A 57,671-nucleotide genomic window follows, 5' to 3' on the forward strand; every position below is an offset into this window, starting at 1 on the left:
CCTCGCTCCTGTTTCCGGCCCGACTTCGTCGGGTTCCTTCGCCCTGTCACTGATCCGGGGGCCGCCGCAACGGGCCATCCTTGGCCCGGTGCGGCTTGCTCGGCGTCCTGCCTCGCATCCCCCGGATCAGTGCCAGGACTCAGCCGTCACTAACGTCGCACTCTGCGTCGTCAGTGCTACCGTGATCGAAAAGCACGTATGGCGGCCTCCTGCGGGCGCAGCATGACGTTGTGCTGCACTGAAAACTTGTGATGCAGGGCATCCCAGGCTCCAGCACCGGACACTACCCACCCTTACGCCGCTGTTGCCAAGCCGCCGCCAGGCCGCTGAGGCAGATGATGGCGATGCCTGCCTGTGCGGTCGGTGATGGCATGTGGTCGAACACCACGAAACCCAGCAGCCCGGCAAACACGATCTGGCAATAGCTGAACGGTGCGAGCATTGCCGGGGCGGCGAAGCGGAAGGCCTGGGTCAGCAGCAAGTGGGCCGACATACCACATGCCCCCAGCGCCAGCAGAAACGGCAGATCTTTAAGCGCAGGCACTTCCCAGAAGAACGGCACCAGCGCGCTCATCAACAGGGTATTGAACAGCCCGGCAAAAAAGTTGCTGGTGGTCGGGCTGTCAAACGGGCTGACCAGCCGCGTCAGGAGTTGATACAACGCAAAACACAAGGCTGACGACAGCGGCAGCAGAATCGCCGGGGTAAACAGCTCGCCCCCCGGATGAATGATGATCATCACCCCGATAAACCCGACAACCACCGCAACCCATTGCCCGCGCGTCACACGCTCATGCAACAGCGGCACCGACAGTGCCGTGACCAGCAACGGCGCAAGAAAGTTGACCGCGGTCGCCTCTGCCTGCGGGATGAACATCAGGCTGCTGGTAAACAGCAGACTGGTGCCCAACAGCGCCAACGCACGCAATGCCTGCAAGCCGGGACGCTTGGTACGCAGCACGCGCAACCCCGCCGATGGCATGAAGATGCAGGCCATGAGCAGCGTGTGCACCACGTAGCGCGCCCAGACCACCAGGATGATCGGATAGAAGCCGGACAGGTACTTGGAGAGTGTGTCGTGACTGGCGAACAGAAAAGTCGCCAGAAGAATGAAACCAATCCCTTTCAGTGGTTGGTTGACGCCGGACAAAGGCGTGCTGGCAGTGCTCATCGCGCTTCCTTGTTCAAGTTTCAGCAGCCGGACGCCGTGGCCGAAAACGCCAGAGCACGCCGCCTATGTTTACAGACCCGTATCTACAGACCAGTGAGCATCGCACACACGTTTGCAACGCCCTCCACAAAATGTTCGAACCGGTTCATTAACGTTCGATTATCGCCCGAAACAGTTATTTCACAATTGCATGGCACCTTCCGGCCTTTCACTATCGTAGCCAGCTACACGACTCAATAACTACAAAAAAGGTCTGTTCCATGCGCGCCAATTCCTCCTGCAAACTCCTTTGCGGTCTGTCTGCGGCCATTGCTGCAAACCTGACACCCATCAGCGGCAATGCTGCCGGGTTCGTCGAAGACGCCAAGGTCAATCTGAACCTACGCAACTTCTATATCAACCGCAACTTCGTCGACCCGGCCAATGCGCAGAACTACGCCGAGGAGTGGACGCAGAACTTCATCCTCGATGCCCGCTCCGGCTTCACCCAAGGCACCGTTGGCTTTGGTGTGGATGCGCTGGGCCTTTACTCGCTCAAGCTAGACGGCGGCAAGGGAACGGGCGGCACACAATTGCTGCCGATCCACAGCGATGGACGCCCGGCCGACGACTTCGGGCGACTGGCCGTGGCGGGCAAGGCGCGCTTCTCGAAGACCGAATTGAAGGTCGGCGAGTGGATGCCCGTGTTGCCGATCCTGCGCTCCGATGACGGCCGCTCGCTGCCGCAAACCTTTCAGGGCGGGCAAATCACTTCCAAAGAGATCGACGGGCTGACCCTGTACGGCGGCCAGTTCCGCGGCAACAGCCCGCGCAACGACGCCAGCATGGAAGACATGTCCTTGAACGGCCGCTCAGCGTTCACCTCAGACCGTTTCAACTTCGGCGGCGGCGAGTACGTTTTCAACGAAAAGCGCACCCAGGTCGGCGTGTGGTACGCCGAGCTTGAAGACATCTACCACCAGCAATATTTCAACCTGCTGCACAGCCAGCCGTTGGGCAGCTGGACGCTGGGTGCCAACCTTGGCTACTTCCAGGGCAAAGACGACGGTCAGTCGCTGGCCGGCGAGCTGGACAACAAGACCTGGTCAGCGCTGCTTTCGGCGCGGCACGGCGGCAACACCTTTTATGTGGGCCTGCAGAAAGTCAGCGGCGACAGCGCCTGGATGCGCGTCAACGGTACCAGTGGCGGGACGTTGGCCAACGACAGTTACAACTCCAGCTTCGACAACGCCAGGGAGAAATCCTGGCAGTTGCGTCACGACTATGACTTCGCAGCCCTGGGCGTGCCCGGCCTGACCCTGATGAACCGCTACATCAGCGGCGACAACGTGCATACCGGCACCATCACCGACGGCGAAGAGTGGGCACGGGAAACCGAGCTGGCGTACGTGTTCCAGAGCGGCGCGTTCAAAAGCCTGTCGCTCAAATGGCGCAACTCCACCATGCGGCGTGACTACAACACCAACCAGTTCGACGAAAACCGTCTGATTGTCAGCTACCCGCTGTCGCTGCTCTAAAAACGAAAACGCCGCCACGGTTGATCACTCATCGTTATACAGAAATCTAACTGACTATCGTGCCGACGCTCCGCGTCGGCATGCAGTTCTGGACGCTCTGCGTCCTCTTTGTGACGCTACGCGCCACGCGCTGGTTCTGCGAGTCAGTGAGATTGAGGCCCGACTTCGTGATAAAACAGCGCTTTCATTTATGGGCAGTGAACGCGGGTAAGGCATGACATTTCGCTGCAGCACTCCTTGTTATGCGACTTTTCAATCCTCCTTCAACGACTCCACACCCATTTCATCCCATACCGCTTCGGCCAGGTGGAACGTCGCATTGGCCGCCGGAATGCCGCAGTAGATAGCGCTCTGCATCAGCACTTCCTTGATTTCCTCACGGGTCACACCATTGTTTTTTGCGGCCTTCAGGTGCAGGCGCAATTCGCCCTCGCGATTCATGCCGATCAACATCGCAATGGTAATCAGGCTGCGGGTATGGCGTGGCAGCCCCGGACGGGTCCAGATATCACCCCAGGCGTGACGGGTAATCATCTCCTGGAATTCTTCATTGAACGGCGTCAGTTTGCTCAGGCTGTTGTCGACATGCGTATCGCCCAGCACTGCACGGCGCACCTGCATGCCAGCTTCGTAACGTTCGTCTTCGGTCATCGGGAAATCCTTGTGTGTTCAGCCACGGCACGCTCGACCCATTGTCGGGCCTGGCCAAGGTAATGGGCCGGATCAAGCAGACGATCCAGCTCGTCGGAAGAAAACTGCTCACTGACTTGCGGGGTTTCGCCAAGTACCTGACGCAAATGCGCGCCCTGCTCTACCGCACGACGGCAGCACTGTTCGACCAGATGGTGGGCAGCATCGCGGCCGATGCGCTGAGCCAGCGCAATGCTCACTGCCTCGGCGAGCACCAGCCCTTTGGTGGATTGCAGATTGCTCGCCATACGCTCGGCATCGACCTGCAGACCGGGTAGCACCTGCAACGCTTGCTGCAGCGAGCCGGAAACCAGACAGCACAGCTCCGGCAAAGTCTCCCACTCGGCATGCCACAGGCCCAGACTGCGCTCGTGCTCCTGCGGCATGGCGGCCAGCATCGTGGCGACCAGCCCCGGTGCGCGGGTGGCTGTGCTGATCATGACCGCAGCGCCAACCGGGTTGCGCTTGTGCGGCATAGTCGAAGACCCGCCCTTGCCCGGTGCCGAGGGCTCGAAGACCTCGCCCACTTCGGTCTGCATCAGCAAGCTCACGTCGCGCCCCAGTTTGCCGAGGCTGCCGGCGATCAGGCCCAGCAGACCGGCAAACTCCACAAGTCGGTCGCGCTGGGTGTGCCAGGGCTGCTCGGGCAACGCCAGTTGCAATTCACCGGCCAGCGCTTCGGCTACCGAAAAGGCCTGGTCGCCCAGCGCCGCGAGGCTGCCGGAAGCACCGCCGAATTGCAGGCACAACAGACGCGGTTTGATCTCGTTCAAGCGCTGTCGATGACGAGTCACCGCGCCCAGCCAGCCAGCGATTTTCATCCCCAGAGTGACCGGCGTGGCCTGCTGCAGCCAGGTGCGTCCAGCCAGCGGCGTGCCAGCATGACGCTGTGCCTGCTCAGCCATCGCATCGGCCAGTCGAGCAAGATCATGCTCAAGCAGCACGATCGCTCGACGCAGTTGCAGAATCAGCCCGCTGTCCATCACATCCTGGCTGGTTGCGCCCATATGCACATAGCGCTCGGCCTCAGCACTGCGCGCGGCTATCTGTTTGCCCAGCGCCTTGACCAGCGGAATCGCCGAATTGCCGGCACTGCCGATGGCAATTGCCAGCGCGTCGAAATCGAACAGCCGTGCGTCGCAGCTCAGTTCGATGTCGGCGACCACCTCGGGCGGGATCAGGCCGACGCGTGCCTGTGCCCGAGCCAGCGCAGCCTCGAAATCGAGCATGCCCTGTACCCGGCCTTCATCCGAAAAGATCTCGCGCATTTCGGGTTGCATGAAGTAGGCATCGAAAAGTTGATTGCTCACTCTGTTCACATCACCACTCCAGATTGAAAGGTTTCAGGTAGCGTCCGAATGACTGACCCAGCCCTTGATCAGCACCGCTATCGCGGCCAGGGCAGCGGGGACCACCAGCGCCGTCAGCACCTGTTCGAAGCTCCAGCCCAGGCCCAGCAGTGTGGCACCGGCCCAGGCGCCGAGAATCGCGCCGAAGCGGCCGATCCCGAGCATCCACGACACGCCAGTGGCACGCCCCTGAGTGGGGTAGAACCGCGCTGCCAGTGAAGGCATTGCCGACTGTGCGCCGTTGATGCACATACCGGCCAGCAGCACCAGCGTGGCCAACAAGGCGACATTGCCCAGACTCTGCCCGACCAGCCAGGCGAACACACCCGCCAGCGCATAGGCCAGACCAATGACCTTATGCGGATTGTAACGATCCATTGCCCAGCCGACCCCCACTGCACTCAACACCCCGCCGAACTGGAACAGCGCACCGATGAAGGCCGACTGTTCCATGCTCGCGCCACTGTCGCGCATCAACGTCGGCAGCCAGCTGGTCAACAGGTAGACGATAACCAGACCCATGAAATACGTCAGCCACAGCAACAGCGTGCCAGCGCTGTATGTACCGGAGAAAATCACTTTCAGCACGTTGCGGCTACTGACCGTTTTCTGCTCGGGAACGCTGAAATCGGTGATGCCAGCCAACGCCTTCGGCGCAATCGGTGCCAGCACTTTGCGAATACGCTCCGCACCGCGATTGCGCACCACCAGAAACCGCGCTGATTCCGGCAGCCAGACCATCAGTACCACCGCCAGTATCAACGGCAGAATACCGCCCAGCATCAGCAGGCTGTGCCAGCCCATGCTCGGGATCAGTTTGGCCGACACAAACCCACCACAGGCCATGCCCAGATTGAAACCACAGAACATGCTGGTCACCAGCAGCGACTTGAGCCGCTCGGGCGTGTATTCCGACAACAACGTGGTGGCATTGGGCATCGCTGCACCGAGCCCCAGCCCGGTCAGAAGGCGTAATACCAGCAGTTGATCAATGTTGCTGCTGTAGGCAGACGCCAGGCTGAACAGACCGAACAGAAACACCGCAAACACCAGCACGACCTTGCGCCCGAACCGGTCGGCCAGCGGGCCGGAACCCAGCGCGCCGAACACCATGCCGATCAGCGCAGCGCTCATCACCGGGCCCAGGCTGGCCCGGTCGATGCCCCAGTCCTGGCTGAGCGCTGGTGCAATGAAGCCCATTGCGGCGGTATCGAGGCCATCGAGAAACACGATCAGAAAACACAGCGCAACCACCCGCCACTGATACCCGGACAGCGGTTGCGCATTGATGAAGGCCTGAACGTCGAGCGTACCCGGCACAGGCTGGCTGGCGGAAAGCGTCATGGAGATGTCCTTTTATTTTTATAAGGTCGCCTGCCGATGCAGGCGCCGGGAACGCACGCACATTGATACGCAAATCGACAACCGATTCAGAAATCGAAAAACACCGTTTCGCCTTCACCCTGCACGCGGATATCAAAACGATAGGCCGTTTGCCCATCATGCGTGCAGCGGCGCGCGACCAGCGTTTCGCGACGCGGCGGCTGCTCGATCAGATTGAGCACCGGGTCCTGAGCATTGGCCTGCGCTTCGTCGTCGAAATACAGCCGCGTCTGCAGATGAATATTGATACCACGGGCAAACAGCGAAACGTTGATGTGCGCAGCCATCGGCACCCCGGCCGCATTATGTGCCGAGCCTGGCTTGATGGTCTTCAGAATCCATTGGCCGTCGTCAGTGGTCGCCGTGCGGCCGAAGCCGTTGAACGGCCGCTCCGGGTCGAATTCGCTGTGATACGCGCCTTGATGGTCGGCCTGCCAGAATTCCAGATACGCATCGCGGATCAGATGACCGTTGCCGTCGAAGACGTTGCCCAGCAACACGATATGCTCGCCGGGCGCCTCGGGCCTGGCCATCTCGTTCCAGATTTCCAGTTCGCGGGTCGGGTTGCCGGCCACCTGTGGTGCAAGACCGATGTGCACGTACGGGCCAGCGGTTTGCGAAGGGGTTTCCTGCAGTAATTGAACGGGCATGTCGGGCCTCCTCAGCAGTTTTCGAAGTGTGTCTTGCGCTGGCCGCGCAACACGATGTCAAAGCGGTACGCCAGGCAATCCATTGGATTACCCATCCCCAGATCGAGCCTGGCAATAAGGCTCTGCACGGCGTCCGGGTTGGCGATGGCCTTGACAATCGGGCAGATAGGAATCAACGGATCGCCTTCGAAATACAGCTGGGTGACCAGGCGGGTGGCAATCGACGGGCCGCTGATCGACACATGAATATGCGCCGGACGCCAGTCGTTAGGGCCGTTGCGCCACGGGTAAGGGCCTGGCTTGACGGTGCGGAAGCTGTAATTGCCTTCGCTGTCGGTCAGCGCTCGCCCTACACCGCCAAAGTTGGGGTCGATGGGTGCCAGATAGGCATCGCGTTTGTGGCGATAACGCCCGCCGGCATTGGCTTGCCAGATCTCCACCAAGGTATGCGGAATCGGCTTGCCGTACTGATCACAGACCCGGCCGGCCAGCAGGATGCGCTCACCGATGGGCAGCCCGCCGTTGTTGAAGTTGAGCAGCAGATCGTTGTCGTGCTGACCAAACTTCAAATGCGAGAAATCCGGGCCCGTGGTTTCGGAAATGGATTGCGGGATACTGACCAGCGCCTGACGCGGCGAGCGCAGGATCGAGGTCTTGTAATCAGGTGTCAGGGCTTTGGGGTGCCAGTTTCGGTCACGAATGACGAAGCGGCTATTGTCCGCGGCAGACATGGCGTTCTCCTTGTTTTTCTTATGGGCGCAGGCGTCGATCACTTGCGCTACAGGCTGCGGCGAAGTGTCGCGTGATCCATGCTTATAGAGAATTGAAATAAAACCGGTTATCCATAACCAAATGGTTATGCATACTGCGCTTTGCGGTAGGTCTCTCCAACGCCTCGCAGTTCATCCACACACCATTGCGCCGCACGTGTCAGCGGCAGGGCCGGGTTGCTGCACAGGCCGACTGATCCGCCCGGCTCGCGAATGCCCATGTCCAGCTCCACCAGCGTGCCGCCTTTCAACTCCAGCGACACCGCATCCAGTGGCGCGATCCACACCGCATCGCTGCACTGCACATAGCGGCGGCTGAGGGTGAGTGACAGGGTTTCAAGGCGCTGACGCGGCATGCGGATACCGCACTGTACGAAAAGACTGTCGGCAAACTTGCGGATGGTGGTGCCAGCCAGCGGCAACACCAGCGGGAACTGCTCCAGACTTTCAGGCTTGAGCGGCGCCGTCAGTAACGGGTGATCGTTGCGCACCACCAGCGTCATCGACTCGTTGTACAGATGCTCGAACGTCAGCCCCTGAATCTGCGGGCTGTCAGTCATGCGCCCGACCACGAGGTCCAGCTCCCCTACCCTCAGTTGCGACAGCAGGTAGGCACTGGGGCCGGTCATCACGCTGACGATCAACGCGGGGTGGCGCTCGTGCAGACGATGGACCACCTCCGGAACCAACAGGCTTTCAGCCGTGGACAGCACGCCCAACCGTGCGGTAACAGTTTCATGTTCACCCGAGCGCAGGCTACTGACACCTTCACGCAGGGCCTGGACGCTCGGCCCGGCGAAACGCATGAATGCCACCCCCGCCTCGGTCAGCGCCGCACCGCTCTTGCTGCGCACAAACAAGGTGGTGGCCAGCAGTGTTTCCAGCTCCTTGAGACTTTTCGACAGCGCGGGCTGACTGATTGCCAGTACATCGGAGGCACGCGCCAGGCTGCCCTGCCGAGCCACCTCGAGAAAGCACACCAGATGGCGAAATTTGATGCGGGTATCAATATTCAATGCGCGTCGGGTCCGGGGGATAAAGAAGAATGCAGCTCTACGACAATGCCGCTCAACGACTCAAAAACGAAGCTACCTGAGGCGCGTCAAATGGCCAGTCCAGCTCATCCCCGGTGTCGACTCGACGCAACACAGGGACGCGCCACTCGTAACGCTCGAACAGTTGTTCATCCTCGCAGATGTCGACCAGCTCAACCAGTAAGCCGTGCTCGATGGCGAACGGCAGTAAAACCGCTTCGGCAACCTCGCACAGCGGGCAGCCCAGGGTACTGAACAGCTGGCATTCGGGCGGCATGAATTGATCCTCGGCAAATCCTCTACAACCGAAAATTATTCTAGGCGCACCCCGCGATCACGTCGACACCCGGAAATGCATCTTGCTGAACGCGTTGGCGCGGTCCAGTACCGGTTTCTCGAAACAACGGTAACCGACCCAGCCGTAACACACCGTTGCCGCCATCATCAGCAGCGCGAAAAACAGGTTGTCCAGATAGCTTTCGGGCCAGGCACCGACCAGGCTCCACACCCGCCCGATCACCCCCAACACCAGCAGATGAGACAGATAGATCGTGTAGGACATGTCGCCCACAGCGACCAAAAACCCTGGCACAGCCAGTTGTCGACGTCGTTCGAGCAAGGCAAGGGTCAGTACCAGCAGGCCGAAAGTACCGCCGACCATGAGCATGCGCAGCAAGCCCTGACTGTCGTATAACCGAAAGTAACCGATCAGGGGCACGCCCAGCAGCAGCGCACCTCCCAGCGAGGCAAGGACGGCAGCGGTCGGCACGCGCGCGCTGTGCCGACCATAAAAGAACAACGCCAGCGCTGCGCCGAGAATGAATTCAAGGGCGTAGGGATGCAGGATGATCTTCAGTGCGGGCGAATAGTCCTGCCAGTCGGCCAGCACGTTGAACACGATGATGATCAGCGCCCAGCCGCCGAGCAGAAGCGGCACGCTGCGTTCACGAAACAACAGAAAGCCGGAGTACACGACGTAGAACCACAGTTCGAACAGCAGCGACCAGGCCACCATCACCAGCAGCACTTTATCGTTGGGCAGCAGCAGGAACGACATAATCAAGTTGGAAGCCCCATGCCCGCTGTTGACCATGCCCGGCTGCACCAGGTACACCGCCAGCGTAATGAAAAAGTACAGCCAGTACGTGGGGTAGATCCGCGACACCCTGTTGAACAGAAAGCGCCGGGCCTCGACCCCGCTCTGGAAACGGCCACGACTGACGATCACCATCACGAAACCGCTGATGACAAAGAACAGATCGACACCCAACTGAAAAAAATCGAGCATCGGCGGCAGAAGGATATCGCCACCGGAAAACTTGCTCTCTACCGACATCATGTGAAACAACACCACACCAAGGACAGCTATGCCCCTGAGCCCCTGCAGGGAATACAGCCGCTCCATGCCTCTCTCCATTCAGCTCTCATATCGCGCGCCATGTACGTGATCACGCGTGTGGAGCATAGCCAATGGCCAGAAATACGGAACCCCAATCTTCAACACGTCGCGGTTTTTCCTGACAGATACTTTTGGAGTAAGGTGCAGCGGCAGCACGCAGCCTGATCGAACACCAGACGGCAATCGAAGTGAACCTTCAGGAATCACCTGTACTCGAAACATTCATACGCCCACCAAACGGAGAACATCATGGCCCGCCAAACTGCACAGAATGCTCAGGAAATCCTGAGAGCCGACTTCCAGGTACTGGTTGCCGACACTGAGAAATTGCTGGCGCATACCGCCTCTCTCGCTGGTGATCAGGCCGATGAACTGCGCGCCCAGATCCGCGAAAGCCTGCTGCGTGCCAAGGAAACACTGAAGACCACTGAAGATTCGCTTCGTGAGCGCGGTGAGGCTGCTGTGATCGCTACCGAAGATTACGTTCAGAACAACCCCTGGCAGTCAGTCGGTATCGCCGCAGGTGTCGGCTTTCTGATCGGTCTGCTGGCTACAAGGCGCTAACATCATGACTCTGGGAACGGAATCAGCACCGCCCGAGGGAACTCCGGGCTCTTCACCGCGGCGTCTTGGCGCTGCATTCCTTGGCCTGCTGCACACGCACGTCGAGCTGTTCGGCATCGAATTGCAGGAGCAGAAGGCACGTACCGTCAGCCTGCTGCTGTTCGCGGGACTGGCGCTGGTTTTCGGCCTGCTGCTGCTCACTGGGCTCTCGGCCTTGTTGCTGATCGTTCTATGGGACAGCTATCGCTTGGCCGGTATCGTCGGCCTCTGCACGTTCTACCTGCTGGCCGCCATCTTCTGCGGGCTGCGCCTCAAGGCAGCGATTTTCGATGAGTCGTCGCCATTCCACGCAACCCTTGAAGAGCTGGCCAACGACCGCGAGCGATTGATGCCATGAGTGAACCCAAGTCGCACCAGAGCAATACCCGTCGAGAACTGCGCAAGGCGTTGATCCGCCTGCGCATGGAGATGCACCGTCAGGAAATTCGTCATGAGTCGACGCAATTGCTGCAGCCGTTGCAACGCTTTCGCGGGATCCGCCATGACTGGAAAAGCGCGCTCGGCTTTCGCCACGCGCCACTCTGGGGAGTGGGCTCGGTCGCCCTGCTGGGGTTTCTGAGCGGCAAACGTGCCAAGACCGGACGCACCAGCCTGCTGGGTCGCCTGTTGAAGCTCGGCATCACGCTGACGCCACTGATCAAGGTCGCCATGCAGAGTCGCGCCATCCAGAACCGCAACCGCAGGCTCTGATTACGCCAGACCTTTTGCGTGATTCGAGCCTTGTGACAAATGCCTGCTCCGGTGCTCCGGGGCGGGCATTTGCTTTTTAACACACCCTGTTTCTGTCTGTCCGCGCGTCAGGCCTTGCGGCAGGCGTGCCGAACCGGGAAGCTACGGCCAACATTACTGACGGAGTGAACGCCTTGGATTGGCAAACCCTGCTTAACCGCGAACGACTTGGCAAGACACTGCACAGCCCCGAAGAATTGGGGCGCAGTCCGTTTCACAAGGACCATGACCGGATCATCTTTTCCGGTGCGTTTCGCCGTCTGGGACGTAAGACGCAAGTCCATCCGGTGTCCAGCAACGACCATATCCATACCCGCCTGACTCACTCGCTGGAAGTCAGCTGCGTCGGCCGCTCACTGGGCATGCGCGTTGGCGAAACCCTGCGCGCTGCGCTGCCCGACTGGTGCGACCCAAGCGACCTGGGCATGGTTGTACAATCCGCCTGCCTGGCACACGACATTGGCAACCCTCCGTTCGGCCATTCTGGCGAAGACGCAATTCGCAACTGGTTCAATCAGGCTGCCGGACGTGGCTGGCTCGACGCGATGAGCGAGACAGAGCGCAATGACTTTCTCAATTTCGAGGGCAATGCCCAGGGCTTTCGGGTGCTGACGCAGTTGGAGTACCACCAGTTCGATGGCGGTACCCGTCTGACCTACGCCACACTGGGCACTTACCTCAAATACCCGTGGACCGCTCGCCACGCAGACTCGCTGGGCTACAAGAAGCACAAGTTCGGCTGCTATCAGAGTGAACTGCCAATCCTTGAGCAGATCGCTGGCAAGCTGGGTTTGCCGCAGCTTGAGGAACAACGCTGGGCGCGCCATCCACTGGTTTACCTGATGGAAGCCGCCGATGACATCTGTTATGCACTGATCGATCTGGAGGACGGCCTGGAGATGGACCTGCTGGACTACGCGGAAGTGGAGTCACTTCTGCTTGGACTGGTCGGCGATGATCTTCCGGAAACCTATCGGCAACTGGGCCCTGGCGACTCACGGCGGCGCAAGCTGGCCATCCTGCGCGGCAAGGCCATCGAGCACCTGACCAACGCAGCGGCCAGAGCATTCGTCGAGCAACAGGACGCCCTGCTTGCGGGCACGCTGCCCGGGGATCTCGTGGAACACATGCACGGCCCGGCCAAACGCTGCGTACTGAACGCCAAGGACATGGCGCGCAAGAAAATCTTTCAGGACAAGCGCAAAACGCTGCATGAAATAGGTGCCTACACCACACTGGAAATCCTCTTAAACGCCTTTTGCGGTGCAGCGGTCGAACAGTTTGGCGGCAGGACGCCCTCCTTCAAGCACCGACGTATCCTCGACCTGCTGGGCAACAGCGCGCCGGATCCCAAGGCACCGCTGCATGCATCGTTCCTGCGCATGATCGACTTCATCGCCGGCATGACCGACAGCTATGCCAGTGAGATGGCCCGGGAAATGACTGGCCGCTCCGGACAGATTTAGCCTTGATAAGACCAGCCGAGTACCTGCGCGCATGCAGATACAACGCTGGTCAGACCTGATTGCCTCGCAAAAACTCAGACAGGCCCTACATGCATGTCAGACGAGTCCTATCGCAGCTTTTCTTCCATCCCTCAATAATTACAGCCACTTCGAATGCCACTCCGGCTCGTCATCCATCCGCCTGCGATACTAACGGTCCGCACGCCGTCTGCGAGGCCTGAACGTCTCGTCAGGGCCTTTCCGGAAAACTCATGTCCACACACAGCCTGCGCATCCTCCTGGTGGAAGATCACCCGTTTCAACTGATCGCCACTCAGGTGCTGCTCAACAATCAGGGCTATTTTCTACTGACTCCCGCACTCACCGCCGCAGAGGCCATGGCTGCCATGCAACGCAGCCCGGAGCCCTATGGGCTGTTACTGTGCGATCAGTGCCTGCCGGATATGTCAGGCCTCGACCTGATCGACGAGGCAGCCCGTCAAGGCTTGCTGCATCAGGCCATTCTTCTCAGCGGCCTGCCTGATGTACAGCTTGAAAACCTGCAGCAGCTTGCCACGCAGCGCGACCTGCCCCTGCTCGGCTGCCTGAGCAAACCCCTGCATGGACCTGACCTCAGCCGCTTGCTGGGGCACAGCCCTGAGTGACATCTGCATTCCTGTTTCAAGCGACTTCGGAAATGCCTCGCAACTATGTAAACGGCAACTGATGCAAAACCGCGCTGCTTGTGAATTCACGTTCAGTCTCGTAGGAAATCATCAACCCACATGAATGATGATTCCATAAAGTAATAAACACCCCGTGCATCAATAACCAAATACACACCGAAATAAGCATTAACGTTTAAACACACTTGTGTTCAACGTAGGCTTTTACGTACTCCGATACGCTAATTATTGTAGGACTTTTCCTATATATGCCTGCCGAGCAAGTCTCTTTATGTGCCTGCCCGAACATCTGAGCTAAGGTGCGCGCTTTCTTCACTGCTTGTTATGGAATGGAATATGAACTCAGTTTTTATCATCGACGACCATCCGGTTATCCGGATGGCAGTCAGAATGCTTCTGGAAAACGAAAATTACGAAGTGGTGGGCGAAACCGATAACGGCGTCGACGCGATGCAAATGGTTCGCGAATGCATGCCTGACCTGATCATTCTCGACATCAGCATTCCCAAGCTCGACGGCCTTGAGGTACTGGCGCGCTTCAATACGATGGGGCTGCCCTCCAAGATACTGGTGCTGACATCGCAAACCCCCAACCTGTTTGCCATTCGTTGCATGCAATCGGGCGCTTCCGGTTATGTATGCAAGCAGGAAGACCTGAGCGAACTGCTCAGTTCGGTGAAAGCGGTATTATCCGGCTACAATTACTTTCCCAGTCAGGCATTGGCGTGTGCCGTTCGCGAAGACGGGCAGACGAACGAGCTGGAATTGTTCAAGTTGGTCAATGATCGCGAATTGATGGTGTTGCAATTGTTTGCTCAAGGCCGCTCCAACAAGGAAATAGCCAAGGGCATGTTTCTCAGTAACAAGACCGTCAGCACTTACAAAACGCGACTTATGCAAAAGCTGAAAACCAGAACCTTGGTAGAACTTATCGAGATGGCAAAACGCAACGCGCTAGTGTGAGAAACCGGATGCCCACACGCTTTAGACAATTATTAATACTGGCCACAGGCCTGTGCATGGGCTGGAGTGCTCAGGCCAGCCTTTATGCGGCCGAACATTACACACTGCTTGGTCGCTCGAGCCCGGCACACATGGACGTGAAGCTGGACAGCAACCAATGGCAATGGGTGCGCGGTCAACGTGAACTGACTCTCGGCATCTCGAACCCTGATTACCCGCCCTTCGATATCACAATGTCAGGCAACGACTATGAAGGCATCACTGCCGATTACGCGGGCATCATTTCGGATGCGCTGGACCTGCCGGTCAGGGTGCAGCGCTTCGAAACCCGCGATGCAGCGATCAAGGCACTGATCACAGGCCAGGTCGACCTGCTGGGCACTGCCAACGGCTTTGAAGCAGTTGATCGCAACATCAGACTGTCACAGCCCTACTCGGTGGATCAGCCCGTGCTGGTCACCCGGGTCGGAGACACGCGCCCCCTCAACGATGGCCTGAAAGGCATGCGGCTGAGCATGGTCTATCACTATTTGCCACCCGCAGAGGTCGAGGCGACGTACCCGGGTGCAACACTGAAGACCTACCCCTCGTTTCAGAACGCCATCAACGCCGTAGCCTTCAACCAGGCCGATGTCTTTCTGGGCGATACGATTTCCACCCAGTACATCATCAACAAGGGCTATCTGAACAATGTGCAAATGTCGAATTTCGGCAAGCACGAGCCCAATGGCTTCAGCTTCGCCGTCAGCAATGAAAACACACAATTGCTGGGTGTCATCAACCAGACACTGAAAGCGATTCCAGTCGATGAGCGCATCAACATTTCCAGGCGCTGGAGCACCGGCAGCGACCTGATGCTCACCGACCAGAAGCTGCAACTGACGCAACGCGAGGAACGCTGGATCGCTCAGCACCCGACCGTGCGCGTGGTGGTCAACGAAGCGTACGCACCGCTGACCTTCTTTGACGCCAAGGGCAACTTTCGCGGCATCACCGCCGACCTGCTTGAACTGGTCCGCCTGCGCACCGGCCTCAGGTTCGACGTCAAGCGCTCGCCCAGCCTGACCGATATGCTGAACCAGGTCAGCGAGGGCCAGGCGGACCTGATCGGCGCACTGGTGTCCAGCGATGAACGAGAAGACCACCTGAGCTTCAGCCGGCCGTATATCGACAACTCATTTGTACTGGTCACCCGCAAGGACCAGGGTTCGCCCAGCTATCTGGAACAGATGGACGGCAAACGCCTGGCAATAACCCAAGGCAGCCCGATGCTGGACTGGCTGCGACGCAAATACCCCAGAGTCGTACCGCTGGAAATCGACAACCCGTTCCAGGCGCTGGACATGTTGTCACTGGGCAGAACGGAAGGCGCGGTCATTTCGCTGCTCAGCGCAGACTACTTTCTGTCTTCAGGCATCTTCGAGGAACGCCTGCAGATGACCGCCACCATCGGCGAGGACCCGGCGCTGATTTCCATGGCTACCTCACGCAATGCCACCGAGCTGAGTTCGATTCTCGACAAGGCGCTGGCAAGCATCGCGCCGCAGGATCTGGCGGCGATCAACAATCGATGGCGCGCCTATGCCCCTTCAAGCGCCAGCTGGCATGACTACGAACGCCTTATCTATCAGATTCTGATCAGTGCAGGCCTGTTGCTGCTGGGCCTGCTGGCCTGGAATGCCTGGATGCGGCGGCAGATACGTCAGCGTGAAGCGGCAGAGCGGGCGCTGGGCGACCAGTTCGAATTCATGCGCGCACTGGTTGAAGGCACGCCCCATCCGATCTACGTGCGGGATCGCGAAGGCATGCTGCGCATGTGCAATGACAGCTACCTGAGGGTCTTCTCAGCGCAACGTGAAGACATCATCGGCAAGAGCGCTACCGAAGGAGTGCTGGGCAATGCCTTCGAAGCGCGGGAATACGCTGCCGACTATCAACGGGTCATGGCCAGTAACACTGCATTGATCCTCGACCGGCCCCTGCGCATTGGCGACCGGCAGATGACCATCTACCACTGGATCCTCCCCTTTCGCGACTCTCTGGGCGAGGTGCAGGGCATCATTGGCGGCTGGATCGATATCAGCGAGCGTCGCCAGCTTATTGAAGACTTGCAGGCCGCCAAGGAACAGGCTGACGCTGCCAGCCGTGCCAAGAGCACCTTTCTTGCCACCATGAGCCATGAAATCCGTACGCCCATGAATGCAGTGATCGGAATGCTGGAGCTGGCGCTCAAACGTGCCGATCATGGCGAACTGGACCGCTCAGCCATCGAAGTCGCCTACAGCTCGGCCAACGACTTACTGGACCTGATCGGTGACATTCTCGACATTGCGCGCATTGAATCCGGCCGGCTGTCACTGAATCCAGAGCGGGCGAACCTGCGTCGACTGGTAGAGTCGGTACTGCGGGTATTCGACGGTCTGGCTCGCCAGAAGGACCTCGACCTGGTGCTGGAACTGGACAGCCGGATCAACGCCGATGTGCTGATCGACCCTCTGCGCTTCAAACAGATACTGTCCAACCTCGTAAGCAACGCCATCAAGTTCACCCCTATGGGACGGATCAAGATCGTGCTGCAGGCAGCCGAGAGCCCGGACCCGCAACTGCTGCACTTGCACATTACCGTTCAGGACAGCGGTATAGGCATCAGCGCCGAAGACCAGCAGCGTTTGTTCGAGCCCTTTGCCCAGGCCGATAACACCGGGCAGATGGCGCGCACCGGTGCCGGGCTGGGCCTGGTGATTTGCCGCAGCCTTTGCATGATGATGGGCGGCAACCTCTCGCTTGATAGCGTACCAGGCCAAGGCACCCGGATCAGTATGAACCTGGTGCTTACCACGCTTGAACCACTCACAGGCCAGCCCGTTACTACGCCACCGCTAGCCGTCGCTCACCAGACGCTACGGATCCTGATCGTCGACGACCATCCTGCCAACCGGCTGCTGCTCTGCCAGCAACTCGGTTTTCTAGGTCACCACTGCGAAATGGCCGAAAACGGCGCGCAGGGGCTTGAGCACTGGAAGACCGATACCTTTGATCTGGTGGTTGTCGACTGCAACATGCCGGTCATGAACGGCTATGACATGACCACTGCAATCCGCGCAATTGAAGACGCAGACGGCCAGCCACGCTGTCCGGTCTGGGGCTTCACGGCCAATGCGCAGCCTGACGAGATCGAGCGCTGCCGCGCAGCAGGCATGGACGACTGCCTCTTCAAACCCATCAGCCTTTCGATGCTCAGCGAACGGCTGACAGCCGTTTCGCCGCTGTCGCGCACACCTCTGCCGTTCAGCCTCGACAGCATCAGCAACCTGACCGGTAACCGTCCGGAAATGGTTGAACGCCTGCTTGCGCAGCTGCTGCAAAGCAATCACGAGGACCGGCTGTTGCTGGCCAGACTGATACCGGAGAACAATCGCAGGAAAACCCGCGACCTGGCCCACAGGATCAAAGGTGCCGCACGGATCATCAGCGCTTCAAGGGTGGTCGATGCCTGCGATGCACTTGAGCAGGCCTGCGAAGCGGACACGCCGGATGAACAGTTCCATACCTGTCAGCAGGTTGTCGAACTGGCGATGATCGAGCTTGAGGACGCGCTGATTCTGCAGCAGGCGAAACCTGACTGAAGACGTTTCAAAGACGATGTAGCGAAGGGGAACAAGCGGGGGAAAAGCAAGAGAGGCAGGCGCTGGCCTGCCTCCCGTTACATCAGGCGGCCGGGTTGATTTCTTTTTCCGGGTACCAGACGTCGATCAGCGGGCTGACAGTGACTTCTGTCAGTTCACTGCGGCCTTTGAGCCAGGCTTCGACAGCAACACGCTGTTCTTCGCTGACCGAGCCACGCTTGCTCAGGCAAACCAGACCGAAGTCGTCGCCGCCCACATAACCAAGACCGTTGGCTTCCATTGCTTCTTTCAGAAAAGCGTCAAGGAAAGCATCGATTGCCTTGTCATCCAGCTCTTGCTTGAAGTCCAGGTTCAGTTCAAAACCCAATTCCTGGAACTCGTCCACACACAGTTTTTTGCGCAGACGGCGGGAGCGGTTAGTGGCCATGGGACAATCCTCATCAATAAATATCGGGCGGCACTTTACCAGCTTGACGATTTAAAAGCCCGACAATTGCGGTCTGTCATGGATATCCGGTCTTGCGACAGTGATGCAGGCCCAATCGATAAAAAATAACGTTTACCGGCCTGCCCCCCATCACAAGCCTGCCCTGCTTGGGGCATAATGCGGGTCGTTTCATGCGTGGCACTGTATGTTACAAAAAAGCCCGCTACGCATTCACTACTATAGTTATCAACATCGCAGCGAAATAGTTACCGAGGGAATTCATCCATGCCCTCTTTTTTATGTCCCCCCTTGCAGTAGGGTTTTATTCAATGATCAAGTCGCTACGTCCATTGTTGCTCGCGTCAATTCTTTTGCCACTGGCTCTGCCCTCCTACGCTGCCGTCATCAACACCACGCTGCCCCCCAAGGTTCAACAGGCTCTGAAAGCCAGCAAACTCGGCGATGACGCGCTTTCGCTGGTGATGTTGCCGCTCAACGGGCCGGGCACGCCGACCGTGTTCAATGCCGACGTATCGGTCAACCCGGCCTCAACCATGAAGCTGATCACCACCTACGCCGCGCTGGAAATGCTCGGCCCTACCCACCAGTGGAAAACCGAATTCTTCACCGATGGCACCCTGAGCAACGGCGTGCTGCGCGGCAACCTGTACCTCAAAGGCGGCGGCGATCCAAAGCTGAATATGGAAAAACTCTGGCTGCTGATGCGTGACCTGCGCGCCAATGGTGTGCAACAGGTGACCGGTGACCTGGTATTGGACCGCAGCCATTTTGTGCAGCCGCAATTGCCCGAATTCAATGATGACGGCAACGATGATAACAAGCCGTTTCTGGTCAAGCCTGATGCGCTGATGGTCAATCTCAAGGCATTGCGCTTCGTGACCCGAAACGATGACGGCAGAATTCTGGTCTCGGTCGAGCCGCCGATTGCGACCATTCGCATCGACAACCAGGTGAAGGCGAGCGCATCAAAGCAATGCACCGGGGATGTGCGCTACAACCCGGTCACCCAGCCTGACGGCAGCGTCAATGTGACGGTGACTGGCCAGTTGGGCAACGGCTGCAATTCGCAGACCTACCTTTCGCTGCTTGACCATCCGACCTATGCGGCAGGCGCAGTACGGGCCATCTGGCAGGAACTGGGCGGCACTATCCAGGGCAAGGACCGCGTTGGCGTTTTGCCCGGTAATGCCAAGCTTCTGGCCAAGGCTTTTTCGCCGGATCTGGTGGAAGTCATTCGTGACATCAATAAATTCAGCAACAACACCATGGCCCAGCAACTGTTTCTGAGCCTGGGTGAAGAGTTCCGCAATGAAGCTGACGGTGACGACGGCAAGGCTGCCCAGCGCGTCATCCGCCAGTGGCTGGCGAAAAAAGGCATCACCGCGCCGCATCTGGTCATGGAGAACGGCTCCGGCCTGTCGCGTGCGGAACGTGTCAGTGCCCGTGAGATGGCCATTATTCTGCAGGCTGCGTGGCGCAGCCCGTATGCTGCCGAATTCATGAGTTCGATGCCGTTGGCAGGCATGGACGGCACCATGCGTAAACGTCTGAAGCGCACCCCGTTGCTGGGTGAAGCGCACATCAAGACAGGCACGCTGAACACGGTTCGCGCTATTGCCGGCTTCAGCCGCGACAGCAACGGCAACACCTGGGCGGTCGTGGCGATCCTCAACGACCCGCGTCCGTTTGGCGCATCCTCGATACTGGACGAGGTACTGGTCGATCTGTATCGACAGCCGAAACTGACCAACACCACGGTCTCGATCCAGCAATAACCACCCGCCGCTTGTAACCAGCAGACCCGCTTTCGAAGCGGGTCTGTGTGCGTCAGATCTGCTCAGGCTCGACCCGATCGCGACCGGCCTGTTTGGCGGCATAGACACCCGAGTCAGCGCGCAACAACATTGTGTCGATCCCCTCACCGGCTCTCCAGCTGGCGATGCCGAAGCTGGCCGTCACAACCTGATCGACGCCTTCGATAACCTGGTTACGCAAGCCCTCGCGCAGGCTCAAAGCCAGTTGATACGCCTGCGAACCCCGTGTGCCCGGGCAGATCACCATGAACTCTTCACCCCCAAGGCGGCAGAACACATCATCGCTACGCAGGCGCTGGCTGATCTTTTCCGAAATCGCCTTGAGCACCTGATCGCCTGCGGCATGCCCGAAACGATCATTGATGCGCTTGAAATGATCGATATCGAGCATGATGATCGACAGGTTACCGCCGTGCCGGTCGATCCTTTTCAGCTCGGCCTGCATGCGGTCCTGGAAATAGCGCCGGTTGTAGGCACCCGTCAGTACGTCGGTGACCGACAGCGCGCGCAACTCCTGTTCGACACGCTTGAGGTCGGTGATGTCGGACACAAAACCGTGCCATAGCACGCTGCCATCTACCAACCGTTCTGGCGTGGAAGCAGCGCGGAGCCAGCGCTGGCCCTTGCGTGGCAGGTCGACACGGTACTCCTCGCTCCAGGGTGTCAGATGCTTCGCGCTGGCCAGAATAGAGCTTCTGACGCGCGTCAGATCCGGTGGCTGGATACGTCGCAGAACGGCCTCGGAATCGCCCAGCAACTGCGCTTCATCGACTTCAAACAGCTCGCACATGCCAGCGCTGGCGTATCTGAAGCGCGCACTGCCGTCGATGGCCAGGTGATACTGATAAATGCCGCCAGGCACCTGCGAGCCAAGTTTTTTCAACAATTGCCCTTGTTCGGCAAGTGCTTCGTTGACGCGCTTGTGCTCCGTGACGTCGATGCACACCGCCAGATACCCGGTCCAGAGCCCCTGATCGTCGCGCACGGCGGTAACCAGCATGTTCACCACCAGGGTGCTGCCGTCACTGCGCTGCAGGGTCCACTCCTGCGAAGGGTGATGACCGTCTTGCACGGCGTCGAGAAACATCAGCCGGGAAGCGCTGATCGGGTGCCCGCGGTCCTTGCTCAATACACTCGCGCGGGCCTCCAGCTCGGACGGCTGATAAAGGTCCATGAGGCGCAGCCTGCCCAGTACCTCTTCCTGAGAATAACCCAGCATTTTCTGCGCACCGACGTTGAACGTCTTGATCAACCCATCCAGGTCGGTTGCAATGATCGCCACTTCGGTCGCGGCGTCCAGCACACTGCGCAATTGCCCGTGCGCCGCCCGTAACTGCTGCCCGCGCTGGCGCAACTCACGGGTACGCTGCGCCACACGCTGCAGCGCTCGCTGACGCTGGCTGATCAGGCTGTAGAGCAACGCGCTGAGCATCAGGCTCAAAAGCCCGCCAAGCCACAGCACCCGGCCCGGCATCATGGTCTGATTGCTCTGGCTGAAGATTTCCGTAGGGCGAACCTCGACCAGATAATCCCTGTCACCGAGGCTCAGCAGGCTGCTGGCATACAAATGATTGCGTACTGCTACGACCGGCGACTGGTAAACCTGCTCAGGCTTTGCCGGCGAACTGAGGTCAAGCATGGTGACCGCAAGATTGTCCTGCTCCGCTGTGCCGATGCTCATCAATTGCGTCAGGCTGATCACTGCAGTGACATAGCCTCTCAATTCGGAAGGCGACTGGCCGATGGAGAACACCGGCGCCACCAGCAAAATTCCGTACGTGTCTGACGGGTCAAGGGCCAACAGGCTGATACGAGGCGTTGCAACAATGCGCTTGAGCAAACGCGCACGCTCAAGAGCGACATGACGTACCGGCTCCGAGGCTATATCAAACCCCGACGGCGTCGGAACTTTGCTGAGTGTCTGGATGAATCGAACCGGAAAATACTCGTTGCGTACAGTGGCGGTTTTCAACGCACCGTTTTCATCCATTTCTCTTATGAAATATTCGGCTGAGCTCTCCTCGCGCGCCTGCTGTTCAAAAGCGGCCCGCTCCGCCAGCGTTACTTTCGGGTTCCAGGCGTAGGCCTGGGTTCCAATCAGCAATGGCGCGACAAAGCCGTCGAATTCCGATTGCTCGACCTGATGGGAAAAGATAAAGAAGCGACACAGGGTGTCCAGACGAGTGACCTGCCGGTCCAGACGCTCCTGAAGACGACTGAAGCGCTCCGCAGCAAGCATGTCGAAACGCTGGCGCAATTGACGCTGGTACAGCTCATTGTCGGCCAGCGCCAACATGATGGTAAGTGCCGCTCCGACCATCAATGCCAAAACGGCTATTGGCCACGCTGAGAGCTGGCCGTTGATGAAACTCAGAACTCTGAGCCTGAACCGTTTCGCTGTCATACACAGAAACTCATGACGCCAACATGCTGAAGCGTCAAGCTGGCTATGACTTCTGTTATAGCTATTCGCCAGTAATTTTCATAGGGAGCGATGAGCAAACCTGTACAAAACTGTTACAGGCAAGCTCATCACACACCGTATCAGGCACGCGCCATGATTTTCCAGGCGCGGTGAATCTTGCCGTTGCGGGCAAAATCCTGGTCGATGGTTTGCGCGGTAATATCCTCGACCGCATAGCGCTGACTCAGATTTTCATCGAGCACGAACTTGCGGAAGTTGTTGGAGAAGTACAGCACGCCACCCGGTGCCAGACGCGCCATGGCCAGATCGATCAGCTCGACCTGATCACGCTGCACATCAAAAATGCCTTCCATGCGCTTGGAGTTGGAGAACGTCGGCGGATCGATGAAGATCAGGTCGTACTCGTCGCGATTGGCCTGCAGCCAGGCCATCACGTCCCCTTGCTCCAGACGGTTCTTGTCGGAGAAGCCGTTCAGTGACAGGTTACGCCGCGCCCAGTCCAGGTAAGTACGCGACAAGTCGACGCTGGTGGTGCTGCGCGCGCCGCCCTTGGCGGCATGCACGCTGGCCGTCGCGGTGTAGGCAAACAAGTTCAGGAAGCGCTTGCCGGAGGCCTCGCGCTGGATACGCATACGCATCGGACGATGGTCGAGAAACAGGCCGGTGTCGAGGTAGTCGGTCAGATTGACCAGCAGCTTGACGCCGCCTTCACTGACTTCCAGAAACTGGCCCTGCGCGCTTTGACGCTCATATTGTTTGGTGCCGCTCTGACGCTCGCGACGTTTGATCACCACACGGTTCTTGTCAATGTTCAGCGCCTGCGGAATGGCCGCCAGTGCATCGAACAGCCGGGCCGAAGCCTTTTCCGGATCGATGGACTTGGGCGCTGCGTATTCCTGAACGTGAACCCAGTCGTGATACAGGTCGATCGCCAGCGAGTATTCAGGCATGTCGGCGTCGTAGACGCGGTAGCAATCGATACCTTCGCGGCGCACCCATTTGCCCATCAGCTTGAGGTTCTTTTGCAGGCGATTGGCAAACATCTGCCCGCCTTCGCTCAGGCGCGCCTGTTCGACCACCACCGGTTCCGGCTTGATCGGGTTGCCGTTCTTGTTGAGCTTTCTTTCAACAACTTCAACTTCGACAGGGTTCTCGCGCTCGATCTGACGCTGCTCGGGTGTGCGACGCTCGCCGGTCACGAACTGATCAGGCGTGACCTTGATCAGCAGCAATTTGCACGGCAAGGCACCGTTCCAGAACGAATACTGCTTGTGGCTGCGAATGCCCATGCGCTTGCCCAGGTCAGGCGCGCCGGTGAACACCGCAGCTTCCCAGTTAAGGCAGGCCTGACGCAGGCGCTCGCCCAGATTCTGGTAGAGATAAAGCAGGCTGGCTTCATCACCCAGGCGTTCGCCGTACGGAGGGTTGCAGATCACCAGACCTTTCTGGTTTTGATCCGGACGCGGTTCGAAGGTCGCGACTTCGCCCTGATAGACCTTGATCCAGTCACTCAGACCAGCACGTTCGATGTTGTTGCGCCCAGGCTGGATCAGCCGCGGATCGGCCTCGTAACCGCGAATCCATGAAGGCGTTTTGGCCAACCCGGCTTCTGCGCGGGCCAGCGCTTCGTCGTGCAGCTTGCGCCACAGCGCCGGGACGTGGCCCAGCCAGGCCGAGAAGCCCCAGCGTTCACGCTTGATGTTCGGGGCGATGTCGGCGGCGATCATCCCGGCCTCGACCAGAAACGTACCGACACCGCACATCGGGTCAGCCAGCGCGCCGCCCTCGGCAGCGATGCGCGGCCAGCCAGCGCGGATCAGGATCGCGGCGGCAAGGTTTTCCTTCAGGGGCGCAGCACCTTGCTGCAGGCGATAGCCGCGCTGGTGCAGGCTGTGGCCAGAGAGGTCGAGAGACAGAATGGCCTCGCCGCGATCCAGGCGCAGGTGCACGCGCAGGTCAGGGTTGATCTTGTCCACTGACGGCCGCTCGCCATCCGGAGTACGCAGCTTGTCGACGATCGCATCCTTGACCTTCAATGCACCGAAGTGGGTGTTATCGATGCCCGACCCGTGGCCACTGAACTCCACTGCGATGGTGCCATCGGACTCGAGATGATCATGCCACTCGACATCCAGTACGCCGTGATACAGGTCTTCGGCGTCCTTCATCGGGAAGCGCTTGAGCACCAGCAGCACGCGGTTGGCTAGCCGCGACCATAGACACAGCCGGTAGGCGGTCTCCATGTCGGCCGAGCCGCGAATGGCCGATGTGTGCTCGCGGGTCTCTTGCAGACCCAGTGCCGTAGCTTCCTCGGCAAGCAGTCCTTCGAGGCCTTTGGGGCAAGTAAGGAAAAGTTCGTAGCGATCCGACATGTGTATTCCAGGGCCTGAGCCGTCTGCGGCGGGCAACGCATTGCCCTGCCAGATTTGAACAGGCGTCTTTCGTGGAGAACGCCTGCGTGGCACGTGATGTGTGCCGGTCCACCGCATGATCCTGTCATGTCATTGCGGCAGTTTTCGGGAGTATTAGAACAGATATCCGCCGGGACGATGTCGGCAATAAAAAGACGTAATTAAAAAGTCACGCTGGAAAAGTCACATTTCTACCGTGCCCATCGCGACCCTTCGTCGCTTAACCAGCCAAGGCATTAGGCCACCATACGAGACTGACAAGCGATCTCATCTGGCTCGCAAACCCCTGCGTCAAAAGGGCTGCGCCAAACAATCAGTGTCTGACCAGACCATCGCTTATTGCTCGACAGACCTGAATGTGACGTGCTTATGACAAAACGATCATTCACACCGACCTGTGCTTTGGTTAGAAATCGTCTCAGGTCATCTCCGCAACGGTTATGACATCAAGGTCCGCGACGCCGGCAGCGGGCCCCAACGGCAGAAGATTCTGCCCGACCTCATCACGGGGTCTCAGGGATATTACAGTCAACAGACGAGGGCATTACCCTATGAGAAGACTTAAGCGTGATCCGTTGGAAAGAGCATTTTTACGCGGATATCAATACGGCGTTCATGGTAAATCCCGTGAGCTTTGCCCTTTTACTCTACCGTCAGTACGCCAGGCATGGATCAATGGCTGGCGCGAAGGACGCGGCGACAACTGGGACGGTATGACCGGCACTGCGGGCATCCACAGACTCAACGAACTTCACGCGGTCGGATGAGGCGATTCAAAGACTTTCAGGCCTCTGTCGGGCCACCCACATGATTGACTGATTCACACCTGTACCATGCACGCCCGACCCGGGCGGCGGGCCAACGCCCAGGGGCTCTCTCGAGGAGCCCCTTTTTTTACCTTCGATTCAGCGTACGGCCGGTGGCATTGCCGCAATGGCGTCCACCGATTCGCGAATCAGCGCAGGGCCCTTGTAGATGAAACCGGAATAGATCTGCACCAGACTGGCACCTGCGGCTATCTTCTCGGCGGCATGCCGGCCTTCAGTGATACCACCAGCGGCAATGATCGGCAGACGACCTGCCAGCTCACCGGCCAGCACCTTGACGATGTGCGTGCTTTTTTCCCGCACCGGCGCGCCCGACAGACCACCCGCTTCATCGCCATGCGGCAGCCCTTCCACGCCCTGGCGGCTGAGCGTGGTGTTGGTGGCAATCACCGCATCCATGCCCGACTCGATCAGTGCAGAGGCCACCAGCACGGTTTCTTCATCGCTCATGTCCGGGGCAATCTTGATCGCCAACGGCACGCGTCTGCCGTGCCGCTGCGTCAGTTCCTGCTGGCGCAGGCTCAGGGCCTGGAGCAGTTGCTTGAGCGAGTCACCGAACTGCAGACTGCGCAGCCCCGGCGTGTTGGGTGAGCTGACGTTGACGGTGACGTAGCTGGCGTGGGCATAGACCTTGTCCAGGCAGATCAGGTAATCGTCCACCGCACGCTCGACCGGCGTGTCGAAGTTCTTGCCGATATTGATGCCCAGAATGCCGCGATACTTTGCCGCCTGGACTCGGGACACCAGGTTATCGACGCCCAGATTGTTGAAGCCCATGCGATTGATGATCGCCTCGGCATGCGGCAGGCGGAAAATGCGCGGTTTGGGGTTGCCCGGCTGTGGACGTGGCGTCACAGTACCGATCTCGACGAAGCCGAAACCCAGCTGCGCAAAGCCATCAATGGCTGCACCGTTTTTGTCCAGACCTGCTGCCAGCCCCACAGGGTTGGGAAATTCCAGCCCCATCACACTGACCGGCAACTTCGCCGGGGACTTGCTCAGCAGGCCATTAAGGCCCAGCCGCCCGCCTGCACCGATCAGGTCCAGCGACAGGTCATGAGAGGTTTCCGGAGAAAGTTTGAACAGTAACTGGCGGGCCAGGTTATACATGGCGGGATGGGCTCGTGAGCAGCTGAATTCAGGGTGGCGATTATAGACGCGTGCAGGCCTGTCAGGCGAGGCGCGCGACAAACTTGTTGCTCACTCTTCCCCGGCGATGGCATATGCCTTGCTTGAAACCGCTATCGGCACTCACTCCAACGGCGGAGCGGTGCATGGACAACGGCGTCGCTTCGACACTTGCATTGCAATGGGTCGGACGACGCCTTTTTTCTGGACGGACCTTTGATGAAGCACGCGCGATGAACGAACGAACCGGTAATGCGCTGGACTGGGTGGCCGGTAGTGACGCCCCGGAAATGAACAGCCTGGACGTGGGCTTCATGGCATTGACCGACTGCGCCCCGCTGGTGGTTGCGGCCACTCAGGGTTTCGCCCAGCCATACGGCCTGAGCCTGAACCTCGAGCGTCAGACCTCCTGGGCCGGGCTGCGCGACAGACTGGTCAGCGGGCAGTTGCAGGCGGCACACAGCCTGTATGGTCTGATCTATGCGGTGGAACTGGGCATCAGCGGTGGTCCGGCGACCGACATGGCCATCCTCATGGGACTCAACCAGAACGGCCAGTGCATCAACCTGTCCCGCGAGTTGCAGGAGGCGGGCGTGATCACTCCTGAAGCACTGGACAAACGCGCGCACCAAAGCGGATCAAGGCTGACCTTCGCGCAGACCTTCCCCACCGGCAACCACGCCATGTGGCTCTACTACTGGCTGGCCAGCCAAGGCATCCATCCGCTCGATGATGTGACCAGTGTCGTGGTGCCACCCACGCAAATGGCGCAACACCTGCAGGCTGGGCGCATCGACGGTTTCTGCGTCGGCGAACCCTGGGGCGCCAGCGCCGTTCAGCAGCAACTGGGCTTCACCATGGCGACCAGCCAGTCGATCTGGCCGGATCACCCGGGCAAGGTGCTGGGCTGTACCCGTGAGTTCGTCGAGCAGAACCCCAACACCGCCAGAGCGCTGATCATGGCCGTACTGGAAGCGAGCCGTTTCATCGAGCAAAGCGACCATAACCGGCGCAGCACCGCACAGTTGCTCAGCGGTGCGGATTATCTGGATACCTCGCCGGACTGCATCGAGCCACGCCTGCTTGGCCACTACAGCGACGGCCTCGGCAATCACTGGCAGGACCCACATGCAGTCAGTTTCCATGATCAGGGGCAGGTCAATTATCCGTGGCTGTCCGACGGCATGTGGTTCATGACTCAGTTCCGGCGCTGGGGCCTGTTGCGTGAAGATCCTGACTACCTCGCTGTCGCCAGCCGTGTCCAGCAACTGGACCTGTATCGCCAGGCAGCTGATGCGCTGGGCATCGACGCCCCCACTGCAACCCTGCGCAGCAGTCAGTTGATCGATGGCAAGGTCTGGGACGGCAGCGATCCGGCGGGCTACGCGCGTAGCTTCAAGCTCCATTCGCTGGCCGCCAACGCGCCCGCTGTGGCCAGTCGTTGACGGAGAACGTGACCATGCTGCGTATCCTGCTTATCAATGACACGGCCAGAAAAGTCGGTCGCCTCAAATCGGCATTGATAGAGGCCGGTTTTGAAGTAATCGACGAATCCGGACTGATCATCGACTTGCCCGCCCGCGTTGAAGCGGTGCGCCCGGACGTCATCCTGATCGACACCGAATCGCCAGGACGCGACGTAATGGAGCAAGTGGTGCTGGTCAGCCGTGACCAGCCGCGGCCCATCGTGATGTTCACCGACGAGCACGATCCGGGCGTGATGCGCCAGGCAATCAAGTCCGGGGTCAGTGCGTATATCGTCGAGGGTATCCAGGCCCAACGGTTGCAACCGATTCTGGACGTGGCGATGGCCCGTTTCGAGAGCGATCAGGCACTGCGTGCGCAACTGCATGCCCGCGATCAGCAACTGGCCGAACGCAAGCGCATCGAGCTGGCCAAGGGGCTGCTGATGAAAATGAAGGATTGCAACGAGGAAGACGCATACACCCTGATGCGGCGTCAGGCGATGAGTCGCCAGCAAAAGCTGATTCAGGTGGCCGAGCAAATTATCGCGATGAGCGAGTTGCTGGGGTAAACGAGCGAAGAACGCCTGCTCGCACAGGCGTTCTTCCGCTACCAGGTTAATGCGTGCAGTCGGTCAGCTCAGCACCACGTTCTTCATCGCGGGGATGTAGCCGTAGTCATACACTTCCTGCACAAACGAGCGATCGCCCTCCAGTAGAATCCTCACCGTCGGTGCCTCGGTACCGCCAATGCGGTAATCCTCGCCAGAGGTGGGTACGCTGTCGATGAACGAGGTCACCAGACCGTTCGGCATCACACAGTGCGAGTAGGTCTGAAATGGCTGTGCAGGCGGATTGCCCAACACCAGGCCGGAAGCGTTCATCGGCCGGTAAGGCCCGAACAAATGCTCGCCGACAAACCCGTAAACACCATCCGGACCCGTAACACCATCGGCATAAGTAAACTTGTGGCTGATGGTGAACAAGTAATACTTGCCGTCCTGAAAGACATAATGCGGGCGTTCAGTCTGATCATTGACGCCTACTGCGGTGACCAGCGGCGGAAGTATTTCCCACTCATCACCACTGAGGTCTTTCGCAACGGCCAGTCCGATACAACCGACTTGAAATCTGGCACCGCCTGTTTCCTCATGACCTGGCGGAACAGGACCAAGTTCTGCGGCGCCTACTGTATGCGTGCCGCGTTCGCCGGCGACATTGCCTTCAAAAACCATGTACAACTTGCCATCATTGGGATCAATAAACGGACTGGGGTCGCGAAAGTTCCAGGTCGAGTTCTGCGCTTCGGTTTGGTAATATTTGCCGTCGGCCTCGAACAGTGTTTTCACCTCCGTAAAGTCTTTCAATTCCACGCCCTTGTCGGACGTCACAATACGGCCACGTACTTTGGCAATTGCCGCCCCCGGCGTTACACAGGTGTAGTACAGGTCGATATCGCCTTTATCATTCAACAGTACGGGTGTGCCCGCCCACTCCCGGGTGGTTGGCGACACACCTTCGGCCATTACCCGGCCACCGAAGATCCAGTCCTTTCCGGTGCGCGAGTACCAGTAGCACATGCGTGCCCGGCCATGACGATCTTCCCAGTCACGCTTGATGTCATAGCGGCCATTGGCACCGACATACTGCGGATCGTCGGGGTGGCGGTCAGCCGTCAGCGTGACGATTACCGACCAGCCGTTGACTGAAACCACGGTGCCGTCAAGCTCGCGCAACGGCATGGTGTCCCAGATGAATACAGTATCACTCATGACCGGAAAATCCGGGCTTACCAGAGGCTGCGTGGTAGTCGGATCATTTTCATTGACCTTCAGCGCATCAGCTCTGGACCAGATGGTGGATGCGTAATTGATGTTACTCATGATGATGTCCTTTATTGGCGCCTGCAATGAAGCGCGAAGAGGAAGACAGCCCGGTCGGCGCGGCTGTATTGCCGGGAGGTACCCGGGATCGGTGTTTCAAGCCCTTGGGGGCAACTGAAAACCGGAAAAAGAGCGAGTAGCCGATTACTTTTTAAAAAGTAAACATTTATCGAAATTGACAGGCAATTTGCAATTACAGATCGCCGTAGTGAAGAGTAAATTCATTTCCTGATGGATGAGCCGTGTTAATCACGGTGCAATGAATGCTGTCAGAGATGCCGGGCAATGTAAATTAAATATTGAGACTGGTGTTATCGTACAACCTCAATAAACAGAATATTAATAAATATTAACACTTCTTGATCAGCGCTATTAAAACCGTCATACAAGCACGTCAAAACAGCATCACAATGACAGTACTTAACACCAACACTAATGGCACATGAAATAATAATACCGCCATTGAACTTTAATAAACTCTTCAATGGCCATGCGTGATCTTGCCCTTTCAGGCTGCAGACTGTCGCTCGCGGCGCGCCCTGTTTTACAGCGCTTTGCTGGCGAGCGCCCGCTTCAAGGTCACTGACCGGCCCTCGCCTGCTTCCCGGGAATCACCCAAACCCGCTCGCAGCTTGCGGCTAATCGCTTGCAACGCCATTGGCCCATCTCTTGCTTTAGCAATCGCACGGTAGCCAACGGCGGCTATCACCTTTTTACGACAAAGACGTCGCTCATCTCTTTCCGCTCATGTGGACAGAGAGGCGACGTTTTTTGCGTTTTGGCCCCGGCGACGGGGCCGGTGGAGTCGCCGTCATTCGGAACACTCCACCACAGCGTCTGGAATACCCGTGTCGCGGTCATGGCCCGACTGACTAACTAGCAGATGATGAGGTGTACACATGGATACAAGCTTCTGGAAGGCAGGCCATAAACCGACCCTGTTTGCGGCGTTTCTCTATTTCGACCTGAGTTTCATGGTCTGGTATCTGCTTGGCCCGCTGGCGGTGCAGATTGCCACTGACCTGCACCTGACCACTCAGCAACGTGGCCTGATGGTCGCCACGCCGATTCTGGCGGGTGCCGTGCTGCGCTTTTTCATGGGCCTGCTGGCGGACCAGCTGTCGCCCAAGACTGCTGGCATCATTGGCCAGGTGATTGTCATCGGCGCACTGCTGGCGGCCTGGCAACTGGGCATTCACACCTACGGTCAGGTACTGCTGCTGGGCCTGTTCCTGGGTATGGCCGGTGCTTCATTCGCCGTCGCGCTGCCCCTGGCGTCGCAATGGTATCCACCGCAGCACCAAGGCAAGGCGATGGGCATAGCCGGTGCGGGCAACTCGGGCACCGTACTGGCAGCATTGATCGCGCCGGTACTGGCCGCCAGTTTCGGCTGGGGCAACGTATTCGGCCTGGCGCTGATCCCGCTGGTTCTGACCCTGATCGCTTTCACGCTTATGGCGCGCAACGCCCCGGAGCGCAGCAAGCCCAAATCCATGGCGGATTACCTAAAGGCGCTGGGTGATCGTGACAGCTGGTGGTTCATGTTTTTCTACAGCGTGACGTTCGGCGGCTTCATCGGCCTGGCCAGCGCCCTGCCCGGCTATTTCAACGACCAATATGGCTTGAGCCCGATTACTGCCGGTTACTACACCGCTGCCTGTGTCTTCGGCGGCAGCCTGATGCGCCCTCTCGGTGGCGCGCTGGCTGACCGCTTTGGCGGGATTCGTACGTTGACCGTGATGTACGCCGTTGCGGCCATCGGTATCGCGGCGGTGGGTTTCAACCTGCCAAGTTCGTGGGCAGCACTGGCTCTGTTCGTTGCCGCGATGCTGGGCCTGGGTGCCGGTAATGGCGCAGTCTTTCAGCTGGTTCCGCAGCGTTTCCGCAAGGAAATCGGGGTCATGACCGGCCTGATCGGCATGGCCGGCGGCATCGGTGGCTTCCTGCTGGCAGCGGGTCTGGGCACCATCAAACAGAACACTGGCGATTACCAGTTGGGCCTATGGCTGTTCGCAGGCCTGGCAGTGCTGGCCTGGTTCGGTCTGCTTAACGTCAAGCGTCGCTGGAGAACCACCTGGGGTTCGGCGGCTGTGACCGCGGCGCGAGTCTGAACCGCCGATGACGCTGCAACTGCAGTTCGCTCAATTCAGCGCCAGCGGTCCGCGCGCAGAAAATCAGGATGCTCTGCGCCTGGTGACTCCGGCCCCGACACTGGCCGCCAGCAAGGGCTATCTGTTCGCCCTTGCCGACGGCGTCAGCCAGTGTGCCGATGGCGCACTGGCTGCGCAGTCCACGCTACAGGCGCTGGCGCTCGACTATTACGCCACGCCGGAAACCTGGGGCGTGGCCCAGTCTCTCGACCGCCTGCTGCTGGCGCAGAATCGCTGGCTGCTGGCCAATGGTTTACTGACTACCCTCAGCGCTCTGGTGCTGCGCGGACGACGCTTCACCCTTGCCCATGTCGGTGACTGCCGGGCTTATCGCTGGCAGGCCGGTACGCTAAAGCGCATCAGTGAAGACCACGTCTGGGAACAGGCCGACATGCAGCATGTGCTCAAGCGCGCGCTGGGCCTGGACCAATACGTGGTCATGGACTATCTGGACGGCGAGCTGTGTGAAGGTGAGCGGCTGTTGCTGGTCAGCGACGGTATCTGGGCAACTCTTGGCGATGCAAGCATCCGCTCGATTCTGACCGAGCAGGACAACCTCGACTCGGCGGTGAAAACCCTGGTCAGCGCGGCGCATCTGGCAGGCAGCCAGGACAATGCCAGCGCCCTGCTGATTCAGGTCGATAGCCTGGGCGAGGACGATCTGGGGGACACGCTGCTGCAATTGCAGCAATGGCCACTGCCACCCGCGCTCAAGGCGGGCCAGGCCTTCGAAGGCTGGACGGTTGGCAATATCGCGGCGCAGTCGCGCCAGTCCATCCTTTATCGGGTGACCGATACCCACGGCCAACCGTGGCTTCTGAAAACCCTGCCCGCCAGCCGACATGACGAATCGGGTGCTGGCCAGGGGTTATTGCTTGAAGAGTGGTTTTTGCGCCGGGTTGCCGGGCGCTTCTTTCCCGAGGTCCATCCGTTGGCAGACCGTCAGCACCTGTATTACGTGATGCGCGAGTATTGCGGAAATACACTGGCCGAGGTTTTCACGCGCAACGGGCCGCTGCCGCTGGCTCAATGGCAGGACCTCGCGACCCGACTGTTGCGCGCTGCGGGCCTGCTGCATCGGCGCAACATCATTCATCGCGATATCAAACCGGAAAACCTGTTGCTGGCAGATGATGGCGAACTGCGCCTGCTGGATTTCGGCCTGGCTTACTGCCCAGGATTGTCAACTGGCAACGCTGACGACTTGCCCGGCACCCCGAGCTACATCGCCCCGGAAGCCTTCAACGGCGCTGAGCCGCATCCGCAGCAAGATCTGTATGCGGCAGGCGTCACGCTGTACTACCTGCTGACAGGCCACTACCCCTATGGCGAGATCGAAGCCTTTCAGCATCGCCGCTTCGGCACGCCGATCGCCGCCAGCCGTTATCGACCGGATCTGCCGCAATGGCTGAGCCAGAGTCTGGACAAGGCACTGCAAGCCGACCCGCACCAGCGTTACGAAACCGCCGAGCAGTGGTTGCTGGAAATGGAGCAGGCCGAGCATCGCCCGGTGGTAGCAAAACCGCGCCCGTTGCTGGAACGCGAACCGCTCAAAGTCTGGCAAACGCTGGCACTGATCTCGATGCTGCTCAATCTCCTCCTGGTGATCTGGCTCATGAGCCATCACTGAACCAGACCGCCCTGCTTCTGTGCAGCACGCCTCAACGCAGTGCAGAAATAGCCTGAGGCATCGACCGAAATCCCCTTTACGCAAGTGAATGCGAGTTGGCACAGGCGCTGCATGGTCTTGTGCAGATCATTCATAACGCGTAGCCCTCAACGATGAAGGCTGCGCCTCCCGATAGAACGGGACCGGACAAAGGCGTCCCCGTCAGGCAACTGGCGGGACGCCTTTTTTTGTTTGCGCGAAACGTGTCGAGCACGCGCTGCAGTGACTCGGAGGCAAGATGAAAAAACTCAAACTGGTGATGATAGGCAACGGCATGGCCGGCGTGCGCACACTCGAAGAGTTGCTGAAACTGAGCGAAGACCTGTATGACATCACGGTCTTCGGTGCCGAGCCACACCCCAACTACAACCGCATCATGCTGTCCCCAGTGCTGGCAGGCGAGCAGAATTTCGAAGACATCGTGCTCAACGATCTGGCCTGGTACGAAAGCAACGGTATCCAGTTGTTGCTGAACCGTCGCGTGGTGAAGATCGACCGCATCAAACGCGTGGTAATCGCCGATGACGGCACCCAGGCCTCTTACGATCGCCTGCTGATCGCCACCGGCTCACGACCCTTTATTCTGCCGGTTCCCGGCAATACGCTGGAAGGCGTCATCGGCTACCGCGACATCGGCCACACCCGTCAGATGATCGATACCGCCGTCACACACAAACGCGCAGTGGTCATCGGCGGCGGCCTGCTCGGGCTCGAAGCTGCCAACGGCCTGAGCCTGCGCGGCATGCAGGTCACTGTGATTCACAACGGCCAGACGCTGCTGGAGCGCCAACTGGACAAAACCAGCGGGCTGATGCTGCAAGCCGCGCTGGAAAAGCGCGGCCTGGGTTTTCGCCTCAACGAACAGACCGAAGCCTTGCTCGGCGATGATCTGGGCCGCGTACGCGCAGTACAATTCAAAAGCGGCGAGGTGATCGACACCGATCTGGTGGTCATGGCCGCAGGCATACGCCCCAACACCGAATTGGCCGAACAGGCTGGTCTGCCCTGCAACCGGGGCATTCTGGTCAACGATACCTTGCAGACCTACGACCCGCGCATCTATGCGATTGGCGAATGCGTCAGCCATCGCGGCATCGCTTACGGGCTGGTGGCGCCGCTGTTCGAGCAGGCCCGGGTGTGTGCCAATCACCTTGCCCAACTGGGCTTTGCCCGTTATCCGGGGTCAGTGACCTCGACCAAGCTGAAAGTCACCGGCATCGACCTGTTTTCCGCCGGGGACTTTCTGGGTGCTGAAGGCACTGAAAGCATCACCCTCTCGGACCCCATCGGCGGCGTCTACAAAAAGCTGGTGATCAAGAACGACGTACTGGTCGGCGCCTGCCTTTATGGCGACACCGCGGACGGAAGCTGGTACTTGCAGCAGATACGTGATGGCCAGGGCATTGATGCCATACGCAATCACCTGATATTCGGCAAACCCGCCGCGCCAGAGGCCGCCTGCGCATGACCAGCCTCGCCATTCAGACCACTCGGGTGACCCCGTCCACCTGCTGCTATTGCGGCGTTGGCTGCGGCGTGCTGATCGAGCATGACGGGCAGAATATCCTCGGCGTCAGCGGTGACCCGAAGCACCCGGCCAACTTCGGCAAGTTGTGCAGCAAAGGTTCAAGCCTGCACCTGACCGGGGACATCGAAGCGCGCGCACTGTATCCGGAACTACGCCTGAGCAAAGGCCTGGCACGCAGCGTCACCGATTGGGACACCGCGCTGGAGCACGCGGCCAACGTCTTCGCCGACAGCATCCGCGAGCACGGCCCCGACAGCGTCGCATTCTATATTTCCGGCCAGTTGCTGACCGAGGACTATTACGCGTTCAACAAGCTGGCCCGTGCACTGGTCGGCACCAACAATATCGACAGCAACTCACGGCTGTGCATGTCTTCGGCCGTGGCCGGCTACAAGCGCAGCCTGGGCGCCGACGCACCGCCTTGCAGCTATGAAGATATCGAACTGAGCGATTGCGTGATGATCGTCGGCAGCAACATGGCCTACGCGCACCCGATTCTGTTTCGTCGCCTGGAAGAAGCAAAAAGCCGTCGCCCGCAGATGAAACTCATCGTCATCGACCCACGGCGCACCGATACCTGCGAACTGGCGGACCTGCACCTGGCGATTCAGCCTGGCACCGACGTTGCGCTGTTTCACGGCATCCTCCATGTGCTGATCAGTGAAAGCCTGATTGATCCCGAGTTCATTGCCTCACACACACAGGGCTATGAGGCGCTGTCAGCGCTGGTACGAGATTACCCGCCTGAACGCGTAGCAAACCTCTGCGGCATTACCCAGGAACAGCTATACACCTGCGCCAGTTGGGTGGGTGAAGCTCCGGGCTTTCTGTCGCTGTGGTGCATGGGGCTGAATCAATCCACTGCGGGAAGCGCAAAAAACAGCGCACTGATCAACCTGCACCTGGCCACCGGGCAGATCGGCCGACCCGGCGCAGGCCCCTTTTCGCTTACCGGCCAACCCAATGCCATGGGCGGACGTGAAACCGGCAGCCTGTCCAACCTGCTGCCCGGCCATCGCGACGCAGCCAATCCCGAACACCGTGCGCAGGTTGCGCACTACTGGGGTGTCGACAGCCTGCCCGCCAAGCCCGGTTTGTCGGCCATCGAACTGTTCGAACAACTGCAGAACGGTACGATCAAGGCATTGTGGATTGCCTGTACCAACCCGGCACAATCACTGCCCGATCAGAACAGAATCCGACAGGCGCTGGAAACCTGCCCGTTTGTGGTACTTCAGGAGGCCTTCAAGACCACCGAAACAGCGCGCTATGCCGACCTGTTGCTGCCTGCCGCCAGCTGGGGCGAGAAAGAAGGCACGGTGACCAACTCGGAGCGGCGCATCTCCAATGTCCGCAAAGCCATTGCGCCCCCCGGCGAAGCGCGCTCCGACTGGGCAATCACCGTGGACTTCGCCCAACGTCTGCAAAAGCGCCTGCAACCCGATACACCTGCGCTGTTTGCCTTCCACACACCCAAGGCCTTGTTCGATGAGTTCAAAGGCCTGACGGCCGGGCGGGATCTGGATATGTCCGGAATCGACCGCCAGCTCATCGACCTCCATGGCCCGCAGCAATGGCCCTTCCCTCGCGGTGCAAGCGTGGGCACGCCACGCCTGTATACCGATGGTATTTTCCCCACTGACTCGGGCCGTGCGCAGTTTTTATCCGAGCCTTACATCGCCGCCAAAGAGCTGCGCGATGCTGACTACCCACTGATACTCAACACCGGCAGGCTGCGCGATCAATGGCATGGCATGAGCCGCACCGGCACCGCTGCGCGGCTGTTCGGGCATGTCAGCGAAGCGCTGTTGAGCCTCAACCCTCAAGACATGCAACGTTATGACCTGCAACCTGGCGATCTGGTCAAGCTGATCAGCCGACGCGGCGAACTGTTGTTGCCCGTCGGCGGCGATGACAGTGTTGCCTGCGGTCAGGCCTTCTTGCCGATGCACTGGGGCGACCGGTTTCTCAAGGGCGGCGTAAACGCTCTGACTCAGCCAGCCTTCGACCCGATCTCGAAACAACCGGAACTCAAGCATTCCGGGGTCAAAATCGAAAAAGCTCATCTGCCCTGGCAGTTTTTCGCGCTTATTGAGGGCAATGTGCAGCAGCAAATGGAAAGGCTGCGTCCCCTGTGCGACGTGTTTACCTACCTGAGCATGGGCCTTGCCGGACGCGAACGTCCTGCATTGATCATACGCGCCGCCAGCGCCGAAGCGCCTGATCCGATGCTGCTGCAGCACATTGACCAGGTACTGGGCCTCGATGAAGGGCCAGTCATGGCTTATGACGACCCCAAACGCTCAATTGGCAAGCGGGTGCGTATCGACAACGGCCGAATTACTGCCATCCGCCTGGCCGGTGAAACGCTTGCCCGACACTGGCTCCAGGCGCTATGGCTGGAAGAACGCATTGATGCTTCGCTGCGGCGCTGGCTGCTGGCCCCGCTCAGTAGCGAGCCTGGCAAAGACTCGACGCAGGCCTTCGACAAGACCTTGTGCAACTGCATGAACGTCAGCCAGAGCGCAGTAAAGGAAGGTATCGAGCGCGGCCTGGACCTGAATCAACTCAAGACACAACTGGGTTGCGGGACCCAATGCGGTTCCTGCGTGCCTGAAATAAAAAGACTGATCAACACCGTGGCGGTTACCCAATGAGGAGTGCAGCATGAGCGCAAAAGTATGGCTGGTGGGTGCCGGTCCTGGTGACCCGGAACTACTGACCCTCAAGGCAGTGCGTGCCTTGCACGAAGCCGACGTGGTGCTGATAGATGATCTGGTCAATACCGCAGTGCTTGAGCACTGCCCGAATGCGCGAGTGATCGCGGTCGGCAAACGCGGCGGTTGCCGTTCAACGCCACAAGCGTTCATCCATCGCCTGATGCTGCGCTATGTACGTCAGGGCAAATGCGTTGTGCGCCTCAAGGGTGGCGATCCGTGCATCTTTGGCCGTGGCGGTGAAGAGGCGCAGTGGTTGCAGGAACGCGGCGTCGCGGTGGAACTGGTCAACGGGATCACGGCGGGGCTCGCCGGCGCAACACAATGCGGCATTTCGCTGACCCTGCGCGGCATAAGCCGTGGCGTGACACTGGTCACTGCCCATACCCAGGACGACAGCAGCCTCAACTGGCAGGCCCTTGCACAAGGCGGAACTACTCTGGTGGTTTACATGGGCGTGGCAAAGCTGGCTGAAATTCGCGAGAGCCTGCTGGCTGGCGGAATGAGTGGCGAAATGCCGGTGGCGATGATCGAGAATGCTTCGCTGCCCTGGCAGCGCGAGTGCCGCAGCACGTTGAACGCAATGCAGCGCGACGCCAGCGCTTTCGAGCTGAAGAGCCCTGCCATTCTGGTGATCGGCGCGGTTGCTGCGTGCAGCAATGAGCTGCTGAATGAAACGCTGATTGATCACGCACAGCTGAGTGCTGGCTGACCGTGCCTCCTGAGTAGCGTCTGCCTGAGCAAATCGCAGGCAAAGAAAAGCCCGGCCTGAGCCGGGCTTTTCAGTACAAGCGGCTAATTACTTAGCTTGAGCTTCTACTTCTGCTTCTACGCGACGGTTAACTGCGCGGCCAGCTTCAGTTGCGTTGTCAGCAACTGGGCGGGATTCGCCGTAACCAACCGAGTTTACGCGGCTAGCGCCAACACCGTACTGGTTAACCAGAACCTGTTTAACGGCGTTTGCACGACGCTCGGACAGTTTTTGGTTGTAAGCGTCAGGACCGACGGAGTCAGTGTGACCTTCAACAGTGGTGGTGGTCTGTGGGTACTGCTGCATGAAGTCAGCGAGGTTCTTGATGTCGCCGTAGCTGTTAGGCTTGACTACGGATTTGTCGAAATCGAACTTCACGTCCAGCTCAACACGAACGACTTCGGCAACTGCTGGGCAGCCATCAGCATCAACAGTTACGTTGGCTGGGGTGTCCGGGCACTTGTCGACGTTGTCGCACACGCCGTCGTTGTCGCTGTCGGAGCACACTTCAGCTACTGGAGCTGGTGCTGCTTCGACTTTCTTGCTGCCGCCGCCGAAGTTTACACCGATACCGACGCTAGGCGCCCACTCGGTGTTGCCTTGGTCGATGTTGTACTGAGCTTCAACGCCTGCACGGGCATAGAAGTTGTCAGTGAAGTACAGCTTGGCGCCGCCGCCGATGTTGGCGAAGGTAGAACCGTCACGGCCGTTGCGAGCGTCTTGACCGATGCTTTGGTCAGAGAAACCGGCAGACAGGTAAGGACGCAGCATGTCGCCTGGGTTGTTGAAGTGGTACAGAGCGTCCAGAGCGGTGTTGGCGCCCTTGATGTTCTTGCCACTGTCGCTACGGACGTTGTGGACTTCGTCGTAGCCCAGACGCAGTTCAACATCGTCAGTCAGGAAGTAGCCAACGGAGCCGCCGAACAGGTTGCCGTCGTTTTTGAAGTTACGATCGCTGTCGTAGTATTCTTTCTTGGCGAAGCCTTCGATTTCGACCGCGCCTTGGCCTTGAGCCAGAGCGCCGAACGAAGTTGCGGCAACAATAGTACCAATGGCCAAGCCCAAGGTGTTTTTCAGTTTCATCCGTTAAATCCCCATCTGATGATTATTAAGCAGTCCCACACAGGGGGACAACTCAGCGGCGAGTCTACCAGACCTTGCCAGTTTGTTAGAGATATTTGCACCGTATTAAGTTTCGGCGATTCCCGCAAATTTCTCTCGTAATTTATCTACAGCCCGCTTGTAACGCATTTTCGTTGCGCTCAAGCCCATGTGCATGATGTCAGCAATCTCCTGGAATTCAAGTTCTGCAACAAAACGCAGGACCAGAATCTCCCGATCGATCGGGTTCACATACACAAGCCAGCGATCAAGTCCGCCCCGCTCTTCAGGTTTGGGCGTCTTTTCTTCCGACGCTTCCTCAAGTGGATCCAGACTCAAAGCGTCCATCAAGCGACGCTTACGCCGTTCCTTTCTGTACTGCGTGATGCATTCATTGTAGGTGATGCTGTAAAGCCAGGTCTTAAATTTAGATTTACCTTCAAAATTTTTCAACCCATACAACACCTTAAGCATCACCTCCTGACAGACATCGTCAGCATCGCGATCGTTCCCTAAATAACGTGCGCAGACGTTAAAAAGTGTTCTCTGGTAACGACGCATCAATTCTTCATAAGCCCGCGTCACATTGAATAGCTCAACATGGGCGCGCGCGACCAGCTCCTCATCAGAGAGCTCGCGGGGATCGTAGCGCGTCGAAAACGGTTGAGGTTTATTCAAAACAAATCTTGCCGACAGTCAGGTCAGTGTCCGCCACGGCCTGTATCGGCAACCTGGCGGCATACATTAGCAGGTTAGCCGCTTAACGGCTGCTTACTCTCTGCTCGAGAAGGATGCGGTTGGAAAACGACACCAGCTCCCCCTCGTCTGTCAGCAACGTTGTCTTGACCGTACCGATTTCCTCGATCTGACCTTCCGTATCGCCCACCCGCACCTGCTGGCCCACCTGAAACAGCTCACGAACATAAATTCCGGCGATGATCTGCCCGGCAATCTCCCGACTGCCGAGGCCAAGGGCAAGCGCCACTGTCAGACCAACGGTAATCAAGGCAATCACAATAACGTGGTTCAGCAGGTCGGTCTTGACCTCAAGCTGGCTGATCGCAACCGAAATACTGATGATGATGACCAGGCCTTGAGCTATTCGTCCCAGGCCTGCGGAGTAGTCGATACCTACGCCTTCGGCTGCGCCGCGTACCAGCCCATTGACCAGTTGCGCCAGCAGCACGCCGACCAGCAAGACCAGCGCCGCACCAAATACCTTGGGCAGATACAGCGCCAACATGTCCAGCGTAGCTGAAACCCGCTGCAGCCCCAGCGATTCGGCAGCCGAAACGAGGAAAATCAGTAATACAAACCAATACACGATCTTGCCGATCAGCGTTGAGATCGGCACCTTGACGCCGGCGCGGCCGATGATCTTGGTCAGACCTGTACCGCCGACCAGACGATCCAGGCCCAGTTTGGCCAGCAGTTTGGAAAGCAGCGCGTCGAGCAGTTTGGCCACGACAAAACCCAGCAGCACCACAACAAGCGCGCCGAACAGGTTAGGGATGAAATTTGCGACTTTGGTCCACAATGCAGTCATTGCAGCAAGAAGGCTCTGGGTCCAGAGATTCAATTCCATGCTCAATCAGCCTTATCGATAGAACGGGCACCCGGAATGGTGCGGCGAGAAACAGGAGAGACGTGGGCAGAGCCGTTGTTCACGGCGATCATCAGTGCCTCTGACCAACGGCCCAGCAACCCGAACAACACACCGGCACCGACCTGGCGATTGGCGGTTTTCAGGACGCGTCCCAGACATGCGTCATCATCCCGGCTGGAGGATGAAGAATTGAGCATGTCGCGTAAAGATTCTTCAAACGGATCGTGCATCAGGCACCTCACGTAATGTCAGTCAAAGACGCGACGCGAAAACAACAAGTCACACACGCCCATCAAAAACCCGGACAAGCCCACGCTTATACCCAGCGCAATCGCTTGAATAGCCACCACTGCCCGACGGCCAGCGCGACAATCAGCGAGCACGCCACCAGAAAGCCGTATGAACTGTCAGAACCGGGTATGCCGCCAACATTGATACCCAGCAAACCGGTGAGAAAACTCATGGGCAGGAAGATACCGGTAATGATCCCGAAACGGTACATGGTGCGGTTCATGTGCTCGCGCAAGCGCCTGTCTTCGGACTCCAGCAACAGCCCTACCCGCTCACGGGTCAGCTCGAGCTCTTCCAGATAACGCGTCAGGCTGTTGTTCAGCTCATTCCAGTAATCGGCGTCGTCATGGGCGAACCACGACAGTTTGATCCGCGAGAGCTGGCCATAAATATCGCGCTGCGGCCCGAGAAACCGGCGCAGACCGGCTGCGCGTCGACGAATATGCAGCAGCTTGCCGTGCTCGGGACTGTACCGTTCGTCGGCGTCGGTCTTTTCTTCCTCTTCATCGACCGATTCGGTGAGTTCGCCGACCAGATCCTGGACCTTGTCGGTCAGGTATTGCGCCAGGTACAGGATCAGCTCCGAGGCACTGGTGGGGCCTTTACCCTGCCCCAGCATCTCGATCAGTTCCTCAGTGGCCCGCAGAGGACGCAGACGCAGCGAGATCACCCGCTGAGCAGCGGCAAAAATGCGCACCGAGACCATGTCTTCCGGTTCGGCACCGGGGTTGAGGTTCACCCCGCGCAGAAACAGCAGCAACTCTTGCTCCGGCAACGGCAGCAGGCGCGGCCGGGTGTTCTCTTCAAGCAGCAGGTCGCAGGCAAATTCGCTCAGACCACTACCGGTACGCAGCCAGGTATGGGTCTGCGGATGACTGCGATCCCAATGCAGCCACAGACTTTCCTGCGGCTGCAGCTCAAGGTCCTGCAACTCGGTTCGAGCGATGAAACGCGCCCCGCCTTTACCGTCCAACACAAGGGCATGAACCAGCCCCCACTGCGCGTTTGCTTCATCGAACATGGATATTTCGCTTATTCCGGCATGGTCAGGGGTGAAGGGGAAATGATGACGCCATTGTTGTCGGCATACAGATACTCTCCCGGACGGAAGGTCACGCCACCGAAGGTGACCAACACATTCAGGTCACCGATTCCGCGTTTCTCGGTTTTTTTCGGATGGCTGGCCAACGCCTGAACACCCAGGTCGGTCTGCGCGATGACGTCAACATCGCGGATGCAACCGTAAATCAACATGCCTTCCCAGCCGCTTCTGGCCGCTTTCTCTGCCAGCATGTCACCGAGCAAGGCACAACGCAGCGACCCACCACCGTCGACCACCAACACCTTGCCCTTGCCGTCGAGCTCGACCTGCTCCTTGACCAGCGAGTTGTCTTCGAAACATTTAACGGTGACGATCTGGCCGCCAAACGAATCGCGACCGCCAAAATTGCTGAACATCGGCTCCACGACCTGAATCAGGTCCGGATAGGCGTCACACAGATCGGGGGTGATGTAGTGCATAAGGTCAACTCCTGTCTCGCGAATGGTACGGATCGGCCTGATGAATCAGGCGCGACCGGCTGACGCTAACCATAGCGACTTTAACCGCTAACTGCCCACCGCCGCCTGAAACTCTACAACCTGTTCAGGAACAGACTGCCCGTTCAGCCACTCGATGACCCGCGGCCAGACCTGTTGCTGCGCGGCCTTGCTGACCAGCATGCGCACATGGTCGAAGTCTTCGTCAAAACCGTGCTCGCGCCCCAGGCAAAGAAACTGTTTGTGCTGCGCTGCGCCGATCTGATCAAACAGCGTGCGACAGGCCCACACCGGGTCCTGATGATCGCCAGCCGCAGCAACGGCCAGCACCGGCACCTGAACCTCCTTCAGCCCGGCCCACCAGTTGTTGTCGCGCTCGCCAAAACGCCCGAACAGCCCGTGCCAGCGCAGGCTTTCCAGCACCAGCCCTATTGGCTCGTCTTCCGGCCCACGCTTGAAACGCGGCCCTGAAACATGTTCGAAGGACCTGAGCAACAGCCGCGCGGACCATTGCAGCGGCGGAATTTTCAGCGGCCAGTACGTGCGGCTGACCTGACTGCCGAATAGCGCCACCGACGCTGCAGTGTGCGGCCCCAGGTACTGGCCGCCCAAGGCCGCCGCCAGGGTTGTGCCGCCCAGCGAGTGCCCCATCCAGTGCGGTATCTGACCACTTTGCTCACAGACAAAAGCGGCAATGGCGGGCACGTCGAAACGGGCATAGTCAGCCACACAATTGGCGCGGTAGTTCTGGTTGCGTGCCGACAAGCCGTGCCCGCGCATTTCCGGGATCCATACGTCATAACCGGCACGCGCGAGATACGGCCCCAGACCGATACCTTTGGGCGAATACCAGAAGCGCCGGTTGGAAAAACTGCCATGCAGCAGAATCACCGGGATGCCGCGCACGTCGGGCTGATCGACCAGCCCCAGTCGGGTCACCACCAGCTCGACGCTGGGGTCGGGGCTGTTGGCCGGCTTGAGACGGTAGACGTCCTCGACAAGGTCGCCGCGACGCTCGGCGCTGATCAAGGCAACGGGAAAAAGCTGGCTACTGCTTTGCATATCACTCTTTATCTGGCTTGACAGACGGTATGAAACAACGCGCTCCGGGGCTATCGCGGCACGCCATAAAAAAGGCGGCTTCCGAAGAAACCGCCTTTTTCAAACACCTGAACCAAATGACGGTTCAGGCCACCCTCGCGTCACACGAAGGCCGTGTCGCCTCAGACAGGTGCCTGCGCCTCGGCGAGGAAGAACCAGGTTTCCAGCACCGAATCAGGGTTGAGCGATACGCTCTCGATCCCTTGATCCATCAGCCAGCGCGCCAGATCCGGATGATCGGAAGGACCTTGTCCGCAGATGCCGATGTACTTGCCCGCCTTGTTGCACGCCTGAATGGCATTGGACAGCAACTTCTTGACCGCAGGGTTACGCTCGTCGAACAGGTGAGCAATCACGCCGGAGTCGCGATCAAGGCCAAGTGTCAGCTGGGTCAGGTCGTTCGAGCCGATGGAGAAACCATCGAAATACTCGAGGAACTCTTCGGCCAGAATCGCATTGGACGGCAACTCGCACATCATGATGATGCGCAGGCCATTTTCGCCACGCTTCAGGCCATTGGCCGCCAGCAGGTCGATGACCTGACTCGCTTCACCCAGAGTCCGGACGAATGGCACCATGATCTCGACGTTGGTCAGGCCCATCTCTTCGCGCACGCGCTTGAGCGCACGGCACTCCAGCTCGAAACAGTCGCGGAAGTTCTCGCTGATATAGCGCGACGCACCTCGAAAGCCCAGCATCGGGTTTTCTTCTTCAGGCTCGTATAGCTTGCCGCCGATCAGGTTGGCGTACTCGTTGGACTTGAAGTCCGAGAGGCGCACGATGACCTTTTTCGGCGTGAATGCGGCGGCCAGGGTGCTGATACCCTCGACCAGTTTGTCGACGTAGAAACCGACCGGGTCATGGTAACCGGCGATGCGCTTGTCGACGCTTTCCTTGATTTCCGGTGGCAGCAGCGAATAGTTGAGCAGCGCCTTGGGATGCACGCCGATCATGCGGTTGATGATGAACTCCAGACGCGCAAGACCAACACCGGCGTTGGGTAACTGGGCGAAATCAAACGCACGATCCGGGTTGCCGACGTTCATCATGATCTTGAACGGCAGCTCGGGCATCGCATCGACCGAGTTGGTCTTGATGTCAAAACCCAGCTCGCCTTCAAAGATGTAACCGGTGTCGCCTTCTGCACAGGAAACCGTTACACCCTGGCCATCCTGCAGCGTCTGAGTGGCGTTGCCACAACCGACCACTGCCGGAATGCCCAGCTCGCGCGCGATGATCGCGGCGTGGCAGGTACGACCGCCACGGTTGGTGACAATTGCGCTGGCGCGCTTCATGACCGGTTCCCAGTCCGGGTCGGTCATGTCGGACACCAGCACGTCACCAGGCTGGACCTTGTCCATCTCGGACACGTCCTTGATGATCCGCACCTTGCCCGCGCCGATGCGCTGGCCGATGGCACGACCTTCGACCAGCACCTTGCCGGTCTCCTTGAGCAGGTAGCGTTCCATGACGTTGGCCGAAGCGCGGCTTTTCACGGTTTCCGGACGCGCCTGCACGATGTACAGCTTGCCGTCGTCACCGTCCTTGGCCCATTCGATATCCATCGGGCACTTGTAGTGTTTCTCGATGATCATTGCCTGCTTGGCCAGTTCCGAGACTTCGGCATCGGTCAGGCAGAAGCGCGCACGATCAGCAGGCTCTACGTCGATCACCTTGACCGAACGACCGGCCTTGGCTTCTTCGCCGTAAATCATCTTGATGGCCTTGCTGCCCAGATTGCGACGCAGAATCGCCGGACGGCCAGCAGCCAGCGTGTCTTTATGCACGTAGAACTCGTCCGGGTTGACCGCGCCCTGCACAACCGTCTCGCCCAGGCCGTAGGCACCGGTGATGAACACCACATCGCGGAAACCGGATTCGGTATCCAGAGTGAACATCACGCCCGCCGTTCCGGTTTCGGAGCGCACCATACGCTGCACTCCCGCCGACAGCGCGACCAGCTTGTGGTCGAAGCCCTGATGCACGCGATAGGAAATGGCACGGTCATTGAACAGCGAAGCGAAGACTTCCTTGGCCGCGCGGATAACGTTCTCGACACCGCGAATGTTCAGGAAAGTTTCCTGCTGGCCTGCGAACGAGGCATCCGGCAGGTCTTCAGCGGTCGCGGAAGAGCGCACCGCCACTGCCAGGTTCGGATTGCCGGCCGACAGCTCGGCAAATGCAGTACGAATCTGGGCGTTGAGCGTTTCGGGAAACTCGGCTTCCATGATCCACTGGCGAATCTGCGCACCGGTGCGGGCCAGGGCGTTGACGTCATCGACATCGAGCGCGTCCAGCGCAGCATGGATCTGATCGTTCAGACCGCTCAGCTCAAGAAAATCACGGTAAGCCTGGGCCGTAGTCGCGAAGCCGCCGGGCACTGAGACGCCAGCACCTGCGAGGTTGCTGATCATCTCGCCGAGGGACGAGTTTTTGCCCCCCACGTGCTCTACATCATGGACGCCGAGCTTATCGAGGGAAACTACGTACTCTACCAAGGTGATCTCTCCACTAACTGTGTTTGTTGTTGGGAAAAGCTCATTCACCCGAGCCACCGTTATGTGACCTCGGGCGTGTCTGGCCGGGCGCAGGCCCATGCCTTGAAACCGTGCCTTCAAAAAAGATGCACCTGCAGGCCCTCAGAGCCGGCAGGCACGCCTATGATAGCCAGAATTCGTCAACTGCTTAAGGCCTGGGTCAAAAATGAAACGATCTGCTTTCTTCATCTCGGACGGCACCGGTATCACCGCCGAAACCCTGGGCCAGAGCCTGTTGGCACAATTTGAAAACATTACATTCAACAAGTTCACCAGGCCCTATATCGACAGCGTCGAGAAAGCGCGGGCGATGGTACAACAAATCAATAATGCCGCCGACAAGGACGATGTGCGCCCGATCATCTTCGACACGATCGTCAATCAGGACATCCGCGAGATTCTGGCGACGTCCAACGGCTTCATGATTGACATCTTTTCGACCTTCCTTGCACCGCTGGAGCAGGAGCTTAGTTCACACTCCTCCTATTCGGTGGGCAAATCGCACTCCATCGGGCATAACTCCAACTACATGGAGCGTATCGAGGCAGTCAACTTCGCGCTGGACAACGACGACGGCGCGCGGACGCATTATTACGACAAGGCCGACATCATCCTGGTTGGCGTGTCGCGCTGCGGCAAGACCCCGACCTGCCTGTACATGGCCATGCAATTCGGTATCCGGGCCGCCAACTACCCGCTGACCGAAGATGACATGGAGCGTCTGCAACTGCCTGCGGCACTCAAGGAACACCGCAGCAAACTGTTCGGCCTGACCATCGACCCGGACCGCCTCACCGCAATCCGTCACGAGCGCAAGCCAAACAGCCGCTATTCCAGTTACGCGCAGTGTGAATTCGAAGTGCGCGAGGTAGAGAGCCTGTTCCGCCGCGAGAACATTCCCAACATCAACTCCACGCACTTTTCAGTGGAAGAGATCTCTGCCAAGGTGCTGGTCGAAAAAGGTGTGGAGCGCCGCTTCAAATAACCATTGAAAGTAGCCGCATCAGCGGATTTTTGTAGCTGACTGTTTCAGTCGTTTTACTGTGGCACTCGCACCCAGCCCTCCATCAGCACTCTGGCGCTGCGGCTCATGAGGGCTTTGGTGACTTTCCAGTCAGCGCCTTCCTGAACAGCCTGCGCGCCGACCCGCAGTGTGCCGGAGGGATGGCCGAAGCGCACCGCACTGCGCGCCTGTCCGCCAGCTGCCAGACTGACCAGCGTGCCCGGAATGGCGGCGGCAGTGCCGATGGCAACGGCAGCGGTGCCCATCATCGCGTGATGCAACTTGCCCATCGATACGGCACGCACCAGCAGATCGATATCCTTTGCCGCAACAGGTTTGCCACTCGATGACAGGTAATCGGCAGGCGCTGCTACAAAAGCCACCTTGGGTGTGTGCTGGCGCGTCGCGGCTTCAGCAATGCTACGAATCAGGCCCATGCGCACGGCACCGTGGGCGCGAATGGTTTCCAGACGGGCGAGCGCCTGCGGATCACCATTGATATCGCCCTGCAACTCGGTACCGCTGTAGCCAATATCGGCGGCGTTGACGAAAATTGTCGGGATACCCGCGTTGATCATGGTCGCTTTCAGGGTGCCTATACCGGGCACTTCAAGGTCGTCTACCAGGTTGCCGGTGGGAAACATCGAGCCACCTGCACCCTCTTCGTCCGCTGCCGGATCAAGAAACTCCAGCGCAACCTCTGCGGCCGGAAAAGTCACGCCGTCCAGTTCGAAATCGCCGGTTTCCTGCACCTCGCCGTTGCTGACCGGCACATGGGCGATGATGGTCTTGCCGATGTTGGCCTGCCAGATACGCACCACCGCAAAGCCGTCCTGCGGAACGCGGTCAGGGTCGACCAGACCGCTCGTAATCGCGAATGGCCCCACGGCCGCTGACAGGTTGCCGCAATTGCCGCTCCAGTCGACAAACGGCTTGTCGATGGACACCTGGCCGAACAGGTAATCGACATCGTGGTCGGGCCTGCTGCTGCGCGACACAATCACGCTCTTGCTGGTACTCGACGTCGCGCCGCCCATGCCATCGATCTGCTTTTCATAGGGGTCAGGGCTGCCGATGACCCGCAACAGCAACGCATCCCGCGCCGATCCCGGAATCTGTGCGGCTTCAGGCAGGTCCATCAGCCTGAAAAACACACCCTTGCTGGTGCCGCCACGCATGTAGGTGGCCGGGATGCGGATCTGGGGTAAATGAGCCATGAATTCGTTGTCCTGTTCAAAGAGCGCGCTGCGCGCTCAAAATCGGACGCAGAGCGTCCAGAACTGCATGCCCACGCGGAGCATGGGCACGATAGTGCTCTTGCGCACGCTTATCGTTCTTCACGCTCCAGCGTAGCTACGATGCAGTAGCCTCCAGAAAATCCTGAGCAAAACGCTGCAACACGCCGCCCGCCTCATAAATAGAAAGCTCTTCAGCAGTGTCCAGACGGCATGTCACCGGCACCTCGACGCGTTCGCCGTTACGGCGCTGGATCACCAGCGTCAAGGTCGCGCGCGGTGTGCGCTGACCGACCACGTCGAATGTTTCGCTGCCGTCGATGCCCAGAGTCAGGCGGCTGGTGCCCGGTTTGAACTCAAGTGGCAGCACGCCCATGCCCACCAGGTTGGTGCGATGGATACGTTCGAAGCCTTCTGCGGCAATGGCTTCAACGCCCGCCAGCCTGACGCCTTTGGCAGCCCAGTCACGGGACGAACCCTGCCCGTAATCGGCACCGGCAATGATGATCAACGGTTGCTTGCGGGCCATGTAGGTTTCAATGGCTTCCCACATGCGCGTAACCACGCCCTCGGGTTCGATCCGGGTCAGCGAGCCTTTCCTGACCTTGCCGTCGACCACCGCCATCTCATTGACCAGTTGCGGGTTGGCAAAGGTTGCGCGCTGGGCCGTCAAGTGGTCGCCCCGGTGGGTTGCGTAGGAGTTGAAATCCTCCTCCGGCAGGCCCATTTTCGCCAGATATTCGCCCGCAGCACTGTCCAGCATGATGGCGTTGGACGGTGACAAATGATCGGTGGTGATGTTGTCCGGCAGCACGGCCAGTGCGCGCATGCCCTTGAGCGTGCGCTCCCCGGCCAGCGCGCCTTCCCAATAGGGCGGGCGACGGATGTAAGTGCTCATCGGGCGCCAGTCATACAGCGGCTCGACTTTCGGCCCGGTGTGTTCTTCGATGGCGAACATCGGAATGTAGACCTGACGAAACTGCTCCGGCTTGACCGACGCCTGCACCACGGCATCAATCTCTTCATCGCTCGGCCAGATGTCCTTGAGGCGAATCTCTTTGCCATCGGCCATCCCGAGCACATCGTTTTCGATATCGAACCTGATGGTGCCGGCAATGGCGTAGGCCACCACCAGAGGTGGCGAGGCCAGGAACGCTTGTTTGGCGTAAGGGTGAATACGCCCGTCGAAATTACGGTTACCCGACAACACCGCAGTGGCGTACAGATCGCGGTCGATGATTTCCTGCTGGATCGTCGGGTCCAGCGCGCCGGACATGCCGTTACAGGTGGTACAGGCAAACGCCACGACGCCAAAGCCCAATTGCTCCAGTTCGGACGTCAGCCCTGCGGCATCCAGATACAAGGCCACGGTTTTCGAGCCGGGCGCCAGCGACGACTTCACCCACGGCTTACGCATCAGCCCCAGGCGGTTGGCATTGCGGGCCAGCAGGCCTGCCGAAATCACGTTGCGCGGGTTGCTGGTGTTGGTGCAGCTGGTAATCGCCGCGATGATCACCGCGCCATCGGGCATCTGCCCTGGCACGTCTTCCCACTGCCCGGCAATACCTCTGGCTGCCAGATCCGCAGTAGCGACCCGCGCATGGGGGTTGGACGGCCCGGCCATGTTGCGCACCACGCTGGACAGGTCGAAACTCAGCACCCGCTCGTAGTGCACCTCGCTGAGGCTGTCCGACCAAAGGCCAGTGTGCCGGGCATACAGCTCGACCAGTTTGACCTGCTCGTCCTCGCGCCCTGTCAAACGCAGGTAGTCGATGGTTTGCGAGTCAATGGAGAACATCGCCGCCGTCGCGCCGTATTCAGGCGCCATGTTGGAGATCGTCGCCCGGTCGCCCAGGGTCAGGCTCGACGCGCCTGCGCCATAGAACTCCAGGTAAGCGCCAACCACCTTCTGTTGGCGCAGGTATTCGGTCAGCGCGAGCACTACGTCGGTGGCGGTGATGCCTGGCTGGCGGCGCCCGGTCAGTTCGACACCAATGATGTCCGGCAGGCGCATCCACGAGGCGCGCCCGAGCATGACGTTTTCGGCCTCGAGCCCGCCGACGCCGATGGCAATCACGCCGAGGGCGTCGACGTGCGGCGTGTGGCTGTCCGTGCCCACCAGTGTGTCGGGAAAGGCTACGCCGTCGAGCACCTGCACCACCGGCGACATTTTCTCCAGATTGATCTGGTGCATGATCCCGTTGCCCGGCGGGATCACTTCGACGTTCTTGAACGCCTGCTTGGTCCAGTCAATGAAATGAAAACGGTCTTCGTTGCGACGGTCTTCAATGGCGCGGTTCTTGGCGAACGCCTGCGGGTCGTTACCGTCGGACTCCACTGCCAGCGAGTGGTCGACGATCAATTGCACCGGAACCACCGGGTTGACCAGCGCAGGATCGCCACCCTGCGAAGCGATCGCGTCGCGCAGTCCGGCAAGGTCGACCAACGCGGTCTGACCCAGAATGTCGTGGCAGACCACACGTGCCGGGAACCAGGGAAAATCCAGATCACGCTTGCGCTCGATAAGCTGGGTCAACGAGGCATTCAAGGTCGCCGGATCACAACGGCGCACCAGGTTCTCGGCCAGCACCCGCGAGGTGTAGGGCAGCGTGGCATAGGCGCCGGGCTTGAGCGCCTCGACGGCCGCCCGAGCATCGAAATAATCCAGTCGGGTGCCAGGGAGCGGTTTGCGAAATTCACTGTTCATTGCGGGACTCGATCACGGAGTGTTCGGAATACGGGTGGGGAGCTCGTCGGCGGCTCCCCTGCCCCCTTTTCAGCGCTGTTCCAAGGGTACGAACGCGCGCTGTTCGACGCCGATGTACTCGGCGCTCGGGCGAATGATGCGGTTATTGGCACGCTGTTCGAAAACGTGAGCGGCCCAGCCGGTCAGGCGTGAGCAGACGAAGATCGGGGTGAACAGCTTGGTCGGGATGCCCATGAAGTGATACGCCGACGCATGGTAGAAGTCGGCGTTGGGGAACAGTTTCTTCTGCTCCCACATGACCTTGTCGATGGCCTCGGAAACCGGGAACAGCACCGTATCGCCCACTTCGTCAGCGAGTTTCTTCGACCAGCCCTTGATCACCTCGTTGCGCGGGTCGGACTCCTTGTAGATCGCATGGCCAAAGCCCATGATCTTTTCCTTGCGTTCCAGCATGCCCAGCGTGCCTTTGGTGGCCTCTTCAGCCGAGGTGAAGCGCTGAATCATTTCCATTGCAGCCTCGTTGGCACCACCGTGCAGCGGGCCGCGCAAGGTGCCGATGGCTGCTGTGACGCAGGAATACAGGTCCGACAGCGTCGACGCGCAGACGCGGGCGGTGAAGGTCGAGGCATTGAATTCGTGCTCGGCGTACAGAATCAGCGAGACGTCCATGACCTTGCGGTGCAGTTCGCTGGGCGCCTTGTCGAGCAGCAGGTGCAGGAAATGCCCGCCGATGGAGTCTTCAGCGGTTGTGCAGTCAATGCGTTTGCCGTCATGACTGAAGCGATACCAGTAGCACATGATCGCCGGGAACGCCGCAAGCAAACGGTCGGTTGAGTCGCGCTGCTGATCGAAGCTGCGCTCCGGTTCCAGTGTGCCGAGCATGGAGGCACCCGTGCGCATGACGTCCATCGGGTGAGTGTCGGCGGGTATGCGTTCCAGCACTTCCTTCAAGGCCTGCGGCAGATCGCGCAGGCCCTTGAGTTTGTCCATATAGGCAGACAATTCGGCTTTATCAGGCAGTTCGCCGTACAGCAGCAGATAGGCAACTTCTTCAAAGCGAGCTTCGGCGGCCAGATCGCGCACATCATAGCCGCGATAGGTCAGCCCGGCACCGGCCATGCCCACCGTGGACAACGCCGTCTGCCCGGCCACCTGCCCGCGCAGTCCGGCACCACTCAATACTTTTGCTTCAGCCATGGTTCTCTCCAATTTTGTTTTTTTGATGTTGGACTGACTCTGGCTATCGTGCCAACGCCGGAGTGCTCATCGTTGTACACAAATCCGCTTTTGATTCTGGCCGAAGGCTGTGGGAGCGAACTTGTTCGCAAAAGGGCAGGTATGATCGCCAAAATGCATAGCCTGAAACACCGTATTCGCGAACAGGTTTGCTCCCACGCCCTTCGGGCAGAAGCCTGAAGCCCTGATTAAAGGCTCCCCAATACTTTTTTATAGCGCTGAGCGCTGAAGCGTGGGAACGATAGTCAGATGTGCTTTTACCCTTTCTTCTGCGCAAACAGCGCGTCCAGTTTTTGCTCGAATGTGTGGTAGTCGATGGCGTCGTACAACTCCATGCGCGTCTGCATGCTGTCGACCACGTTCTTCTGGCTGCCATCGCGACGGATTGCGCCGTAGACATTTTCCGCAGCCTTGTTCATGGCACGAAAGGCAGAAAGCGGGTAAAGGACCAGCGACACGTCGGCCGTACGCAACTCATCGACGGTAAACAAGGGCGTAGCGCCAAATTCAGTAATATTGGCCAGGATCGGCACGCCTGCACGGTTGGCAAATTGCTTGTACATCGCCAGTTCGGTGATTGCCTCAGGAAACACCATGTCCGCGCCCGCTTCGATACAGGCCGCGGCACGCTCAAGTGCCGACTCCAGCCCCTCGACCGCCAGTGCATCGGTGCGCGCCATGATCACGAAACTGTCGTCAGTGCGTGCATCTACAGCGGCTTTGATCCGGTCGACCATTTCCTGCTGCGAAACAATTTCCTTGTTCGGGCGATGCCCACAGCGCTTGGCACCCACCTGATCCTCAATATGAATCGCAGCAGCCCCGGCCTTGATCATCGAGCGCACGGTTCGCGCTACATTGAAAGCCGAAGAACCGAAACCGGTGTCGACATCCACCAGCAGCGGCAGGTCGCAGACATCGGTGATGCGGCGCACATCAATCAACACGTCTTCAAGACCGGTAATGCCCAGGTCCGGAATACCCAGTGAACCTGCTGCAACGCCGCCGCCAGAAAGATAGATAGCCTTGAACCCGGCACGTTTTGCGAGCAGCGCGTGATTGGCATTGATTGCGCCGACCACTTGCAACGGCTGTTCACTGGCGACCGCATCGCGGAAACGCTGGCCGGGAGTACTGTTGTTGTGACTCATTGTTCACCTCGGTCGGGAGCCGCCTGAAAGTGGCGCTCAATGTTGCGTCTGGATGCACCGATATGGCGGCGCATCAACAATTCAGCCAGCTCACCGTCGCGATCAGCGATGGCATCGAGAATGCGGTGGTGTTCGGCAAAGGCCTGACGAGGCCGGTTGGGCGTCGTGGAATACTGGATGCGGTACATGCGCACCAGTTGGTACAGCTCGCCACACAGCATCTGGCTGAGGGTACGATTGCCGCTGCCCTGAATGATCCGGTAATGGAAATCGAAATCACCCTCCTGCTGGTAATAGCCGATGCCCGCCTGAAATGCAGCATCGCGCTCATGGGTGTCAAGGACGCCCCGCAACTCATCGATCTCGGCCTGGGTCATGCGTTCGGCGGCCAGGCGACAGGCCATGCCTTCCAGAGACTCACGGATCTCATAAAGCTCTATGAGCTCGGCATGGCTGAGCGCGACGACCCGGGCACCGACGTGCGGCACGCGCACCACCAGTCGCTGCCCTTCGAGCCGGTGAATGGCTTCACGCAACGGCCCACGACTGATGCCGTAGGTGCGAGCCAGCTCCGGTTCGGAGATCTTGCTACCAGGGGCAATCTCGCCTTTCACAATAGCGGATTGAATGCGTCGAAAAACGTTCTCGGAAAGGGTTTCCGAATCATCAACGACTGCCACTGCCTTCTCGACCGCACCCAGCATTGTCGACACCTTTGGTCTTTTAAGACGAAAATCTAGCCATAAACCGCAGATCAGTCAAAATAAAATAGGTGATTGTCGACAATATATCAAATGGATGTAAAAGCCTCCTGCAAGAGAACCTGAACAGACATACAGGTTGATCGCTGGCAGCGCCAAGGCTTCATGCTAGAATGCGCCGCGTCCGCACAGCACGCTCCGCACCGAAGCGGCGACTGCGAACTGCCCGCCCTATCACCCTCAGGTCAACTCTATTTGCGCCCTGACCCTGAAGTTGTTCGCTCATCGCGCCAGGATTTATGAGACTGACTAGACTGCCCACACTGCTCTGCCTGCTGTTCTTTTCCGGCCTGCTGCTGCCCAGCGTCAGCCTGGCCGCCAACAAGACAGTCTATGGCCTCAACGAATACGCCAGCCTCATTGAAATCGACGTCGAGATTGCCGCCAAACTGGATACGGGGGCCAAGACCGCTTCACTGAGCGCCCGCGATATCAAGCATTTCAAACGCAATGGCGAAAGCTGGGTGCGCTTCTATATAGCCAGCGACAGCAAGCATATACACCCCATAGAACGGCCTCTGGCCCGGGTCAGCAAGATCAAGCGTCGCGCCGACGACGTTGACCCGAATGAAGAAAACAAATACTCGTCACGTCCGGTGATCAACCTCGATATCTGTATGGGTGAAGCTTTACGCAACATCGAAGTGAACTTGACTGACCGAAGTGCTTTCCAATATCCGCTTTTGATCGGCTCCGAAGCGTTGAAACGCTTCGATGCGCTGGTCGATCCAAGTCTTAAATATGCGGCAGGGAAGCCCGTCTGCGCTTCCGTCGCTCAAAACGCAGAGTAAACCCATGCGCTCTCTTACACTCCATCTGAAGATCCTGATCACTGCCCTTGTAACGCTGGGCATCGCGATCACGGCCTATCAGATACTGGCGCTCGGCATACCCGTCACCGAAGACGAAACCGATGACCTGTGGAACATCGACGCCAAAGTCGAATTCATCGCCAATCCAAAGGATTCGGTGAAGGTCCAGATGTTCGTGCCGCCACTGGCCCACGACTACATCAGCCTCAATGAAAGTTTCATCTCGAACAATTACGGCGTCAGCGTCAACCGCGCTGACGGCAACCGCAAGGTCACCTGGTCTGCCCGTCGTGCCACCGGCAACCAGACGCTTTACTACCGCCTGGTACTGACCAAGCGCTACAGCGGTGAGAAACCCAAGGTCAAAGGGCCGATCTTTCGCGACAGCATGACCGTCGAAGGCCCCGAAAAAATTGCGGCCGAGGCACTGCTGGCCCCGATTCGCCAGCACTCTGCGGACGTGGAAACCTTCATCACCGAAGCCATCAAACGCGTCAACAACCTGAATGACGACAACGTCAAACTTCTGCTGGCGGGCGATACCTCAGCCTCCAACAAGGCCCGGATTACCGAGTTGCTGCTGTCGATTGCCCACGTGCCGCTGGAAAAAGCCCACACCATACGCCTCGATGCCGAACAGCAGACGCCGGAACTCTGGCTGCGCAGCTTCAATGGCAAGGAATGGCTGTACTTCAACCCGGACACTGGTGAAGCCGGTCTGCCGGATGATCGCCTGTTGTGGTGGACCGGTGAAGACGCCCTGGTCAGTGTCGAAGGGGGCAAGAAAGTGCAAGTCACGTTCAGCCTCAATAACAGTGAAATGAACGCCATGCGTCTCGCCAAACTGACCGACGCCAGCACAGACTCCGACTTCCTTGCCTATTCTCTCTACGGGCTGCCACTGCAAACCCAGCAGACCTTCATGGTCATGGTCATGATCCCGATTGGCGTACTGGTCATCCTGATCCTGCGCAACCTGATCGGCCTGCAGACACTGGGCACTTTCACGCCCGTGCTGATTGCCCTGGCGTTCCGCGAAACCCAACTGGGTTTCGGCATTATTCTGTTTACGGTGATCACCGCTCTGGGCTTGTCATTGCGCTCGTACCTGGAGCACCTGAAGTTGCAAATGCTGCCGCGCCTGTCGGTTGTACTGACCTTCGTTGTGGTGCTGATTGCGGCCATCAGCCTGTTCAGCCACAAGCTGGGGCTCGAACGCGGGCTTTCGGTAGCGCTGTTCCCGATGGTGATCCTGACCATGACCATTGAACGCCTGTCGATTACCTGGGAAGAGCGCGGCGGCAGCCACGCCATGAAAGTCGCGATCGGCACGCTGTTCGC

46 protein-coding genes and 1 pseudogene (1 of these 47 running past the window's edge) are annotated in these 57,671 nt (G+C 59.0%); 20 read left to right on the forward strand and 27 right to left on the reverse strand.

Going from position 1 to position 57,671, the window contains the following annotated elements:
- Positions 1-283: 283 nt before the first annotated feature.
- Positions 284-1,171: a DMT family transporter gene (locus RYB66_RS19735; RefSeq protein ID WP_054076371.1), complete on the reverse strand. Its 888-nt coding sequence runs from the start codon at positions 1,169-1,171 to the stop codon at positions 284-286.
- A 260-nt stretch (positions 1,172-1,431) separates the two neighbouring features.
- Here RYB66_RS19735 and RYB66_RS19740 point away from each other — a divergent pair, with 260 nt between their 5' ends.
- On the forward strand, positions 1,432-2,688 hold the full coding sequence (locus tag RYB66_RS19740) for an OprD family porin (RefSeq protein WP_005746789.1): 1,257 nt from the start codon (positions 1,432-1,434) through the stop codon (positions 2,686-2,688).
- Positions 2,689-2,940: 252 nt separating this feature from the next.
- Here the strand turns inward: RYB66_RS19740 and pcaC are convergent, their stop codons facing one another.
- From pcaC to RYB66_RS19780, 8 genes are all read right to left on the reverse strand, one after another.
- Positions 2,941-3,339: a 4-carboxymuconolactone decarboxylase gene (pcaC, locus tag RYB66_RS19745; protein ID WP_004665142.1), complete on the reverse strand. Its 399-nt coding sequence runs from the start codon at positions 3,337-3,339 to the stop codon at positions 2,941-2,943.
- The gene (locus RYB66_RS19750; protein ID WP_316895232.1) at positions 3,336-4,697 is read right to left on the reverse strand and encodes a 3-carboxy-cis,cis-muconate cycloisomerase; all 1,362 of its coding nucleotides are present in this window, start codon (positions 4,695-4,697) and stop codon (positions 3,336-3,338) included. Before RYB66_RS19750 ends, pcaC begins: the two co-directional genes overlap by 4 nt.
- 24 nt (positions 4,698-4,721) lie before the next feature.
- Entirely contained in the window at positions 4,722-6,071 is a 1,350-nt protein-coding gene (locus RYB66_RS19755; protein WP_004661606.1) for an MFS transporter, read from the reverse strand.
- An 86-nt stretch (positions 6,072-6,157) separates the two neighbouring features.
- Positions 6,158-6,760, reverse strand: a complete 603-nt coding sequence (pcaG, locus tag RYB66_RS19760; protein ID WP_005779821.1) for a protocatechuate 3,4-dioxygenase subunit alpha — start codon at positions 6,758-6,760, stop codon at positions 6,158-6,160.
- Positions 6,761-6,771: 11 nt separating this feature from the next.
- Positions 6,772-7,491 (reverse strand): protocatechuate 3,4-dioxygenase subunit beta, encoded by a 720-nt coding sequence (gene pcaH, locus RYB66_RS19765; protein ID WP_002553121.1) that lies wholly within the window; start codon positions 7,489-7,491, stop codon positions 6,772-6,774.
- 125 nt (positions 7,492-7,616) lie between these two features.
- Entirely contained in the window at positions 7,617-8,546 is a 930-nt protein-coding gene (gene pcaQ, locus RYB66_RS19770; RefSeq protein ID WP_005753503.1) for a pca operon transcription factor PcaQ, read from the reverse strand.
- Positions 8,547-8,598: 52 nt separating this feature from the next.
- On the reverse strand, positions 8,599-8,841 hold the full coding sequence (locus tag RYB66_RS19775; RefSeq protein WP_005779823.1) for a glutaredoxin family protein: 243 nt from the start codon (positions 8,839-8,841) through the stop codon (positions 8,599-8,601).
- Between the two features lie 57 nt (positions 8,842-8,898).
- Complete coding sequence (locus RYB66_RS19780) at positions 8,899-9,969, reverse strand: acyltransferase family protein (protein WP_057404366.1); 1,071 nt, start codon at positions 9,967-9,969, stop codon at positions 8,899-8,901.
- 243 nt (positions 9,970-10,212) lie between these two features.
- Between RYB66_RS19780 and RYB66_RS19785 the strand changes: the two genes are divergently transcribed.
- The 7 genes from RYB66_RS19785 (at position 10,213) to RYB66_RS19815 (ending at position 18,036) form a co-directional block, all read left to right on the forward strand.
- Complete coding sequence (locus tag RYB66_RS19785) at positions 10,213-10,527, forward strand: YqjD family protein (RefSeq protein ID WP_002553118.1); 315 nt, start codon at positions 10,213-10,215, stop codon at positions 10,525-10,527.
- A 4-nt stretch (positions 10,528-10,531) separates the two neighbouring features.
- On the forward strand, positions 10,532-10,924 hold the full coding sequence (locus tag RYB66_RS19790; protein WP_002553117.1) for a phage holin family protein: 393 nt from the start codon (positions 10,532-10,534) through the stop codon (positions 10,922-10,924).
- Positions 10,921-11,277 (forward strand): hypothetical protein, encoded by a 357-nt coding sequence (locus RYB66_RS19795; protein WP_002553116.1) that lies wholly within the window; start codon positions 10,921-10,923, stop codon positions 11,275-11,277. The genes RYB66_RS19790 and RYB66_RS19795 overlap by 4 nt, the downstream gene beginning before the upstream one ends.
- Before the next feature lie 173 nt (positions 11,278-11,450).
- Positions 11,451-12,782 carry a deoxyguanosinetriphosphate triphosphohydrolase gene (locus tag RYB66_RS19800; protein WP_004661594.1) on the forward strand — a complete coding sequence of 444 codons (1,332 nt, stop codon included), beginning with the start codon at positions 11,451-11,453 and terminating at the stop codon, positions 12,780-12,782.
- Between the two features lie 251 nt (positions 12,783-13,033).
- The gene (locus tag RYB66_RS19805) at positions 13,034-13,426 is read left to right on the forward strand and encodes a response regulator (protein ID WP_002553114.1); all 393 of its coding nucleotides are present in this window, start codon (positions 13,034-13,036) and stop codon (positions 13,424-13,426) included.
- Positions 13,427-13,783: 357 nt separating this feature from the next.
- A complete protein-coding gene (locus RYB66_RS19810; protein ID WP_005732559.1) occupies positions 13,784-14,410 on the forward strand; it encodes a response regulator transcription factor in 627 nt (208 codons plus the stop codon).
- A gap of 56 nt (positions 14,411-14,466) precedes the next feature.
- Positions 14,467-18,036 (forward strand): transporter substrate-binding domain-containing protein, encoded by a 3,570-nt coding sequence (locus RYB66_RS19815; RefSeq protein WP_057404365.1) that lies wholly within the window; start codon positions 14,467-14,469, stop codon positions 18,034-18,036.
- Positions 18,037-18,118: 82 nt separating this feature from the next.
- Here RYB66_RS19815 and RYB66_RS19820 read toward each other — a convergent pair whose 3' ends face one another.
- Complete coding sequence (locus RYB66_RS19820; RefSeq protein ID WP_005732557.1) at positions 18,119-18,463, reverse strand: YggL family protein; 345 nt, start codon at positions 18,461-18,463, stop codon at positions 18,119-18,121.
- Between the two features lie 329 nt (positions 18,464-18,792).
- Between RYB66_RS19820 and dacB the strand changes: the two genes are divergently transcribed.
- Positions 18,793-20,259, forward strand: coding sequence for a D-alanyl-D-alanine carboxypeptidase/D-alanyl-D-alanine-endopeptidase (gene dacB / locus RYB66_RS19825; protein ID WP_002553058.1), 1,467 nt, complete (start codon positions 18,793-18,795; stop codon positions 20,257-20,259).
- A 52-nt stretch (positions 20,260-20,311) separates the two neighbouring features.
- Here dacB and RYB66_RS19830 read toward each other — a convergent pair whose 3' ends face one another.
- Together RYB66_RS19830 and rlmKL are read right to left on the reverse strand one after the other, a co-directional pair.
- Positions 20,312-22,702 carry a diguanylate cyclase gene (locus tag RYB66_RS19830; RefSeq protein WP_057404364.1) on the reverse strand — a complete coding sequence of 797 codons (2,391 nt, stop codon included), beginning with the start codon at positions 22,700-22,702 and terminating at the stop codon, positions 20,312-20,314.
- Positions 22,703-22,842: 140 nt separating this feature from the next.
- The gene (gene rlmKL / locus RYB66_RS19835; protein ID WP_005746066.1) at positions 22,843-25,095 is read right to left on the reverse strand and encodes a bifunctional 23S rRNA (guanine(2069)-N(7))-methyltransferase RlmK/23S rRNA (guanine(2445)-N(2))-methyltransferase RlmL; all 2,253 of its coding nucleotides are present in this window, start codon (positions 25,093-25,095) and stop codon (positions 22,843-22,845) included.
- Between the two features lie 590 nt (positions 25,096-25,685).
- Here rlmKL and rmf point away from each other — a divergent pair.
- The gene (gene rmf / locus RYB66_RS19840; RefSeq protein ID WP_002553055.1) at positions 25,686-25,901 is read left to right on the forward strand and encodes a ribosome modulation factor; all 216 of its coding nucleotides are present in this window, start codon (positions 25,686-25,688) and stop codon (positions 25,899-25,901) included.
- Between the two features lie 138 nt (positions 25,902-26,039).
- Here rmf and RYB66_RS19845 read toward each other — a convergent pair whose 3' ends face one another.
- Positions 26,040-27,071: a quinone-dependent dihydroorotate dehydrogenase gene (locus RYB66_RS19845; protein WP_004659287.1), complete on the reverse strand. Its 1,032-nt coding sequence runs from the start codon at positions 27,069-27,071 to the stop codon at positions 26,040-26,042.
- Between the two features lie 251 nt (positions 27,072-27,322).
- Here RYB66_RS19845 and RYB66_RS19850 point away from each other — a divergent pair, with 251 nt between their 5' ends.
- Together RYB66_RS19850 and RYB66_RS19855 are read left to right on the forward strand one after the other, a co-directional pair.
- Entirely contained in the window at positions 27,323-28,534 is a 1,212-nt protein-coding gene (locus RYB66_RS19850; RefSeq protein ID WP_219171286.1) for a CmpA/NrtA family ABC transporter substrate-binding protein, read from the forward strand.
- Between the two features lie 14 nt (positions 28,535-28,548).
- Positions 28,549-29,124 carry an ANTAR domain-containing response regulator gene (locus tag RYB66_RS19855; protein WP_002553052.1) on the forward strand — a complete coding sequence of 192 codons (576 nt, stop codon included), beginning with the start codon at positions 28,549-28,551 and terminating at the stop codon, positions 29,122-29,124.
- Positions 29,125-29,187: 63 nt separating this feature from the next.
- Here the strand turns inward: RYB66_RS19855 and RYB66_RS19860 are convergent, their stop codons facing one another.
- Positions 29,188-30,435, reverse strand: coding sequence for a glycoside hydrolase family 68 protein (locus RYB66_RS19860; RefSeq protein ID WP_316895235.1), 1,248 nt, complete (start codon positions 30,433-30,435; stop codon positions 29,188-29,190).
- A gap of 899 nt (positions 30,436-31,334) precedes the next feature.
- On the opposite strand from RYB66_RS19860, the gene RYB66_RS19865 reads away from it, so the two are divergent.
- The 5 genes and pseudogenes from RYB66_RS19865 to cobA all read left to right on the forward strand — a co-directional run bounded on the left by RYB66_RS19865 (position 31,335) and on the right by cobA (position 39,211).
- Positions 31,335-32,546: a nitrate/nitrite transporter gene (locus RYB66_RS19865; protein ID WP_002553050.1), complete on the forward strand. Its 1,212-nt coding sequence runs from the start codon at positions 31,335-31,337 to the stop codon at positions 32,544-32,546.
- 7 nt (positions 32,547-32,553) lie between these two features.
- Positions 32,554-34,215 carry a bifunctional protein-serine/threonine kinase/phosphatase gene (locus tag RYB66_RS19870; protein ID WP_316895237.1) on the forward strand — a complete coding sequence of 554 codons (1,662 nt, stop codon included), beginning with the start codon at positions 32,554-32,556 and terminating at the stop codon, positions 34,213-34,215.
- Positions 34,216-34,492: 277 nt separating this feature from the next.
- Positions 34,493-35,698: pseudogene (locus tag RYB66_RS19875) on the forward strand (NAD(P)/FAD-dependent oxidoreductase); the annotation flags it as partial.
- 20 nt (positions 35,699-35,718) lie between these two features.
- Entirely contained in the window at positions 35,719-38,439 is a 2,721-nt protein-coding gene (locus tag RYB66_RS19880) for a molybdopterin-dependent oxidoreductase (RefSeq protein ID WP_316895240.1), read from the forward strand.
- A gap of 10 nt (positions 38,440-38,449) precedes the next feature.
- Positions 38,450-39,211: a uroporphyrinogen-III C-methyltransferase gene (cobA, locus tag RYB66_RS19885; RefSeq protein ID WP_005746075.1), complete on the forward strand. Its 762-nt coding sequence runs from the start codon at positions 38,450-38,452 to the stop codon at positions 39,209-39,211.
- 87 nt (positions 39,212-39,298) lie between these two features.
- Here cobA and RYB66_RS19890 read toward each other — a convergent pair whose 3' ends face one another.
- The 8 genes from RYB66_RS19890 to ppsA all read right to left on the reverse strand — a co-directional run bounded on the left by RYB66_RS19890 (position 39,299) and on the right by ppsA (position 47,386).
- Positions 39,299-40,333 (reverse strand): OmpA family protein, encoded by a 1,035-nt coding sequence (locus tag RYB66_RS19890; protein WP_002553044.1) that lies wholly within the window; start codon positions 40,331-40,333, stop codon positions 39,299-39,301.
- A gap of 105 nt (positions 40,334-40,438) precedes the next feature.
- Complete coding sequence (gene sigX, locus RYB66_RS19895; protein ID WP_316895242.1) at positions 40,439-41,029, reverse strand: RNA polymerase sigma factor SigX; 591 nt, start codon at positions 41,027-41,029, stop codon at positions 40,439-40,441.
- A gap of 82 nt (positions 41,030-41,111) precedes the next feature.
- The gene (locus RYB66_RS19900; protein WP_002553042.1) at positions 41,112-41,936 is read right to left on the reverse strand and encodes a mechanosensitive ion channel family protein; all 825 of its coding nucleotides are present in this window, start codon (positions 41,934-41,936) and stop codon (positions 41,112-41,114) included.
- A 2-nt stretch (positions 41,937-41,938) separates the two neighbouring features.
- Positions 41,939-42,187, reverse strand: coding sequence for a hypothetical protein (locus RYB66_RS19905; RefSeq protein WP_002553041.1), 249 nt, complete (start codon positions 42,185-42,187; stop codon positions 41,939-41,941).
- Positions 42,188-42,273: 86 nt separating this feature from the next.
- Positions 42,274-43,269 carry a zinc transporter ZntB gene (locus RYB66_RS19910; RefSeq protein WP_002553040.1) on the reverse strand — a complete coding sequence of 332 codons (996 nt, stop codon included), beginning with the start codon at positions 43,267-43,269 and terminating at the stop codon, positions 42,274-42,276.
- An 11-nt stretch (positions 43,270-43,280) separates the two neighbouring features.
- Positions 43,281-43,769, reverse strand: a complete 489-nt coding sequence (rraA, locus tag RYB66_RS19915) for a ribonuclease E activity regulator RraA (RefSeq protein WP_004659258.1) — start codon at positions 43,767-43,769, stop codon at positions 43,281-43,283.
- Positions 43,770-43,856: 87 nt separating this feature from the next.
- Positions 43,857-44,849 (reverse strand): alpha/beta fold hydrolase, encoded by a 993-nt coding sequence (locus RYB66_RS19920; protein ID WP_002553038.1) that lies wholly within the window; start codon positions 44,847-44,849, stop codon positions 43,857-43,859.
- 161 nt (positions 44,850-45,010) lie between these two features.
- Positions 45,011-47,386 (reverse strand): phosphoenolpyruvate synthase, encoded by a 2,376-nt coding sequence (ppsA, locus tag RYB66_RS19925; RefSeq protein WP_004667524.1) that lies wholly within the window; start codon positions 47,384-47,386, stop codon positions 45,011-45,013.
- Between the two features lie 205 nt (positions 47,387-47,591).
- On the opposite strand from ppsA, the gene RYB66_RS19930 reads away from it, so the two are divergent.
- On the forward strand, positions 47,592-48,410 hold the full coding sequence (locus RYB66_RS19930) for a pyruvate, water dikinase regulatory protein (protein WP_002553036.1): 819 nt from the start codon (positions 47,592-47,594) through the stop codon (positions 48,408-48,410).
- A 53-nt stretch (positions 48,411-48,463) separates the two neighbouring features.
- Here RYB66_RS19930 and prpF read toward each other — a convergent pair whose 3' ends face one another.
- From prpF to RYB66_RS19955, 5 genes are all read right to left on the reverse strand, one after another.
- Positions 48,464-49,645 carry a 2-methylaconitate cis-trans isomerase PrpF gene (prpF, locus tag RYB66_RS19935; protein ID WP_046832690.1) on the reverse strand — a complete coding sequence of 394 codons (1,182 nt, stop codon included), beginning with the start codon at positions 49,643-49,645 and terminating at the stop codon, positions 48,464-48,466.
- 136 nt (positions 49,646-49,781) lie between these two features.
- Positions 49,782-52,370 carry a Fe/S-dependent 2-methylisocitrate dehydratase AcnD gene (gene acnD, locus RYB66_RS19940; RefSeq protein WP_316895246.1) on the reverse strand — a complete coding sequence of 863 codons (2,589 nt, stop codon included), beginning with the start codon at positions 52,368-52,370 and terminating at the stop codon, positions 49,782-49,784.
- 69 nt (positions 52,371-52,439) lie between these two features.
- Positions 52,440-53,567: a 2-methylcitrate synthase gene (gene prpC, locus RYB66_RS19945; RefSeq protein ID WP_316895248.1), complete on the reverse strand. Its 1,128-nt coding sequence runs from the start codon at positions 53,565-53,567 to the stop codon at positions 52,440-52,442.
- Between the two features lie 296 nt (positions 53,568-53,863).
- On the reverse strand, positions 53,864-54,757 hold the full coding sequence (gene prpB, locus RYB66_RS19950; protein WP_005779867.1) for a methylisocitrate lyase: 894 nt from the start codon (positions 54,755-54,757) through the stop codon (positions 53,864-53,866).
- Positions 54,754-55,461 carry a GntR family transcriptional regulator gene (locus tag RYB66_RS19955; protein WP_005746083.1) on the reverse strand — a complete coding sequence of 236 codons (708 nt, stop codon included), beginning with the start codon at positions 55,459-55,461 and terminating at the stop codon, positions 54,754-54,756. Before RYB66_RS19955 ends, prpB begins: the two co-directional genes overlap by 4 nt.
- Positions 55,462-55,757: 296 nt before the next feature.
- On the opposite strand from RYB66_RS19955, the gene RYB66_RS19960 reads away from it, so the two are divergent.
- Both RYB66_RS19960 and RYB66_RS19965 read left to right on the forward strand, forming a co-directional pair.
- Positions 55,758-56,309 (forward strand): ATP-dependent zinc protease, encoded by a 552-nt coding sequence (locus RYB66_RS19960; protein WP_004664760.1) that lies wholly within the window; start codon positions 55,758-55,760, stop codon positions 56,307-56,309.
- Between the two features lie 4 nt (positions 56,310-56,313).
- Positions 56,314-57,671 carry the 5' portion of an inactive transglutaminase family protein gene (locus tag RYB66_RS19965; protein ID WP_004659234.1) on the forward strand. 178 nt of this gene lie beyond the right edge of the window, so 1,358 of the gene's 1,536 nt are visible here — the first part of the coding sequence; it begins with the start codon at positions 56,314-56,316; the stop codon falls past the right edge of the window.

It is taken from the genome of Pseudomonas syringae group sp. 243L2, from assembly GCF_032587875.1.
GTDB classification, from domain to species: domain Bacteria; phylum Pseudomonadota; class Gammaproteobacteria; order Pseudomonadales; family Pseudomonadaceae; genus Aquipseudomonas; species Aquipseudomonas amygdali.

Excerpts from the sequence above, each read along its gene's own strand:
- RYB66_RS19815 (WP_057404365.1), top strand. The coding sequence starts at position 14,467 with ATGGGCTGGAGTGCTCAGGCCAGCCTTTATGCGGCCGAACATTACACA.
- pcaH (WP_002553121.1), bottom strand. The coding sequence starts at position 7,491 with ATGTCTGCCGCGGACAATAGCCGCTTCGTCATTCGTGACCGAAACTGG.
- RYB66_RS19930 (WP_002553036.1), top strand. The coding sequence starts at position 47,592 with ATGAAACGATCTGCTTTCTTCATCTCGGACGGCACCGGTATCACCGCC.
- rlmKL (WP_005746066.1), bottom strand. The coding sequence starts at position 25,095 with ATGTCGGATCGCTACGAACTTTTCCTTACTTGCCCCAAAGGCCTCGAA.
- RYB66_RS19755 (WP_004661606.1), bottom strand. The coding sequence starts at position 6,071 with ATGACGCTTTCCGCCAGCCAGCCTGTGCCGGGTACGCTCGACGTTCAG.
- RYB66_RS19960 (WP_004664760.1), top strand. The coding sequence starts at position 55,758 with ATGAGACTGACTAGACTGCCCACACTGCTCTGCCTGCTGTTCTTTTCC.
- prpC (WP_316895248.1), bottom strand. The coding sequence starts at position 53,567 with ATGGCTGAAGCAAAAGTATTGAGTGGTGCCGGACTGCGCGGGCAGGTG.
- RYB66_RS19775 (WP_005779823.1), bottom strand. The coding sequence starts at position 8,841 with ATGCCGCCCGAATGCCAGCTGTTCAGTACCCTGGGCTGCCCGCTGTGC.
- RYB66_RS19865 (WP_002553050.1), top strand. The coding sequence starts at position 31,335 with ATGGATACAAGCTTCTGGAAGGCAGGCCATAAACCGACCCTGTTTGCG.
- RYB66_RS19740 (WP_005746789.1), top strand. The coding sequence starts at position 1,432 with ATGCGCGCCAATTCCTCCTGCAAACTCCTTTGCGGTCTGTCTGCGGCC.
- pcaG (WP_005779821.1), bottom strand. The coding sequence starts at position 6,760 with ATGCCCGTTCAATTACTGCAGGAAACCCCTTCGCAAACCGCTGGCCCG.
- dacB (WP_002553058.1), top strand. The coding sequence starts at position 18,793 with ATGATCAAGTCGCTACGTCCATTGTTGCTCGCGTCAATTCTTTTGCCA.
- prpF (WP_046832690.1), bottom strand. The coding sequence starts at position 49,645 with ATGGCTCATTTACCCCAGATCCGCATCCCGGCCACCTACATGCGTGGC.
- RYB66_RS19830 (WP_057404364.1), bottom strand. The coding sequence starts at position 22,702 with ATGACAGCGAAACGGTTCAGGCTCAGAGTTCTGAGTTTCATCAACGGC.
- RYB66_RS19880 (WP_316895240.1), top strand. The coding sequence starts at position 35,719 with ATGACCAGCCTCGCCATTCAGACCACTCGGGTGACCCCGTCCACCTGC.
- RYB66_RS19735 (WP_054076371.1), bottom strand. The coding sequence starts at position 1,171 with ATGAGCACTGCCAGCACGCCTTTGTCCGGCGTCAACCAACCACTGAAA.
- RYB66_RS19820 (WP_005732557.1), bottom strand. The coding sequence starts at position 18,463 with ATGGCCACTAACCGCTCCCGCCGTCTGCGCAAAAAACTGTGTGTGGAC.
- RYB66_RS19795 (WP_002553116.1), top strand. The coding sequence starts at position 10,921 with ATGAGTGAACCCAAGTCGCACCAGAGCAATACCCGTCGAGAACTGCGC.
- acnD (WP_316895246.1), bottom strand. The coding sequence starts at position 52,370 with ATGAACAGTGAATTTCGCAAACCGCTCCCTGGCACCCGACTGGATTAT.
- RYB66_RS19805 (WP_002553114.1), top strand. The coding sequence starts at position 13,034 with ATGTCCACACACAGCCTGCGCATCCTCCTGGTGGAAGATCACCCGTTT.
- RYB66_RS19870 (WP_316895237.1), top strand. The coding sequence starts at position 32,554 with ATGACGCTGCAACTGCAGTTCGCTCAATTCAGCGCCAGCGGTCCGCGC.
- RYB66_RS19855 (WP_002553052.1), top strand. The coding sequence starts at position 28,549 with ATGCTGCGTATCCTGCTTATCAATGACACGGCCAGAAAAGTCGGTCGC.
- RYB66_RS19785 (WP_002553118.1), top strand. The coding sequence starts at position 10,213 with ATGGCCCGCCAAACTGCACAGAATGCTCAGGAAATCCTGAGAGCCGAC.
- RYB66_RS19890 (WP_002553044.1), bottom strand. The coding sequence starts at position 40,333 with ATGAAACTGAAAAACACCTTGGGCTTGGCCATTGGTACTATTGTTGCC.
- pcaC (WP_004665142.1), bottom strand. The coding sequence starts at position 3,339 with ATGACCGAAGACGAACGTTACGAAGCTGGCATGCAGGTGCGCCGTGCA.
- RYB66_RS19860 (WP_316895235.1), bottom strand. The coding sequence starts at position 30,435 with ATGAGTAACATCAATTACGCATCCACCATCTGGTCCAGAGCTGATGCG.
- RYB66_RS19910 (WP_002553040.1), bottom strand. The coding sequence starts at position 43,269 with ATGTTCGATGAAGCAAACGCGCAGTGGGGGCTGGTTCATGCCCTTGTG.
- RYB66_RS19850 (WP_219171286.1), top strand. The coding sequence starts at position 27,323 with ATGAACGAACGAACCGGTAATGCGCTGGACTGGGTGGCCGGTAGTGAC.
- RYB66_RS19900 (WP_002553042.1), bottom strand. The coding sequence starts at position 41,936 with ATGGAATTGAATCTCTGGACCCAGAGCCTTCTTGCTGCAATGACTGCA.
- RYB66_RS19780 (WP_057404366.1), bottom strand. The coding sequence starts at position 9,969 with ATGGAGCGGCTGTATTCCCTGCAGGGGCTCAGGGGCATAGCTGTCCTT.
- rraA (WP_004659258.1), bottom strand. The coding sequence starts at position 43,769 with ATGCACTACATCACCCCCGATCTGTGTGACGCCTATCCGGACCTGATT.
- rmf (WP_002553055.1), top strand. The coding sequence starts at position 25,686 with ATGAGAAGACTTAAGCGTGATCCGTTGGAAAGAGCATTTTTACGCGGA.
- prpB (WP_005779867.1), bottom strand. The coding sequence starts at position 54,757 with ATGAGTCACAACAACAGTACTCCCGGCCAGCGTTTCCGCGATGCGGTC.
- RYB66_RS19845 (WP_004659287.1), bottom strand. The coding sequence starts at position 27,071 with ATGTATAACCTGGCCCGCCAGTTACTGTTCAAACTTTCTCCGGAAACC.
- RYB66_RS19810 (WP_005732559.1), top strand. The coding sequence starts at position 13,784 with ATGAACTCAGTTTTTATCATCGACGACCATCCGGTTATCCGGATGGCA.
- RYB66_RS19905 (WP_002553041.1), bottom strand. The coding sequence starts at position 42,187 with ATGCACGATCCGTTTGAAGAATCTTTACGCGACATGCTCAATTCTTCA.
- RYB66_RS19790 (WP_002553117.1), top strand. The coding sequence starts at position 10,532 with ATGACTCTGGGAACGGAATCAGCACCGCCCGAGGGAACTCCGGGCTCT.
- RYB66_RS19955 (WP_005746083.1), bottom strand. The coding sequence starts at position 55,461 with ATGCTGGGTGCGGTCGAGAAGGCAGTGGCAGTCGTTGATGATTCGGAA.
- RYB66_RS19920 (WP_002553038.1), bottom strand. The coding sequence starts at position 44,849 with ATGCAAAGCAGTAGCCAGCTTTTTCCCGTTGCCTTGATCAGCGCCGAG.
- cobA (WP_005746075.1), top strand. The coding sequence starts at position 38,450 with ATGAGCGCAAAAGTATGGCTGGTGGGTGCCGGTCCTGGTGACCCGGAA.